Source organism: Cytobacillus sp. Hm23, from assembly GCF_051842895.1.
GTDB lineage: Bacteria > Bacillota > Bacilli > Bacillales > SM2101 > Nanhaiella.
Genome location: NZ_JBPXRQ010000007.1, coordinates 1 through 57,671 on the forward strand (window position 1 = coordinate 1; position 57,671 = coordinate 57,671).

At 33.4% G+C, this 57,671-nt stretch carries 49 protein-coding genes and 1 pseudogene (1 of these 50 running past the window's edge); 9 read left to right on the top strand and 41 right to left on the bottom strand.

Going from position 1 to position 57,671, the window contains the following annotated elements:
- Both ACSVDA_RS05450 and ACSVDA_RS05455 read right to left on the bottom strand, forming a co-directional pair.
- A partial coding sequence (locus ACSVDA_RS05450; RefSeq protein ID WP_485881500.1) for an alpha/beta hydrolase occupies nucleotides 1-653 on the bottom strand: 653 nt, incomplete at its 3' end.
- 122 nt (nucleotides 654-775) lie between these two features.
- The gene (locus tag ACSVDA_RS05455; RefSeq protein ID WP_485881501.1) at nucleotides 776-2,023 is read right to left on the bottom strand and encodes a MerR family transcriptional regulator; all 1,248 of its coding nucleotides are present in this window, start codon (nucleotides 2,021-2,023) and stop codon (nucleotides 776-778) included.
- Nucleotides 2,024-2,901: 878 nt separating this feature from the next.
- Between ACSVDA_RS05455 and ACSVDA_RS05460 the strand changes: the two genes are divergently transcribed.
- Nucleotides 2,902-5,322, top strand: a complete 2,421-nt coding sequence (locus tag ACSVDA_RS05460) for a M4 family metallopeptidase (protein ID WP_485881503.1) — start codon at nucleotides 2,902-2,904, stop codon at nucleotides 5,320-5,322.
- Between the two features lie 536 nt (nucleotides 5,323-5,858).
- Here the strand turns inward: ACSVDA_RS05460 and ACSVDA_RS05465 are convergent.
- Together ACSVDA_RS05465 and ACSVDA_RS05470 are read right to left on the bottom strand one after the other, a co-directional pair.
- A complete protein-coding gene (locus ACSVDA_RS05465) occupies nucleotides 5,859-6,917 on the bottom strand; it encodes a DUF4238 domain-containing protein (RefSeq protein ID WP_485881505.1) in 1,059 nt (352 codons plus the stop codon).
- A gap of 141 nt (nucleotides 6,918-7,058) precedes the next feature.
- Nucleotides 7,059-8,027, bottom strand: a complete 969-nt coding sequence (locus ACSVDA_RS05470; protein WP_485881506.1) for a helix-turn-helix domain-containing protein — start codon at nucleotides 8,025-8,027, stop codon at nucleotides 7,059-7,061.
- A gap of 30 nt (nucleotides 8,028-8,057) precedes the next feature.
- On the opposite strand from ACSVDA_RS05470, the gene ACSVDA_RS05475 reads away from it, so the two are divergent.
- From ACSVDA_RS05475 to ACSVDA_RS05485, 3 genes are all read left to right on the top strand, one after another.
- A complete protein-coding gene (locus ACSVDA_RS05475) occupies nucleotides 8,058-8,285 on the top strand; it encodes an IS3 family transposase (RefSeq protein WP_485881508.1) in 228 nt (75 codons plus the stop codon).
- 135 nt (nucleotides 8,286-8,420) lie between these two features.
- Nucleotides 8,421-8,747 (top strand): YncE family protein, encoded by a 327-nt coding sequence (locus ACSVDA_RS05480; protein ID WP_485881509.1) that lies wholly within the window; start codon nucleotides 8,421-8,423, stop codon nucleotides 8,745-8,747.
- Between the two features lie 45 nt (nucleotides 8,748-8,792).
- The gene (locus tag ACSVDA_RS05485; RefSeq protein ID WP_485881511.1) at nucleotides 8,793-9,128 is read left to right on the top strand and encodes a phage holin, LLH family; all 336 of its coding nucleotides are present in this window, start codon (nucleotides 8,793-8,795) and stop codon (nucleotides 9,126-9,128) included.
- Between the two features lie 141 nt (nucleotides 9,129-9,269).
- On the opposite strand, the gene ACSVDA_RS05490 is transcribed toward ACSVDA_RS05485, so the two are convergent.
- Both ACSVDA_RS05490 and ACSVDA_RS05495 read right to left on the bottom strand, forming a co-directional pair.
- The gene (locus tag ACSVDA_RS05490) at nucleotides 9,270-9,734 is read right to left on the bottom strand and encodes a hypothetical protein (protein WP_485881513.1); all 465 of its coding nucleotides are present in this window, start codon (nucleotides 9,732-9,734) and stop codon (nucleotides 9,270-9,272) included.
- Nucleotides 9,735-10,106: 372 nt separating this feature from the next.
- A complete protein-coding gene (locus ACSVDA_RS05495; protein WP_485881515.1) occupies nucleotides 10,107-10,769 on the bottom strand; it encodes a hypothetical protein in 663 nt (220 codons plus the stop codon).
- Between the two features lie 718 nt (nucleotides 10,770-11,487).
- Between ACSVDA_RS05495 and ACSVDA_RS05500 the strand changes: the two genes are divergently transcribed.
- Entirely contained in the window at nucleotides 11,488-11,949 is a 462-nt protein-coding gene (locus tag ACSVDA_RS05500; RefSeq protein ID WP_485881517.1) for a hypothetical protein, read from the top strand.
- A 294-nt stretch (nucleotides 11,950-12,243) separates the two neighbouring features.
- On the opposite strand, the gene ACSVDA_RS05505 is transcribed toward ACSVDA_RS05500, so the two are convergent.
- The 3 genes from ACSVDA_RS05505 to ACSVDA_RS05515 all read right to left on the bottom strand — a co-directional run bounded on the left by ACSVDA_RS05505 (nucleotide 12,244) and on the right by ACSVDA_RS05515 (nucleotide 13,772).
- Nucleotides 12,244-12,576 (bottom strand): DnaJ family domain-containing protein, encoded by a 333-nt coding sequence (locus tag ACSVDA_RS05505; protein WP_485881518.1) that lies wholly within the window; start codon nucleotides 12,574-12,576, stop codon nucleotides 12,244-12,246.
- Between the two features lie 266 nt (nucleotides 12,577-12,842).
- On the bottom strand, nucleotides 12,843-13,049 hold the full coding sequence (locus tag ACSVDA_RS05510; RefSeq protein ID WP_485881520.1) for a hypothetical protein: 207 nt from the start codon (nucleotides 13,047-13,049) through the stop codon (nucleotides 12,843-12,845).
- Between the two features lie 360 nt (nucleotides 13,050-13,409).
- Complete coding sequence (locus ACSVDA_RS05515) at nucleotides 13,410-13,772, bottom strand: hypothetical protein (protein WP_485881522.1); 363 nt, start codon at nucleotides 13,770-13,772, stop codon at nucleotides 13,410-13,412.
- 446 nt (nucleotides 13,773-14,218) lie between these two features.
- On the opposite strand from ACSVDA_RS05515, the gene ACSVDA_RS05520 reads away from it, so the two are divergent.
- Nucleotides 14,219-14,689, top strand: coding sequence for a hypothetical protein (locus ACSVDA_RS05520; RefSeq protein WP_485881523.1), 471 nt, complete (start codon nucleotides 14,219-14,221; stop codon nucleotides 14,687-14,689).
- Nucleotides 14,690-14,932: 243 nt separating this feature from the next.
- Here the strand turns inward: ACSVDA_RS05520 and ACSVDA_RS05525 are convergent, their stop codons facing one another.
- The 4 genes from ACSVDA_RS05525 to ACSVDA_RS05540 form a co-directional block, all read right to left on the bottom strand.
- Nucleotides 14,933-15,235, bottom strand: coding sequence for a hypothetical protein (locus tag ACSVDA_RS05525; RefSeq protein ID WP_485881524.1), 303 nt, complete (start codon nucleotides 15,233-15,235; stop codon nucleotides 14,933-14,935).
- 325 nt (nucleotides 15,236-15,560) lie between these two features.
- Nucleotides 15,561-17,081, bottom strand: coding sequence for a phage head spike fiber domain-containing protein (locus ACSVDA_RS05530; protein ID WP_485881526.1), 1,521 nt, complete (start codon nucleotides 17,079-17,081; stop codon nucleotides 15,561-15,563).
- 1,663 nt (nucleotides 17,082-18,744) lie between these two features.
- Complete coding sequence (locus tag ACSVDA_RS05535) at nucleotides 18,745-19,323, bottom strand: hypothetical protein (protein WP_485881527.1); 579 nt, start codon at nucleotides 19,321-19,323, stop codon at nucleotides 18,745-18,747.
- Complete coding sequence (locus tag ACSVDA_RS05540; protein ID WP_485881529.1) at nucleotides 19,307-19,834, bottom strand: RNA polymerase sigma factor; 528 nt, start codon at nucleotides 19,832-19,834, stop codon at nucleotides 19,307-19,309. Before ACSVDA_RS05540 ends, ACSVDA_RS05535 begins: the two co-directional genes overlap by 17 nt.
- Before the next feature lie 212 nt (nucleotides 19,835-20,046).
- Here ACSVDA_RS05540 and ACSVDA_RS05545 point away from each other — a divergent pair, with 212 nt between their 5' ends.
- The gene (locus ACSVDA_RS05545) at nucleotides 20,047-20,244 is read left to right on the top strand and encodes a hypothetical protein (protein ID WP_485881530.1); all 198 of its coding nucleotides are present in this window, start codon (nucleotides 20,047-20,049) and stop codon (nucleotides 20,242-20,244) included.
- A gap of 277 nt (nucleotides 20,245-20,521) precedes the next feature.
- Complete coding sequence (locus ACSVDA_RS05550; protein WP_485881532.1) at nucleotides 20,522-20,950, top strand: hypothetical protein; 429 nt, start codon at nucleotides 20,522-20,524, stop codon at nucleotides 20,948-20,950.
- Between the two features lie 978 nt (nucleotides 20,951-21,928).
- Here the strand turns inward: ACSVDA_RS05550 and ACSVDA_RS05555 are convergent.
- Both ACSVDA_RS05555 and ACSVDA_RS05560 read right to left on the bottom strand, forming a co-directional pair.
- On the bottom strand, nucleotides 21,929-22,084 hold the full coding sequence (locus ACSVDA_RS05555) for a hypothetical protein (RefSeq protein ID WP_485881534.1): 156 nt from the start codon (nucleotides 22,082-22,084) through the stop codon (nucleotides 21,929-21,931).
- Entirely contained in the window at nucleotides 22,081-23,241 is a 1,161-nt protein-coding gene (locus tag ACSVDA_RS05560) for an AimR family lysis-lysogeny pheromone receptor (RefSeq protein ID WP_485881536.1), read from the bottom strand. The genes ACSVDA_RS05555 and ACSVDA_RS05560 overlap by 4 nt, the downstream gene beginning before the upstream one ends.
- A gap of 774 nt (nucleotides 23,242-24,015) precedes the next feature.
- On the opposite strand from ACSVDA_RS05560, the pseudogene ACSVDA_RS05565 reads away from it, so the two are divergent.
- Nucleotides 24,016-25,162: pseudogene (locus tag ACSVDA_RS05565) on the top strand (tyrosine-type recombinase/integrase).
- Nucleotides 25,163-25,280: 118 nt separating this feature from the next.
- Here the strand turns inward: ACSVDA_RS05565 and glnA are convergent.
- The 26 genes from glnA to ymfI all read right to left on the bottom strand — a co-directional run.
- Nucleotides 25,281-26,615 carry a type I glutamate--ammonia ligase gene (gene glnA / locus ACSVDA_RS05570; protein ID WP_485881537.1) on the bottom strand — a complete coding sequence of 445 codons (1,335 nt, stop codon included), beginning with the start codon at nucleotides 26,613-26,615 and terminating at the stop codon, nucleotides 25,281-25,283.
- Between the two features lie 122 nt (nucleotides 26,616-26,737).
- Nucleotides 26,738-27,139 carry a MerR family transcriptional regulator gene (locus ACSVDA_RS05575; RefSeq protein ID WP_485881539.1) on the bottom strand — a complete coding sequence of 134 codons (402 nt, stop codon included), beginning with the start codon at nucleotides 27,137-27,139 and terminating at the stop codon, nucleotides 26,738-26,740.
- 127 nt (nucleotides 27,140-27,266) lie between these two features.
- Complete coding sequence (locus ACSVDA_RS05580; RefSeq protein WP_485881541.1) at nucleotides 27,267-28,535, bottom strand: methionine gamma-lyase family protein; 1,269 nt, start codon at nucleotides 28,533-28,535, stop codon at nucleotides 27,267-27,269.
- A 13-nt stretch (nucleotides 28,536-28,548) separates the two neighbouring features.
- On the bottom strand, nucleotides 28,549-29,808 hold the full coding sequence (gene hflX / locus ACSVDA_RS05585) for a GTPase HflX (RefSeq protein WP_485881742.1): 1,260 nt from the start codon (nucleotides 29,806-29,808) through the stop codon (nucleotides 28,549-28,551).
- A gap of 497 nt (nucleotides 29,809-30,305) precedes the next feature.
- Nucleotides 30,306-31,253 (bottom strand): stage V sporulation protein K, encoded by a 948-nt coding sequence (gene spoVK / locus ACSVDA_RS05590; protein ID WP_485881542.1) that lies wholly within the window; start codon nucleotides 31,251-31,253, stop codon nucleotides 30,306-30,308.
- Between the two features lie 845 nt (nucleotides 31,254-32,098).
- Nucleotides 32,099-32,329, bottom strand: a complete 231-nt coding sequence (locus ACSVDA_RS05595) for a hypothetical protein (protein ID WP_485881544.1) — start codon at nucleotides 32,327-32,329, stop codon at nucleotides 32,099-32,101.
- Nucleotides 32,330-32,490: 161 nt separating this feature from the next.
- Nucleotides 32,491-32,715, bottom strand: a complete 225-nt coding sequence (gene hfq, locus ACSVDA_RS05600; RefSeq protein WP_214482767.1) for an RNA chaperone Hfq — start codon at nucleotides 32,713-32,715, stop codon at nucleotides 32,491-32,493.
- Between the two features lie 41 nt (nucleotides 32,716-32,756).
- Entirely contained in the window at nucleotides 32,757-33,701 is a 945-nt protein-coding gene (gene miaA / locus ACSVDA_RS05605) for a tRNA (adenosine(37)-N6)-dimethylallyltransferase MiaA (RefSeq protein WP_485881546.1), read from the bottom strand.
- Between the two features lie 565 nt (nucleotides 33,702-34,266).
- Nucleotides 34,267-36,159: a DNA mismatch repair endonuclease MutL gene (mutL, locus tag ACSVDA_RS05610; RefSeq protein WP_485881548.1), complete on the bottom strand. Its 1,893-nt coding sequence runs from the start codon at nucleotides 36,157-36,159 to the stop codon at nucleotides 34,267-34,269.
- 243 nt (nucleotides 36,160-36,402) lie between these two features.
- Nucleotides 36,403-38,991: a DNA mismatch repair protein MutS gene (mutS, locus tag ACSVDA_RS05615; RefSeq protein WP_485881549.1), complete on the bottom strand. Its 2,589-nt coding sequence runs from the start codon at nucleotides 38,989-38,991 to the stop codon at nucleotides 36,403-36,405.
- Nucleotides 38,992-39,741: 750 nt separating this feature from the next.
- Nucleotides 39,742-40,305, bottom strand: a complete 564-nt coding sequence (locus ACSVDA_RS05620) for an outer spore coat protein CotE (RefSeq protein WP_485881551.1) — start codon at nucleotides 40,303-40,305, stop codon at nucleotides 39,742-39,744.
- Nucleotides 40,306-40,969: 664 nt separating this feature from the next.
- Nucleotides 40,970-41,401 (bottom strand): YlbF/YmcA family competence regulator, encoded by a 432-nt coding sequence (locus tag ACSVDA_RS05625; RefSeq protein ID WP_320208766.1) that lies wholly within the window; start codon nucleotides 41,399-41,401, stop codon nucleotides 40,970-40,972.
- A 1-nt stretch (nucleotide 41,402) separates the two neighbouring features.
- Entirely contained in the window at nucleotides 41,403-42,941 is a 1,539-nt protein-coding gene (gene miaB / locus ACSVDA_RS05630) for a tRNA (N6-isopentenyl adenosine(37)-C2)-methylthiotransferase MiaB (RefSeq protein WP_485881553.1), read from the bottom strand.
- 184 nt (nucleotides 42,942-43,125) lie between these two features.
- Nucleotides 43,126-43,992, bottom strand: coding sequence for a 2-oxoacid:ferredoxin oxidoreductase subunit beta (locus ACSVDA_RS05635; protein WP_320208764.1), 867 nt, complete (start codon nucleotides 43,990-43,992; stop codon nucleotides 43,126-43,128).
- Complete coding sequence (locus ACSVDA_RS05640; protein ID WP_485881555.1) at nucleotides 43,993-45,732, bottom strand: 2-oxoacid:acceptor oxidoreductase subunit alpha; 1,740 nt, start codon at nucleotides 45,730-45,732, stop codon at nucleotides 43,993-43,995. It abuts the gene before it with no gap.
- Nucleotides 45,733-46,117: 385 nt separating this feature from the next.
- The gene (locus tag ACSVDA_RS05645) at nucleotides 46,118-47,041 is read right to left on the bottom strand and encodes a dipeptidase (RefSeq protein ID WP_485881557.1); all 924 of its coding nucleotides are present in this window, start codon (nucleotides 47,039-47,041) and stop codon (nucleotides 46,118-46,120) included.
- A gap of 286 nt (nucleotides 47,042-47,327) precedes the next feature.
- Nucleotides 47,328-47,588, bottom strand: coding sequence for a stage V sporulation protein SpoVS (gene spoVS / locus ACSVDA_RS05650; protein ID WP_119116493.1), 261 nt, complete (start codon nucleotides 47,586-47,588; stop codon nucleotides 47,328-47,330).
- Nucleotides 47,589-48,088: 500 nt separating this feature from the next.
- Complete coding sequence (locus tag ACSVDA_RS05655) at nucleotides 48,089-48,883, bottom strand: TIGR00282 family metallophosphoesterase (RefSeq protein WP_485881559.1); 795 nt, start codon at nucleotides 48,881-48,883, stop codon at nucleotides 48,089-48,091.
- A 79-nt stretch (nucleotides 48,884-48,962) separates the two neighbouring features.
- Nucleotides 48,963-50,534 (bottom strand): ribonuclease Y, encoded by a 1,572-nt coding sequence (gene rny / locus ACSVDA_RS05660; protein WP_413785498.1) that lies wholly within the window; start codon nucleotides 50,532-50,534, stop codon nucleotides 48,963-48,965.
- Nucleotides 50,535-51,295: 761 nt separating this feature from the next.
- Complete coding sequence (gene recA, locus ACSVDA_RS05665; RefSeq protein WP_485881561.1) at nucleotides 51,296-52,336, bottom strand: recombinase RecA; 1,041 nt, start codon at nucleotides 52,334-52,336, stop codon at nucleotides 51,296-51,298.
- A 310-nt stretch (nucleotides 52,337-52,646) separates the two neighbouring features.
- Nucleotides 52,647-53,885, bottom strand: coding sequence for a competence/damage-inducible protein A (locus tag ACSVDA_RS05670; protein WP_485881562.1), 1,239 nt, complete (start codon nucleotides 53,883-53,885; stop codon nucleotides 52,647-52,649).
- A 147-nt stretch (nucleotides 53,886-54,032) separates the two neighbouring features.
- Nucleotides 54,033-54,611 (bottom strand): CDP-diacylglycerol--glycerol-3-phosphate 3-phosphatidyltransferase, encoded by a 579-nt coding sequence (gene pgsA / locus ACSVDA_RS05675; protein WP_485881564.1) that lies wholly within the window; start codon nucleotides 54,609-54,611, stop codon nucleotides 54,033-54,035.
- A 79-nt stretch (nucleotides 54,612-54,690) separates the two neighbouring features.
- Nucleotides 54,691-55,584: a helix-turn-helix domain-containing protein gene (locus ACSVDA_RS05680; RefSeq protein WP_485881566.1), complete on the bottom strand. Its 894-nt coding sequence runs from the start codon at nucleotides 55,582-55,584 to the stop codon at nucleotides 54,691-54,693.
- 20 nt (nucleotides 55,585-55,604) lie between these two features.
- Nucleotides 55,605-56,396: a DUF3388 domain-containing protein gene (locus ACSVDA_RS05685; RefSeq protein ID WP_485881568.1), complete on the bottom strand. Its 792-nt coding sequence runs from the start codon at nucleotides 56,394-56,396 to the stop codon at nucleotides 55,605-55,607.
- A 496-nt stretch (nucleotides 56,397-56,892) separates the two neighbouring features.
- Nucleotides 56,893-57,153, bottom strand: coding sequence for a DUF3243 family protein (locus ACSVDA_RS05690; RefSeq protein WP_485881570.1), 261 nt, complete (start codon nucleotides 57,151-57,153; stop codon nucleotides 56,893-56,895).
- Between the two features lie 203 nt (nucleotides 57,154-57,356).
- Nucleotides 57,357-57,671 carry the 3' end of an elongation factor P 5-aminopentanone reductase gene (gene ymfI / locus ACSVDA_RS05695; protein WP_485881572.1) on the bottom strand. 408 nt of this gene lie beyond the right edge of the window, so only the last 315 of its 723 coding nucleotides appear in the window; its start codon lies beyond the right edge, outside the window; its stop codon occupies nucleotides 57,357-57,359.

Consider the following 57,671-nt stretch of genomic DNA (forward strand, 5'->3'; position numbering starts at 1 on the left):
CCAGAACCAATATATGAATGTTCAATACCTACAACTATATAACCATGGCTTACAAGCTCTTCTATTTGAAATGAATTTAATGATGTTGAAGAACCGTGAGCATGTGAAAATAGAAGTACTGGATATTTATATTTTTTATTTGAAACTCTAGCTCCCTTTATAGAGTTTGTTTCAATTTTGTTGACCCCATTAAATATAAATTGTGGGACATTTAAGTATTTTGATATCTCTTCAATAAAGTAAGCACTGTTTGGATGGTATGGTGTCCGATTGTTTTTTGTAATTTTCATATCCGTTGGATACCACAATTGAATAATTAATTCTCTATAGTCACTAGGTTTTTTTGTAAAAACTTCTTCCCTAGATTGATCAACGTAGTGTTCAATAATTTTACCTACATTGTACTCACCTGTGGGTTTTGGTAATTTAATTATTGGAAATAAGTAACTTAGCATGGTAACAATAATAAATAACAATATAAATGTTAGAATGATTTGCCATCTAAAATCTCCAAATATAAAATTTAAAACAGCCAAAATAACTGACGTAGCAAATAATACATTTTTAATAAATCTATTTTTAAAGTGGTAAACCCCCACAGCAATAATACTAATATACGATAAGGTAATAATTAATAACTCAAAGATATCCATTTCTAATCCTCCATTTTCTTAATTGTTGATCATGATCATTAACTATTATAAAAGATAGTGAGAACCCCACATCAATATGAGAATTTCATCTGTTTGTATTAAAAATTTTAAAAAAGATCGGGTTAACCCGATCTTTTACCTATGTATATATAGTTATATGTTTTTTCTCCTTTTAAAAGGTTTAACTCATACCTTCCAGGGTGGCTTTCAATGTAATTAAAAATAGTTTCTTCTTTCAATTCAAAATTTAAATTTTCTATTTTTTCTTTGATAAACTCCAGCTGAAAGTTCTTTCGCAACCCTCTATTAATTTCATTGTTTGCATGAAAATTTTCGTAACATACATAGCTTCCCATCAAATGACTGTGATCTTTTAAATAACCCTGTACCTTTTGAAGCAAAAAATCCTCGTGGTTAAGACTATATGAAGATGTACCAGTATCAATTAAAAAATCGATCGTATGTTGTTTAATGGGAATATTTAATAAGTCAGAGCAAATAAATAGTATATTCTTTTGAGTTTCATACGATTCTAGGATACTCTTTAAAACCTGCATCCTTTTATAATCTGGCTCTAATGCTATATATAAACAATTCTGTGGTAGTGATTCGTATATAAATCTCAACGAAGTCCCTATACCAGTTCCAAGATGTAAAATGTTATTAAATTGAAGTTGTTCAAAATCGATCCTACTATAAGACCAATCTAGAGATTTATAAACGTTATCAATAAATTGTTCATCTGTTTCCTTTATGTAATCATACATAAAATCACTAAATTCATTAATTACTTTTTTTTGATCTCGAAGTTTGTAAGAATCTTTGATTGTATTGGAAGTAAATAATATACCATCCTTTATTAAATATTGTTCATTACATTTACATTGTAATACTCCGTTTAAGATTTGGTTGTTCTGTATATCTCCGTCAATTATATTTAATTCTTGTTGGCATTTTTTACATTCTAATATTGATGCTGAGGACAACTTCATACCCATTTTCTTTATTACTTGGTTCTTTGTAGCATTAAAACGGTCAATTTCAACCTGTAAATTATTTTTTATATTTTGATATTCTATTATTTTATTATCAATTTCAACATATTTTTCATCAAATAACCTTTTATAATACTGATTATTTTGAAGAGAAGAAAGTTTCCCTATCCTTCTATATTTATTAATAGTTTTGATTTCATTTAATGAGAATCCTAAATTTTTCAAGTGAATAATTCCCTTCAAATCCTCATGACATTTATCACCAAATTGATATTGACCTGTAGTTTTTTCAGGTGTAATCAATCCCATATCCATATAATGTCGTACTGTATCAATACTTATTTTATTTTCATTCGCAAATTGCCCTATTTTCACATCATCACTCCTTACCTACAACTTCAGATATTACAATATTCAATATATGTATGTCCAAATAGAAAGTTGCTGATCAATAAGTAATACCCCTATACAATTGTAAAATTATATATATATTCCTATTCAACATGGGACAAATTAAATTTTATTAGTCGATTAAGAATGAGGACAATCAAAATATCACTTTTTGTTGCATATTAAGTGAATTAAATTAATCATTCCATTTACCCATATATATTATAACAAATTCAGAAAAGATGTGGATTTATTTGACAATGACTGTGATTGATGTAAAAACCTTAGCGTGATTATTTAGTTACCAATCGGAGAGACTTTTATATTTGAAAGGTCTATCTTCACGCCAGATGGCAAACTTGCTTAGTTGAAGAAAGGGGTCAGTAGTTAGATAGAAACCACAATGTCCATTAAATTTATTAGGAAAATGAACCTTAACTTTAAATGTTGAAATACACTATAAAATGGATATTTTATTAAAATTATTCCTTTTGCAAAAGAAAATAAATCGTATTCAAAACTTTCATTTTTACGAAGTTATTATGAGGATCTCATAAGAATTAAGGAACAAATGGGAAAAACCTTAAAAGTAAAGACTAAGAGTTTAATACTTATATTTATTGGTCTTATTATATTATTCTAATCTCTTTTATAAATGACAGAACATTTTTTCTAAGTAAATATTCCTAATATTTTGTCGAAATATTGTATATTTTATCGAAATATTATAAAATCATTACATCATGAAAGGAGGAGTGTCGCCTTTTAATTTAATAGTTTAAAGCAAAAAACCGATTAGTAATATACAATTAATCAGTTTATCTTGCTATATCGCTAAAATCTAATATACAAGGAGAGTCAGAATGAAAAAGAGAAAAATAGCTTCAGCACTACTAGCAACTTCATTAGCATTTGGGACACTATTTACACCGACAACTGGAGTTGTTTCAGCAAAATCACTTACTGAAAAAGCTTCTAATGAGGTAAAAGACAAGCTCAAACAACAAGAGAAACTAAATAAAATAAAAGAGAAAACGCTAAAAGCAAATGGTAAATTTAAAATTTCGTGGGATGAACAGAAAGGTGTTCCTCGCTATATTTCTGGTAAACTATCGGATAAAAATGTGGATATTGCCGTTTTTCTTGAAGAAAATAAAGATATTTTTAATATTGAAGATGGAAATTTTGAAATTATTAATACCGACACAGATGACCTTGGCATGACACACTATCGCACTCAGTTTGAAATTGATGGGATACCCGTTTATGGTGCTGAATTAATAGTACATACCGATAAAAGCGGTATTGTTACTTCTTTAAATGGACAAGTAGAACCTAAATTAGTTAACAAAAAATGGAGTCAGTCTATAAAACTATCACCTAAAAAAGCAATAGAAGTTGCTGAGCAAGAACTTAGTTTCTCCCCAGAAGGTGATACTTATACGGCTGAACCAAAAAGTGACCTTTACCTATATAACCACGAAAATAAATGGACACCAGTCTTTATAGTTGAGCTTCAATTTTTAGAACCGTATATTGGTAGAGAATTTTTTTACATTGATGCGAAAAACGGTGATGTACTAAAATCTTATAATCTTATTGAACATGCAGCAGAAACAGGAAGCGGTACAGGAGTTTTTGGTGATGTAAAAACTATTAATACCTATTCTGATAATGGATCTTTCTATTTGATCGATGCTACAAAATCCATGTTAAAAAATGATATAGCTGAACCAATTTTATTAGACGGTGTTATTAGGACACATGATGCAAGTGATGGGTGGAAGACTGGTTCAATAGTTTCAGATTTAGACAATAACTTTGATTCTTCTAATCAAAATGCAGCTGTTGATGCACATTATTATGCTGGTGTAGTTTATGATTATTATTTAGATAAACATAATCGAAATAGTTATGACGATAAAGGAAGCGATATCGTCTCAAGCGTCCATGTTAGAGACCCTGATAACTTAAATACTGGGTGGAACAACGCAGCTTGGGTTGGTACACAAATGGTTTATGGTGATGGGGATGGGACAACGTTTGATCCATTATCAGGCTCATTAGATGTTGTAGCACATGAATTAGCACACGCAGTTACAAACTTTTCTGCTGATTTAGAGTATCAGGCACAATCTGGAGCATTAAATGAATCTTTTTCAGATGTTTTTGGGATATTAGTAGAAGCAGATTATGAAGGAACATCCGATTGGTTGTTAGGAGAGGATGTCTATACGCCAGGTGTAGATGGCGATGCGTTGAGAAGTATGTCTGATCCAACTTTATATAATCAACCTGCTCACATGAATAACTATCAGAACTTACCTGTTACTAGAGATGGTGATTGGGGAGGCGTTCACATTAATAGTGGAATTCCAAATAAGGCCTTCTATAATATTGCAACAAAGATTGGACTAGATAAGTCTGGAAAAATATATTACCGTGCTCTAACAAAATATTTAACTTCTCAATCACAGTTCATTGATGCACGTAATGCCCTATTACAAGCTTCAGAAGACTTATATGGTGCTGACAGCTTGGAATATAATGAGGTTGCAAAAGGTTATGCATCTGTAGGTATTGGTAGTGTTGATGATACGAACGATACTTTTGGAGCATCATATCAATTAGATCCAGGTGAAACTTATTCTACTACGATTTCTTCGGGCACAGATATAGATTACTATCGTTTAAATGTAGAACAAGCTGGTCAAATTACTGTTAACCTGACAAATGTCCCTGTTGATTATGATCTTTATCTATATGATAGTAACGGACAAATTCTAAAAAAATCTGTGGAAGCTGAGACTTCTGATGAGTCTATTGTTTATTCTTCTTCAACACCAGGAACATTCTATGTTGAAGTTGTAGGGTGGAACGGTGCAAACAGTATAAATCCATACTCAATTACTGCAACTTACCCTGTAATTTCTGAAGAACAGGTACCAGAGGGCAGTAAGTGGTTCTATGAAATAGTAGATTATCAAACCCCTCATCCTTACACTAATTTGTACAATGACGGATTTACGTTTAATAAATCAGGAGTCAAAAAAGTCGCTGTTCATTTTGCTTATATTGAAACTGAAAAAGATTATGATTTTGTTCATGTAAAAGATAAGGATGGAAATATCATTGCTAGTTATGACGGTACTCATGAAGATTTTTGGGTGGAGACAGACGGTGATGAGATTAGTGTAGTGTTAGAGTCTGATGAAAGTGTTACAGCTTATGGATTTATCGTAGATCAAGTTAAATATCTTAATGACTCATTAATAGTTGATTAATAGCTTGTAAGATTTAAATTTAGCTAAATTCAGTCGCTATCTAATAAGTATTATTTTCCATTAAGAATGACAAGCACTTCTATTTGGAGTGCTTGTTGGACATATAAAGAGTCATATAATCACACCAAATTCATTATCTACACCAACATATTCCTCACCAATTTTTTTGTTTATTTTATAGTAATCATCACCAGCTATTTCAATTATCTAATTATTCGCACATTTATCCACAAGATGTTAACATTATCCACAGAATAAAAACAGCCCAAATAGGATGCTTACATTTGTATTCTGACTTTTATACCTTACATTAAAATACTTCTTTTATTATAAATTATCTAAGTTAATTCTTAAAAACATCGTAATTTCCTAACAAGTTATTCCAGTTGACAATTTTATTAAAATACTTATTCTGCTGACAACTCATATAGTGTGTAATAAGTTGATATATAATATAGATCTGATTCAATCTGCTGCCTTATGTATTGCATGATTTGTTCTATAAAAAAACCCAGCAATCTATATTCCATGATCTCTTAACCAAAATACAATTCTCGCTTTTGTTCACGAATAATATAACCTTTATTGCAGTTCTTCTTTAATTGATTGTTATAATTGATTAATTCTCCTTTTGAAAGTCTATTAATAAAATAATAATCCTTCTCAGAACCTTTTAACACAGAACAAGCCAGTTTAGGGCTTAAGGGAAAAATATATTCTTTTTTTCCTTGTGGATTATCAAATCTACAAACAGGATTATCGCTTGTTATAAACTCTCCATTTGGCGGTGCTATGTAGAAAACAATACTAGATTCATTAATAAACTTCTTTGCTTCCTCCATTATAATTCCCTTTCCATCTAAAAATTTACGATATTGTTTTAAAATGTAACTATGAGCATATTCATCATATAGTGTCTCTAAAAATGGATACAATCGTTCATTTTCTGGAATTTGTATGGATTTTAAGTCAATTCCAAAAAAGTTCTTATTCATGACATCATTAAATCCTTTTTCTAGTTCAGGGTGATAAGGTTTTGTTCTCCATTCAATTGAAACCATAAACTTTATAAGTTCTTCTCTTTTAATTGCTTTTACTTTATTTGTTTGTAGTTTAGGATCATGATAAGGAAATATTTCACTGAAGATTTGTGTATTTATTTGATTCCAATTATTTTCATATTGTCTATCCCAACCAACTTCAATATCATTTTTAGTTATTGAAAGAATAGATTTTTTTAGTGTATCTTTATCCTCCTCAGATACAACTTGTCCATTTAAATGTTTTATAATCCATTTATCATAATCGATAAACCTTCTATTCATTTCAAAGACATTATTCGTCACTTTACCATCAATTTCTACAGTATAGTTTTCCAATGGCTTAAAAAACATTTTACAGTCTTCTTCAGTAGAAATTATAGACCCAGCTCTGATTGAATGATAATTGTTCGTTCCAGCAAATTTTTTCGTACTTTTTTCTTGTCCTAGATCGTCGCTACTTTTTTCTACTACGTAGATAGATGATTTCCCATGTTTCCAAGACCTCATATAGATTTGAGGAGTTAGGTGGTGATAGATTGCTATCGTATTCATCTTTTCTCTCCTTATTTTTAAAATCTTCTTTACTAGCTAATGGTGGAATCCACTAAAATAGTTTAACTATCCCTTTCATTAGATTAACTAATCTTGCACAATCATACTTCCCTTTAATGTTGATAGTAGAGACCTACATACTTAAACTCTCATTTTTTTATTAATTCTAAATTCCTCTAACATCTCTTTTAAAATTTTTCCCGTGGCAATTCGTTTTTGTGCCTCTTTTCTCTCTTTTATATTGCCATACTCAATGTAATTATTATCTTGTTTTTCATTAAGTTTTCTTAAAAAAAACTCTTCATTCAATAGTAAATAATTATTAAATTGTTCTTTCTCTACTTCACTGTCAAATAATAGAACAACAGATAAGAATCTTTTATGTGCTAAAAGAGCTTCTTCACTTGTCTTCTTTAACAAAAATTCATGGAGCTTATACTTTATGTCTCCCTTTATGTAATATTTGTATGGATAATTCTCATGATGAAAATCATCAAAGCACAAGCTTTCCCATTCAGGCACAGAAGTTACATATCTACCACTATCAAGTACAACTTCTTGGTCAGTATATAGAGTAACTCCTCGATACTTAACTTCTATATCCCTATATTTAGTAGAACTATTCATCATTACATAAGAATAGAATTGTGGATGATTGCAATCATTATCAAGAGTGATAGATATAGTGAACTCAGGATAAACAGAGTGAAAGTATTCTTGTCCATTGTGCTCCCATTCATTTTTTCTTGATAATAGTTTTACTACTCTTTCTTTTGGAGTAATATCAATACCAAAACGCTTTTTCCATAAATATTCAATTACCGAAGGTTCAGAATTCTTATCTAATGGTGTATTACTGTCCCCTCTACGAGAATAAATTAGTCCTTCCTTTATTACCTTATACTTTTTTCCTCTTGGTTCAAGGTAATAGGGAACTTTCTCGGAATTAAGAATTAACAATACGTCAAGGCTCTTCCCTTCCATCTCTATTGTTTCAATTTGTATTAACGTTATATTACCACCTGCAAATGGGTAAGACCTCAACAAATCAAGAATATCTGCTTGTTTCCTACTTACATCTATACCTTTTATTTCTCCTGAATCTGACACACCAAAAATAATATAACAAATCCTGATCATGTGTTGTATTTGCAAAACAGAGTATATCATGTACTAGCTTTTCATTATTGCTATGCCATTTTTCTTTATAGTCCGTTTGTCAAAGGTAGGCAGTATGAAAGTTTAGAAGAATTAACACGAGAACTCCATGACTACGTGCATTGGTTTAATCATATTTGTATTCACAGCACACTGGGATATGCAAGTCCTGTTGAGTACAAAAACAGCCACCTTAAAAATGTTGTCTAGTTAGATGTTGACAGTCCACATATTGACCTCTTTGGGATGCTACTATACAAGTTTAAAACCTTAGATTAATTCACCTTCTCATGACTGATATCAGCGCATACACTGAAACATATGATTAACAAGGAGGTCGGCACGATGGTACTGGCTTATGTTGTTAGTATGTCACAGATGGATAATGTAACGGTTATTGACACTAAAACTCACTCTGCAATCGCCACCATTTCTTCTAGAAATATTCCAGACAATGCTAATATCGCTATTACTCCAGACGGAAAGATCGCTTATGTAGCTACTTCGAATGGAAACACTGTCATAGTTATTGACATAAAAACTCACTCGGTTATTGCTACAATTCAAGTAGAAAATAATAAGCCACCTCAACGTTTTGTCTCCTTCACACCAGATGGAAAATTAGCTTACGTAGGAAATAACATTGAAGGAACTGTATCGGTTTTGACGTAAAAACCCATACTCTAATCGCAACTGTAGACATTGGTGTAAATCCAATTGCCATCGCCTTTACACCGAATTAACCTCGATCATTCTGAACGGGGATTTGTTGGGTTACTAGTTCCATTTGTATTGACATACATAAAAAATAAAAACCACACAGAGAAGTTTAATAGTGTGTTGGAATATGCTGAGATTGCAGTTAAATTTGCTGAACAGTATTATGACAAATACTCAGGTGAGACTAAATATAAACATGCTGCTAATTGGTTATCTGAAAGAGCAAAACAAATTGGAATTGTATTAAGTGAAGATGAGGTTAGAGGTATTATTGAGGCTACACTTAAGATATTAAAATGGAATATGAGGATGCTTGGAAAGAAAAGAACTTAACTGAGTAGAAGAATTAATTATGGGGATGGGTTTATATATCTCTCCCCTTCTTTTAAATTGCCCATTCGTGATGTAGCCCATAATATATGAGAAAATCTATAATAATCTTCCAATTATAATTGAAAAAGCTCATGAAATATTTTAACTGAATCTAACAATACTTAAAACAGCATCGTTATATGTTGAGTTTCCTGACCCCATGCTTGCATTAACAGTTACTGAGATTACTTCATTCTCTACTTTACTTGTATACAGTATAGTTTTCGATACTGGTAACACTATAAAAGTTGTAGGTCTTACAACAGTGACAGATTGAATAATTGACCCAAATTTATTGCTATTCAAAGAAAACACAAACTCTTCATCTGGTTGCATTCCTGTAATCATTCCATATGTTATTTGATAATCTCCTATATTAGGAAGTCTAATAGAGTTTTTTTCTGTAGGAACACTAAAGCCTACACATGTCCCTCGATTTCCAAATATAACATTACTTGTCCCAAAAGGTGGATTCAGGGAACTTATTGTTCCAAATATCTCACAATACCCTAGTAAGCTACTTGGTGGGACGACCCTACATTTACAATCCTTGTTCTTATCATACATAATTTGCACCTCCAGTATACTATTCCATTTATATGATATATTTTTTTGATTGCTTGGACTAACGTTTTAGTTAGTCACAATTATACTCATTGTACATACAATAAAACATGTCCCGTAAATACATTTTCACATCTCTTCTCTGTTCCAGATTCTTTGAACAGAGTTTGCTAATTTTCAGTCTACTAAAAGGGGTATAGGGAGCTAAGTTACGATATACCGCGAAGTAGATTACTTATTTTGTAAAACAACAAAAGTTCCAATTTTTCATTACTGAAGAACTGGAACTATTCGACTCAATAATCATTGTGTAGAATAACAATGATTTATTTGACCTATCAAATTAATACAAACAAACTAGTTATTCCCCTTACTTTAAAATGTTTTACAATTTTCTGATAAAGTTGCAGAAATTGAATATTCACAATCGACATTCCCAGTACATTCTACCTCTATAAATGTTACATTATTAAAACTATAAAGAGTTATAGGATCTATGGGATTACTTAACTTAATAGTCTGAACTATACCGTTTTCTGTAAATCTAAATTCGATTTCCGCCCCGTTGCCACCTGTTAATTCTACAGTACCAGTAAAACCACGTGATACATTGTTATAAATTTGCTTTGTAGTACCTGGCGATAACATATTCGCCTCTTGCACCTGTGGATTTGAAATAACAACCCGACAATCACAGGAATTACAAAAAGGTGTTTTGCACCTTCCCGTTAAGGTTGCAAAAAAACTTAACGTTTGGTCATCAGTACCATCACCTACAACCCTCACTTGAGTTACATTCTCAAAATAGAATAAACCACGGTCAAAGCCTGGTTCATTTAAGGTAATGGTTCTGTCTATACCGTTTGACGTAAAAATAACATCTGCCATTCCTTCAGATATACTTGCATTTCCTGCAAAACCAAGAGATTCACCTATATAAATTAATTTGCCATCCCCCGGCAATGTATCCACACTTTCAAAACCTAGTGAATCAATAATAATTGGACAATTACAAACTATACAATTTTCATCCTTCAATGTAACATTTCCACAACAAGGACTAACTTTTTTATAATATTTACTCGTGTTCCCACCTCAATTCACACTTTGATATTTAAAATATCCTATGCCTGATTTTTTTTTTTTGATTGGGTGGATAACGAGATGTTAGAATAATTTATTTGCCTTTAGACACAATTTCTATTATGTTTATAAAATATTTTTATCATTCTATTCTTTTCTAAAGTGTCTTAATAAGGTACGCACAACAAGTGGAATAAAGGTCAATATCAGAGCCATAATAAATAATTCAAGCCATGCAAGAAATGAGTACAATTTAGACTTTTCTTGAAAAAACAATAAAGAAATAAAGTATTCCAAATGATGTTCATTTTGATTAAGTTTTGTATCCGACAGGTAACTGTCGAATTTAAAGAAACAATAAATTAAACCCAACATAAATAAACCTAAATCCCATTTATCAGTCAAAAAAAGCAATCCCGAGATAAAAATAACAAGTAGTATAAACACAAAAAATATAATATCTATAGTTATCACCTTCTTCAACATAAAAAAAACTTTCAATAAACACAATATCACATTTGTTCACTACTTCCATTTACAATTGACAATTGACAGTATTTCTTTCATGTTTCATAGACTACTGTCAGTTACAAAAGTACATAAACGAGCATTTACTAATTAGATAGAAGTGGTTTTATCGCTTCATAATAGCACTGAAAGGAATGAAAAAATTATGTCCGATTGTAGATGTAAGGGGAAAGGAAACAACGAAATATCTTGTAATTGTCTATTTGGTACTGTCACATTGTCAGATGGTAACAATGCAACGCCATTTGTACCTTTAACATTAACAACGGATACAATAAATGTTACAGAAAGGGATTGGGTAGTTAAGGTTGATACGATGGCAGACATACAAAAAACTGGTGGTACCACCATAACCGCTGTTAATTATGTAGTTGAACGAATAACAGGTGGAACTACTACAACATTATGTAGCTACAATGTGGTGGATGAAAGGATTACTGATTTCACATTAACCCCAAACAATACAGTGTGTGATCACCCACCACTGGGCTGCCATATGTATAGGCTGTCCATACTCGATAATGGTACAAATCTTTCCCTAACACTCGAAAATACTTGTCGGTGCATTAATGTCACTACCTTTCAAAAGAGCGAGCAGAGTAAATAAAGAATATGTAGCAACTAATTAATAACACACAAAATCCCTACTATTTAACAAGGGATTTTGCTATGTCATGATTGTCAATGTAAAGTACTTTATATACTACGTTGTCCTCACTCATTTGGTGAGGGTAATTTATAATATTTTAGTAACCACAATGTCCATTGTGTTTCATAACTACTTTCCAAGTAACTAACTTCTAAATAACACTTTGACACTCCCACCCCTAAAGGGGCAAACTGATAACTTACGGAAAAACAGTGGGTTTCTCGAGTGATTGTTAAACAAGGATACAGAAAATCACCAAATTATTTTGGCTTTTTCTAATTCATCCAGGTTTATTTGATTTTTTTGCATGGGGCTAGGACATATTGTGTTATGTTTACTAATTTTCTCGTTAATGACTATGACATCCTGTTCTGTTTTACAAGAATGTACTAATTGAGAGATTTCTTTTTGTAATTTTACCCAAGTAGGTAGATATCCCGCATCCTTTGCTATTTTTTGAAAGCGTTGATATGTGTCCATTTCTAAATACTCTTTAGATATTGGTTTACCTTTCCCCTTATAGTTATCTTTTTCCCCAGCTTCTTTTAAAATATCTCCTATTAAATCATTATATTTTCTTTCCATATGATTCCTCCATTTTTTACTTAATCAATAACTACCTTCTCATTCCCACTAAAATATTTTGGTTTAGATGACATTAATATTGTCATAAAGAGAACTAATGCAAGCGATGTCCCAACCAGAGAAAATGTAATACATACGAAGAGAAATTAAATGGTTATGGCATTAGTTGGACCTCAATGGTGGACATAATATCACTTTTTTTACTAAATAAGTAATTGAACTAAACTAACTCTAAATACAACCTAATAATTTCGGTTGTATTTAGCTTAAAGTGAATTGTTATCTCCATCTCCCATGTTTTTTCTTAATTGATCAAGATATTGTTCCGTATAAATTTGCTGAGATTTCGAAGCATTTTTAATTCCTTCTTCAGGTTCAATACTTCTATTCTTTTTCTTGACTCTGTAATCAATAAAAACACCTAAACCTAGTATTCCACCAAAAACACCTAAAACAAATAACCATAGAGGCATATTATCAACTCCTATCCTTTATATTTCATTCATTACTATAATTCTTTATTTGATAAATAGTTAGTAACATCATTTTATATGTAATACGAATAAGTTCATGTAAAAGTTGCAAAAATGGACGTAAAATTATAGTGGTAGTAAATATTATGATTAATTTCTACTCAGCACAGTGTCCATTGTGTTGCACATAAAAATGATTTATTTGACCTACCCTTTCATACAAGCTTTACTAAAATACATGCATAAAATTAAGTACACCCTTCTTTATTATCACTCACTCTCCTTGTCTCCACCTTTCATAAAAAAAGAAACAGGGAGAGTTTACATATATTAAATACTACTACAAATAATACCTTCTAGTTAGTAACAATCACATAGTACTTCGATAAAATCATTGTTATACACAGGAGTTCCTACCGTACAATTATCCCTGTCACGAAAATACAGATTTGCAATAAGACCCATACATTTACATTTATTCTCGGTTTCAATCAAAAGCTCAGCGTGTCGAGTCATATCAAAATCAAATGTTCTACGAGTTCCTGGAGGAATAACTATTATGTCTTCTTTAATCAACATTGGATCATTTTCATCATCCCAGTCAAATGCTGTAGCTTTTATTGTACATTCCTCTTCGCCACGATTTAGGATTTCTGTGTGTCCTTCAACGGTACCTACTTCTCGGTACAAAACACCGGTAGTTCGTATTTTTCCTTTGGCCATAAATACACCTCCTTTAACCTTTATAGTTCATTATATTCATTAATTAGAGAATAGCTTGGATATGTATATGTGATTTTAAAAAACTATGCTTTTATATAGAAGCATAGTTTTTTTAAATATATGAAAATTTAAAGACACATTTCCTAGTGTGGTTAGTAGTTACGGTAGTTAAATATACATTTTGTCTTTTTCTGGACAAAGGCTCAAAATAAATAAAGTTATAATGCATACAATATAATCTACCAGTAGAATCCTTGTATAAGGTCATTTATCACCTCTCGAAAATTTCGGGAGGTTACATAATATCACTTGTGTTTCCTAACTACATATACAATTGACAGTATTTCTTTTATGTTTCATAGACTTTTGTATGTTACCAAAGTTTATAAACCAGCATTTACTAATTAGATAGAAGTGGTTTTATCGCTTCACAATATACTGAAAGAATGAAAAAAATTATGTCTGATTGTAGATGTAAGGGGAAAGGAAACAACGAAATATTTTGCAACTGTCAATTTGGTACTGTCACATTGTCAGATGGTAACACTACAACACCATTTGTACCTTTAACATTAACAACGGATACAATAAACGTGACTGAGAAGGATTGGGTTGCAAAGGTTGATACTATGGTAGATTTAGAAGTAACTACTAGCGCTCCTAATGCTTTTGGTGTACTTTATTTAATTGAACGTATAACATGTGGGAATTCTATTATACTATGTAGTTTCCCTGTGTCAGATGAAAGACAGGGGAATTTCACATTAACTCCAAGCTATACAGTATGTGACACACCGCCTATAGGATGTCATACATATCGATTCTCTATTTTAGATAATAAATGCGCAATAGCATTTTTAATACTTAAAAATACTTGTCGATGTATTAACGTTACTACATTTCAAAAAAATAAGTAAACATAAAAATAGCCCTACTCTCCTTAAATTCAAAGAGTGGGGGGCTGTTTTCATGTCTTCATGCCATTGTAATACATTATATGTTCTCATGTGTTTTGGTGCAATCAAAGAGAGAAAAAAAAGTTGTTCAACACAATTTCTAATATGTTTACTTAATAAAAGCCACAATATAATAGCGATTAATGTAGGGGGTGCTGCACCCACTATATCTCTAACCTCAAACAATTCAACTATCATAAAATCCTACGCTTTACGAATTTCATAAGTGCCAACGCATTCTTTCTCACTTTTTGTTTTACAGCATTTTACTCTTACGAGATTTAAACCTCTACGCTCCACGGTAACACCTTGACCATTATTTGGGAGAGGAATTGATTCAGGGTTATCATTAACTTCTGAATAAACTTCTACAATCATTTTACATTTACTTTGATTTGTTACAGTTACTGCTCTAGTTATCCCTTTGAATGGTTTGTTAGAATAGTACATTGTAAATTTATCATTACAAGGTTGTTTTATCTTTCCTTTACCAATTAAATTAGACATGTGAAAACCTCCATAATAGTATAATATTTCAATTTATACTATGCATATAAGGATGCTATGGCTTTAACAGATGTCTAATTACAAATACTAATATCGAACGTTGTAGTATACTTTTTATCACTTATGTTTACTAGTATTTTATCTGTTTTACATTTTTTTATAACAATAACCCCCGTCATCAAAGAATGAAGTCGGGGGTTATTGTATTTGATTCTTTTGAGAGGAAACTATTTCATCGCTTCATAATGTATTATTCAATAATAGAAAGGGAATATTTTGTGAATTACCAACCCATGCACGTTATTCATTGTAAATAGTCTTTTGGCTATTCTTCAATTAGCTTTGGCTCCCAAACATATACAGAATCTGTTGGCCCATTATAGACACTTGGCCAAATGACAACAGTTACACCATCATTAGTAGAAAACGGTTGATCAGTTGTTACTGAGAAATACTCCCAATCAGTTGTAACGTCAACTTTTACAGCAGCTGATTCTGTATTATTACGATTTTGAACCTTAATTTGTGCTTGATGGGGTTCATCTGCTTTCAGCCATACTCCAAATGTATATTGATTTCCGTCTGAAGCAACATCTACATATTGTTGTACCGCACCGTTAACCTCTTTTTGGGTTAATTTTTGTGCAGGGTCACCTTCAGGAGTAGTTTCTGATTCATATCCTATTGAAACATTAATATTTCTCCAATTTGAATCTGTAAAATCACTAATAGAATATTGGTCTAGTAGATTCTGTTCTGGAATTCTGAATCCATTCTCATAAACTTCGACTGCACGATAATCATCTGTTGGATATGAAAAAGATCTATCTCCAACTGTTGTATTTAAATCACGTTTACCAATGCCGCCATCAACCAAATAGATTTGTTGAAGAGAATCAACAATCTCTTTTAATTGTTTTGATGGAACTAGTTTATAGTCTCCTACTAGGTGATAAATAGCATACATATATGGATCATCAAATCTTTCTCCAAAATTATAAGAATATGAAACTTCATGGGAGTTCTCAACATCAATAGAAGAACCAAAGCTTTCTGTCAACTCAGTGCTTATTTCAGCAGTTACAGTTGCAATGTCTCCAAATCCGAGTTCAAAGCCATAGCTTGCCCCAATTGTATTACTAATCTCTCTAGATTCTGATTTTGTTATACCAGTAGTGTATGTTTCACTAAAAGATGCAGGCTCACCACTATAATTTGTAACAGCATTTCCTATTCTTTCATAATATGCATCCAATATTAAGGATGAGTCATCGTCAGCTGGAAGTACATCAGGATTTAACATTAACGTTCCTAGTTTTCCTTTTTTGTCAGGTACTTGTTTCCATAAAAAGTGTATATATTCGTTATACTCACCGTTGTTATCGACAAATCCAAAGAAAATGGGATTGTCATCAGAGTCGTGGTTAAAATTTGGGTTTAATAAGTCCACGTCTGGCAAAATACCTGCAGTACTCTTTGTCCAATTTACATTATCTTCATAAATATCTACCGGAATATAATCTAACAATGAACCAGATATAGTCGTAAGTCCCCTTTGCAACTGTTTAGTATCAGATGGCAATGTTTTTGACATATCCCACCCCTTAAGAGCTTCCAATAAGTCTGGTACGGGGGCTGCAGGATACGAAGGAGATAATGATTTCAATCCTCCAAAACTAAGATTATTATTATCATTAGTATCAACAAGTTTAGACACAAATACATTATTCTCTTGATTATCAGCTATTTCTTGTTCTTCACCAAAGGAAGTAATTGGTTGTAACCCACTTGACACTAACGTTACTGCCAAAGCTGATGTCGATAAAATTCTAAAAAACTTGTTCATGTTATATCCCTCCATAATATAGTTAGATATTTTTTATTAATCACAATATGCCTATCTGAATACTATGATTTAAATTAGAGTTAATCCTTGCTAGCCGGTTAGCTACTGTTATTCTATTAAATATAGAACCATTTATTCAATCCGTTAAATCAACGCTGAGGAGTCATTTTTCAACAAAATCCACCTATGTTTCTATCATTTTCACTATATTTTACATAGTTGTGTCAAGATATTAATATTTATAATAGTTACAAAAAGTATTGGAATTAAAGTAGTACAATGGTTCACCTGCTAATCAGCACATCGTTAACAAATAAGTAGATTCATTACCCTGTTTACATCTTGAAATAATCAAATAACAGAGTATTAAGATAGTCTTACTAAGAATTTTAATTAAACCTTCCTACATCAATAGTACATTCAATAGGTCTAGAACAAAAATATTTTCAAATTATTAAGTATATCCTGTGAAAATAAGTTGCCCTCCATTAATCTCCAATATTTTCGATTAAATATGGTCATCATTTGGTACAATTCCTTACTATCATTTTGCTGTTCTAGTAATTTGAAATAGTTCCTTACAGTTCTCAGTTATTACCACTATCCACTTGGCTACCAACCAATATAAATATTTTTAATAATAATACCCTTTACTATTTCATAGAATCACATCTCCTATGCTCTATTTAATTCCACATAATTTTTTTTTGTTTAATCTCTTTGAGAACACAGGTAATCCAGTGTGAAAGATTTAGTTTACATATGCCCTCATTATCTAATATATAAATTTTTTTGTATGAGAGGTTCTTAGTTGATTAAATATTAAGATAATTATTTTTCAACATTTCCCCTCCTTCTACAAAAAATTATAAATAGCATATAACGATGGGTAAATAGGTCAATTTTTTTTGACCTACACAGTGGATAAGCCATTTTTTGACTATAATATTATGCATTCTTATTATTTCTCCATTTTTTGCATAATTGTATCAAGATATTTATATTAGTTATTCAATTAAATTATATTAGAAATAAAGATTGTTAGAATGATACTTCTGCAGCTCACCTCAATGTCCATTAAGTTTATTAGGAAAATGATTTATTTTCCCCAGCACATTTATACAAGCATAACTAACATAACTTATATAAAATAAAGTACACCCGTTATTATCACTCTCCCCTCCCTGATGTCTCCTCCATTCATGAACGATCAGGGAGGGTTTACATACTTTACCCTTCCGTTATTAAAACCTCCATGTCAAGCGTTTGATTGGTTGTTTTTAATAGCAGCCAATAGATGAGTGCTTTTCGACTTTTTCACACTTACTCAAATGTCCTCAAATCTAATACCTTTTACTTTTTATTTCTGTATTTTGTACTTTGTAAAGCACAAAATTAAAAAGCCCTATACCTGGGAATAGGGCTTTAGAAATCAATTGGGAAGACTAAATATACCCAGAGAATATGATATGTACTTCCTATACATATTGTGTAGGTAATGGAGCACATTCATGGCAGTCAATCATGCTGTTTTATTAATATATAAAATTATAGTTGTTAATGTATTTATTCACGATAAAATTGTTCTTTTATTATAAACTTCATCATCTTATCTATGTAAAAATCTTTTCTGTTATAAACACAAGTAACTAACTATTTTTATCTAAAAATTTCTAACTCTCAAATGATATTTACCTCCAATATTACCTGCAAGTGAATATACCTTAATTTTATATTTACCTGAACCATATAAGCTTAAATCTACTGAATATAACCTTTCCTGCGAACCAGCAGTAGTAGATTCTCCAATCAAACTTCCATCAGGAGCATATACTTTGTATTTATAGTTGTAACTATCATGTAAGTTATTTAACCAGAAATTACACTCTTCACCCGTAGTTATATCTAAATTGATGTAATGAATAGTAGAGCTTTCATTGAGCACTTCAATCACACTAAGTGCAGCCTCTGTTTTATTTTCCACAGGTGTAGAAGCATTCCCTAATTTGTTAAATTCTTCTTCAGACATGTATGGTGCTAACAAAATACCAATAATACAAAATACTATTGCTAAGCCAGCCAATGGGAGGACTCTGAAAACATAATTGTGCCTTTTGTTTGTTTTATTTAAACCCTTCTCTATTCTATGTCTTAACTCAATTTGCTTTTGAGTATCCCAGTGTATGCTCTCATCCAGGCTTTTTACCTGATCAAATGGATATTCTTTAGGGCGTTTGCTCATAAACATATCCTCCTTCAGTTAATTCTTTATGTAATGCTTTCATAGCTCTAGATAATGTTGATTTCACCTTACTTTCAGACCATCCCAAAATTACAGCAGTTTCTTTTATTGATAATTCTTCTATCTTCCTAAGAATAATAACTTCACGATATGTCGGTTTAATTTGTCTTAAAGCTTTAAATAAATCACTAACACTTTCATTAGTGATGAAAACACTTTCCGTTGAAGGGATGGTTTCTTTTTCTTTTAATAAAGGTTTAAGATGTTCAATAATATTAAATTTGTTTCTCCTTAGATAATCCATAGTAACGTTATGGGCAATCTGAAATATCCACGTTTCCATTTTACCCCTGTTTTTTATTTGGTGTAATGAGTTTTTTATTTTAATGAACGTATCGTGAGTTAAATCCTCTGATTTATGATAATCATTAGTAAGGGTGTAGATAAACTTAAAAATCCGTTTACTATAAACGTCATATAAATGAAGTACCTCTTTATTTTTATTGTCCACTGTACTCACCTCTTTCTCAATAAATGCATTTGTATTTATTGATGAAAATCTATCTTTCCTCCAATTATATTAAATATATTATCTTTTTTTTAAAAAAAGTGTGACAAATTTCGATGCTATTCGTCTTACATATGAATTAATTAATTTAGGAGGGATTTTATGTAAAAGAAATTAGCAGTTGGTGTTTTAGCGACAAGCATTGCTTTACAGGAGTGGGAAATGCATATGCCGCAGATAATACTCAACAATTATTTACTGAAAGGAAGGTTATATCTGAGTTAAAGGACATTTCTTTACAAACTTCAGTTAACCTTGGTGATATGTATGTAAGTTTTGGTAAAAGTTATCTCCTAGAAAAACTATTTACATTTGCAAAAGGAGATTCTACAACTCTAACAGGGTGCAAATAGTAATTCGGAAGAATTTGAATTTACAGTTGGATTTAAAGACACAGATTTTAATGATTTAGAATCAAAAAAAATTACCTCAAGGGGATCATTTAGTTTTAATTTTCAAACATGGGAAGATATTGACGGGTACTTTTTTATTAAGACAGCTAGAAGCATCGATAATATACATTACGATTTTCTTGGTCTCTCTGTGTCTTATTAAGATTTTTGTTATTTGCTTCATATGGGTTCTGTCGTTCTATGTTTTTTTATGAAATCAAAAATGGGGGAAGAAAGTATGAAAAAAATTGCAGTATTACTAGTAGCTATTGTAAGTATAGTAAATTTATTTCCACAAAGTTCAGTTCAAGCAGCAGAGTATAGTAAATGGTGGAGTATTGACGGTATACCTGGTTGTGAAGTCAGAGTTGTAACAGATAAAAGCGATTATTATTCAGGGTCAATAAATGTATATGCACAGACTAATGGAGAGTGTGGGAAACTTTATTATCAAATGGAGCTTTATGATGTATCTTATGACTGGGATCATAGTTATAGCCCTAAAGGATATTTTACTAGTCAAACGCCTACGAAGAGTTTTAGCGTTAGCGAAATTCCGGTTGGCCTAGAACCTCTAGATGTATTTGTTGAAATAGACCTTTATGAAAATTCTGATTATACAGGATTTTTAGATAACGCTCGCTCAAATCTCGTGACAGTTCACTAACTTGCCGAGTAAATAAAATAAAAATAGGTAAGACCCTGTTTGCATTTTGTAACCTAGGGTTTTACCTATTTTAATGATCCGGTAATCACAACTACAAGAGTTAAAGCTATGATCCAAAAAAGCCAACCTTTAAACTCAGGCTTTTTAATAGTGTTACTCAACATTATCACCTCATTTGGCAATCCTACCTCGTTTAGATACCATTTTTCTTCTGTTAAGTGTTAATTGCATTATTGTTAAATCTTGTTGGATTCTATCTAAAAGATATTCTGCTTTTCTTATTTCGTCTATAGATTTCTTAGCTCTATTATTTAGAGTTTCATCTACATAGCCTAAAGTTTTTAATAGTTCACCAGAAATTTTTTCGTACTGTTTTATATCCTTTATTTTAATCCCTCTCCCTTCTCATACCTCGTCCACTTTAGCCTCAAAATAGCAGTAAAACGCTAAAAGGCAGTAGCGTTTCACTTGGAAAAATATGCTATATATAAGTACTTAAAGGGGAAATTTGGTTACTAACTTAATTTTACCAAAGTAATAAAAAGTGTGATTTTGGCTTGAGAGGCGATTTAGAAAGGTTGTGTATTAGTTTTCTTTAATATGCTAGGGATCCCTTGAATTTATATAAATATATTTATAATCGAATAAACTTTACTCGATTGTTTTAGAATTTGGTGAGAATAAAGAATTTATATCTTGAATTATTTTTTCAGCCTCAATATCAGTAGCTGTATCTTTTTTTCCAACATGTCCACTTCAATAAGTTTTCATTCATAACATTGTATGTATATTCAATAATACTGCTTAGTTCTTTTCCAATTCCTTTGTTTTCTTAGACAAACCAAATCTCTCTAGATCCATATGTAAAAAACGTCCAGTTATGAATCATTATTACTCAAATTCATTTTTTCCGAAGTCGTAAAACGGAAGATGGACAGTGTTCAATATAAACACTGTCCATCTTATTTATTATTAAGTTTAAACTAAATCTGGGTCAATTGGAGATAAAGTTTTAAAACTAACTGGTATTTTCTGATCATGGTTATTGCTTAATGCCTCTTCATTCGATGAGACTGTGCCTATGTTAAACAGCACAATAGCTAAAACCAAAAGAGCTGCTATTGCTTTTTTCAATTCATTACACCCTCTTTTTCTAATTTTTGCATCTCCATAATTGGTAACTGAGCGTAGTGCATGTTACCTTGTGATTTAAACAAAATCATGGATATTCTAAAGTAGTCTCGCTTTATTGATTGTTTATGAGCTAGTAAGCCTTTCATAAAACTAATAAATGGAGCTTCATAGTCTTCATATGTAGCATTATCCATCACTTGTTTAGATTCTTCTACTAAACCTTTTTGGTATAAATAATAAGCTCGATCAAAATCTGTTAGACTACTATTTGCACTATCTGCACTTTCTAAGTCTATAATATGATAACATTTAGCAAAAAACAAGTGAGTTTCAACGGCTTTACTATCACGAGTCATACCATTTTTCTCATACAAGTATATGGCCTTTTTGAAGTCAGTTTCACAAGCTTTATAATCATAATAAAATTGAGTTAAAGCTGAAGAAAAGCATGCCGAAGCCTTAACTCTATCACCAGCAAACTCACTTTTTACAATCTGTCTTAACAGTGTTCTCACTTCGTCATATTTAAATAATTTCATTTTTGCTCTAGCTTGGACATCCAAGGCTCTTGTTGAATAAGTACTACATAAATAGTCCCCAGGCGCATCTTTAGCAAGAGCCAATAGTTCTTCGCCCCTAATCTCCAGTTCAACAAAATTACCATTTTCTGATACAACTAAAGACTCTATGAACGTAAGTAAATACTTTACAACAGGATCACTGGATTTTACTAACTTAGCCTTTAATATGATATCAGACCATTTCTTATTTTCAATCTTTTTGGTCAATAAAAGCTCATATAGCTTAGATATTTTCTCCAAAGTAATATTTTTACCATGGCATCGATTAATTATTTCTTTTAGAAGATCATAGAGACTATTTTCTAATGCATAATCCATTACTTTTATTAAGTTATTCGAGCCAATATTAGACTTACTGAAATCTTTTACAATTTCATGTACATATGCTGAGTTATCCGTATATACTCTTGCCAGTCTAATGATGTATTCCAATTTAGGTTCATTTTTAGAACCATTTATTAAATAGTCTTTGATATTTGCTATCGTTTTGTCCGTAACATTTATAGCCTCACCAAGAGCTACGTTACTTCGCTCATCCAGAATTATTTTATTGTGGAGATTTTCAAGAGTTATCATTTGAAATTTTCCTCCTTAGAAAAAACCATACAATATTATGTGTGATAATATTTATTTCAATAGTTTGTGATTTCGGAATGTTCATTTATATCAAAATATACTTATCTATTAAAAATTCTTTCTTAATTATACCAAATTACTAGAAGAGATTTACAAGTAAAATATTACTATTATTATAATCTAACTTAGAATAATAATAATTCTACATAGTGCATTAATCCTATGTTTTAAACATTTTGTTAAATATTTTTCACAGTGAGTAATACTTACTTCATATCTCATCTGAAATTTTGTCGGCCTCCATTTCTTTTGATTTAACAGTATGTCCGTCTATGTACTTCTTCATATGGGCTACAGAGTAACATTACCATATCAGTAATAACAGATTCATCTTCCTCTAACCCAATAGAATAAAATGAGCATTTTATTGTGAATTACTTTGTAATTATTTTATTCTATAATAGAATATCCATTATTTCCCTATAAATAATTTTGATATTGAACAATTGATATAAATCATTGACAGCAATTATTTTGAAAAGTAATAAAGAACAAAAGCTAAATTAATTGGAGTGTTAGATTGATTTGAGGAGAAAAAATAGATAATAATCTCATTTATTCACTTATTTATGTTTATATCAATAAAAATTTATGTAACTGCAATGAGAAGACCGTATTTTGAAAAAAATGTTCCCATCTATCATTCATTGAATACAGAATTCACAAGTGCTATAATGGGATATGTTTACAAATATATTGAAATGGAGATTTTTGATGGCTAGATTCCGAAAACGAGGAAATACATGGCAATTCCGAATTAGATATACTGATCCAATCACCAAGAAAAAAATGAATTATCTAAAAGTGGTTTAAAACAAAAAAAGAGGCTCAAATAGCTGCAAACGAAGTTGAAAAAAAGGTTCTCAATGGAATTGAGGTGGATAATACTCCAATTGCTTTGAAAAACTATCTCCATGAATGGTTAGTCGAATATAAGAAAGATAATGTAAGAAAGAACACTTATATTCTACATGAAAGAAATGTAAAAACAAAGATTATACCATACTTTAAAGAAGTAAATTTAAAAGATATCACACCTTTAAAATACCAAAAATTTCTTAATTATTTAGATGACCAGGGTTATAGTAAGAGGACAATTGAAATTATACACACTACAATGTTTAATGCTATGAAAACGGCTGTACATCCATTAAGAAAAATTGACAATAATCCATGTGAAGGTGCGACCATCCCAAAAAGTAAAACTAAAAAGAAGTCAGATTTACAATACATCGAATCAGAAAACATCTCACATTTTCTAACAGTAGGTAGAAAAGATAGCTATATTTACTATATGTTTTTCAAAACACTAATAGAAACAGGTATGAGGAAAGGTGAAGCTGCTGCTCTCCAAATAAAGGATATTGACCTAAAAGAAAGCTATATCAATGTAAACAAATCTCTAGATTTTCAGGCCAATAAAGATGAGAGTTTATTCGGAGAAACTAAAACATATGAATCGGAAAGAAGAATAAAAATAAGTGGGCCTCTAGTTAAGGAATTATCAAATCATCTGAAGGTTCTCAATGAGAACAAAATTGTCTTTAATGAAGAGTACAAACATGAATTAGATTTAGTATTCTGTCGTGAAGATGGAAATTTTCTACCTAAGTCTACCCTCTTTAATGCATTTTCAAGAATTCTAAAAAAAGCTGGATTAGAAAAAATGCCAATCCATGGACTAAGACATACTCATACAGTTTTATTACTGGAATCAGGCGCAACCATGAAATTCGTTCAAGAAAGATTAGGTCACAAAAGTATTACAATTACCTCGGATGTTTACTCTCATATTTCATCTAAGCTTGAAAATACTTCGGTGGACAAGTATGAAAAATATATGAATGATTTATTGGGATAAATTTTTTTTTGGAGTTTTTGCGGGTCAAAAGTGGGTCAAGTTGTAGTAGAGAATTAAATCTCACAACTTGACCCACCGTTTTAACCCTTATAAATGTTGTTAAATCAACATTTTAATTTTAGTATAAAGTCATATATTGGTCACGTTCCCAAGGATGAACTTGCGTGCGGAACATATCCCATTCAATTTCTTTTGCTTCTACAAAGTGTTCGAATAAATGCCTACCTAATGCACCTGTCATCACTTCATCAGACTTTAGGTTTTCTAATGCATGCTCTAGTGTTGCAGGTAAGTCTACGATACCAGCTTCTAAACGCTCAGCTTTGTTCATTACATAAATGTTTCTGTCAATTGGTGCTGGAGCTGTAAGTTTGTTTTTAATACCATCTAATCCTGCAGCAAGTAATACTGACATTGCCAAGTATGGGTTTGCACTTGGATCAACGCTTCGTACTTCTACACGTGTGCTCATACCTCTTGAAGCCGGGATACGAATTAATGGACTACGGTTGCGAGCTGACCATGCAACATATACAGGTGCTTCATAACCAGGAACTAAACGCTTATAAGAATTGATTGTTGGATTTGTAACAGCTGTAAAGTTTGGTGCATGTTTTATAACACCAGCAATAAATTGGCGAGCTGTTTCACTAAGTTCTAAGTCGCCAGTGGGGTCAAAAAATGAGTTTTCTCCATTAGCAAATAATGAAAGGTTTGCATGCATTCCAGATCCATTTACACCGTAAAGTGGTTTTGGCATGAATGTTGCGTGTAAACCGTGCTTTCTTGCGATCGTTTTTACAACAAGCTTGAACGTTTGAATATCATCAGCTGCTTTTAAAGCACCAGCGTATTTGAAGTCGATTTCATGTTGCCCTGGGGCTACTTCATGGTGAGATGCTTCAATATCAAAGCCCATTTCTTCTAATTCTAAAACGATATCACGACGGCAATTTTCACCTAAATCAGTTGGTGCTAAGTCAAAGTAGCCACCTTTATCATTTAATTCAAGAGTTGGTTCGCCATTTTCATCAACTTTAAACAAGAAAAATTCTGGCTCCGCTCCTAAATTAAAGTCAGTAAATCCTAGCTCTTCCATTTCTTTAAGTACACGCTTTAAGTTATTACGTGGATCTCCTTCAAATGGAGTACCATCAGGATTGTAAACATCACAAATTAGACGTGCAACTTTACCTTTTTCAGATGTCCAAGGGAATACAACCCAAGTATCTAAGTCAGGATATAAATACATATCTGATTCTTCTATACGTACGAAACCTTCGATTGAAGATCCATCAAACATCATTTTGTTATCAAGTGCTTTTTCTAACTGACTAGTAGGGATTTCAACATTTTTGATCGTTCCTAATAAATCAGTAAATTGTAGTCTTATATATCTAACGTTTTCCTCCTCAGTCATCTTAACAATGTCTTCTCGTGTGTACTTTGCCATAAAAAAAGCTCCTCCCTTGATTTTAAAAAATTTATTTAAATAAAAATTGGTGAAGTGTATCAATTCAAGAATTTATTTCACCTATATTTTACTTATTTCTAACGGTTGCATGCACATTTTAATTAATGGAAAAATCGGGACATATCTCCTTGTCTCAGAGTTGTACGATTATACTTTCCAGCATTCATCAATTCAGCTTTTAGTAGCTTGCGCAGCTCATCTTCAGATAGTTCTTGTTTGTTCGCTTTAACTACTTCATTTTCTTGTACAAGTTTTGCATCTTGATTGCCTGCAAATAGCTTCTTAATCCCTGCCATATTGACACCTTGATCTATTAGATTTTTAATTTCTAATAGCTTGTCAACATCATTAAAAGAAAATAATCGTCGATTTCCTTCGGTTCTTGCCGGAGATACTAATCCATGCTCTTCGTAATATCGAATTTGCCTAGCTGTTAATTCGGTTAGCTGCATCACGATTCCTATAGGAAAAAGTGGCATGGATCTTCTGATTTCATCAGCCATAATGATACCTCCATCATTTATTACTATATTCAGTATATTCCATGTTATGTTTTTTGTCAATATTATGTCATAAAATCTAACACATAAATTACAACAATTTTCTTTTAGTTCATTCCGTTCTTTTTTATCATATTTTGAGGAGGTTTTTTTCGATCAAATGATTAATTGCCGAACAAACCGCTATCTTCACGTGAGCATATGTGAGTCCCCCTTGTACATATGCTACGTATGGTGGCCTCAAAGGCCCATCTGCTGATAGTTCAATACTAGATCCTTGTATAAATGTACCGGCAGCCATTATCACATCATCTTCATAACCAGGCATATAGCTAGGGTACGGAGTAACATAGGAGTTGACAGGGGAACAATATTGGATTGCCTGACAAAATGCAATCATCATTTCTTTATTATCAAATTGGACTGATTGAATAAGGTCTGTTCGATGACTATTCCAGCTAGGATGTGTGTTCATGCCAATTTCGGATAAGAAAGCTGATGTGAAAACAGCACCTTTCAAAGCTTGACCAACAGTATGTGGAGCGAGAAAAAAACCCTGATACATTTCTTGTAAGCTATGTAATGATGCTCCTGCTTCACTACCTATTCCAGGAGAAGTCATTCGAAAAGAGCATGCATCAACAAGAGTTTTCTTCCCAACGATATAGCCACCTGTTTTAGCAAGACCACCACCAGGATTTTTTATTAAAGAACCGGCAATTAAGTCTGCACCTATATGACAAGGCTCTAATTGTTCTACAAATTCACCATAACAATTATCAACAAAGACGACGATTTCTTCATTAATCGTTTTTACAAATTGGACCATTTCTTGAATCTCACTTATCGAAAACGAGGGTCTATTTGCATATCCTTTAGATCTTTGAATACCAATCATTTTAGTTTTTTCATTTATCGCTACTTTTACTTTGTTATAATCAATTTTTCCATCTTCAGCTAACGGTATACTGTTATACCCAATATGGTACTCTTTAAAAGAGCCTACGCCTGAACCTCTAATTCCTACTATCTCCTCTAACGTATCATACGGCTTCCCAGTTATATACAAAAGCTCCTCAAATGGTCTAAGCACACCAAATAATGCAATTGAAATGGCATGCGTCCCTGATATGATTTGAGGGCGAACTAATCCAGCTTCGCCTCCAAAAACTTGTGCATAAACTTTCTCTAGTGTATCTCTGCCAACATCATCATAACCATAACCTGTTGATGGCATGAAATGCGAGTCACTTATTTTATGTCCACGAAAACTCTCAAGTACTCGATATTGATTCACTTCTATATTCCTATCAATTTGACCATGGATATTACGTATTTTAGCTTCTACTTTATTTACTATGTCGGAGATTTGCTCTCCATTACTTAAATTATGAAACATGTTTCTTCCCTTTCTAAACTTGATATTTCTTTAGTCTACCGAATGCGACATGTGAAGATAATACATATCCAGTACATTCATAAACATCTTCTCTTTCATCATATTTTGTCTCTGTTACAATCGTATCCGTTTTGATGGATGACAGTAATTTCCCGTCTTGGCTCGGAATCTTCACATGATATTTCACCATATTGTCTTTTATACGATTTTCGAGCCAAGCTTTCAGTTTAATTACATCATTGTCGTTATGTGCACTTATTGTGACAACTTCTGTATTTGATGAGGGTACAAAATCTGGATGAATATTGTCGCGCTTATTATAAACGGTTATGACAGGAATATTTTCAAAGCCTAACTCTCCTATTAACTGATATACAGTTTGTTCATGATTAAAATAATCTGGATTAGAACAATCAACAACATGTATGAGTACGTCCGCATCTTTGACCTCTTCTAATGTAGATCTAAATGCAGCTACTAACGTAGTAGGAAGGTCTTGTATAAATCCTACGGTATCAGTCAGCAGTACATTCATCCCAGATGGTATAGACATCTTTCTCGTCATTGGATCTAATGTAGCAAACAACTCATTTTCTTCATAAGCACCAGCTGCTGTTAAGCGGTTAAAAAGCGTTGATTTTCCAGCATTCGTATATCCTACTAAAGATAATTGAAATGCATTGTTTTTCTTTCTCCGTTCACGGTACCTCACCCGATGCTGAACGATCGACGATAGCTGTTGCTTAATTTCAACGACTCGACGATGAATGTGTCTTCTATCTGTTTCGAGCTTCGTTTCACCAGGTCCTCTAGTACCAATCCCTCCCCCGAGCCTAGATAAAGAAATACCTTGTCCCGCGAGTCTAGGTAGTAAATATTGTAATTGCGCAAGTTCAACCTGGAGCTTCCCTTCACGTGATCTAGCCCTCATTGCAAAAATATCTAAAATTAGTTGAGTTCTATCAATCACCCTAGCCTGAAATAACTTTGTTAAATTTCTAATTTGGCTAGGTGTCAGTTCATCATTAAAAATGATAATCTGTGGTTCTACTTCGGTTTCCAACTTTACAATTTCTTCTACCTTGCCTTTACCTATGTATGTAGCAGGATGAATTTTCTCTCTTTTTTGTGTAACGACAACTTCCACAGTCCCATTCGCCGTTTTTGTTAAAGATGCAAGTTCCTCCATCGAAAACATAAATCTTTCATCATTTAAATTGGGCAATTGACATCCAACTAGTATTGCTGTTTCAGCAGTTTTATTTGTATTTATATTCAAACTCCATGTACCTTCCCTTTTATAATAATTAACACTCTTTTTTATCATATCAAAACTAAAGACTTTTCACGAACAAATTTGAAATGAATTAATATATGTTTGTTCTTGCATGTAATATAGAATATCAAAAGAAAAAATAAGACTTTAGCATTAGTAATATGCGACTAATTTCTTGTAGATTTTAGTATTAAAAATTTGTTATTATCAAATTCAGAATATAAAGTATGTATATTTTAACCTTGATCAATTTATAAAGCTTATAGTTATTTCCAGTCCCTATTCATTACCTTCGTTCTTTTCTAAACTATCTTTACAGAAGAAAAGATTCCATCATTGCTAGATGGATACGTGTATATAACTTGGCACGAGAGAAACTATCTATAAGAAGTAGCTTTAATTAAGTTAAAATTTTAATACAAAATGAGGATGATACGGAGTACTTAAAATGACGTATCATCCTCTATTTTTTTATTAGCCTAAAACAATAACAGTTATATATCACTAATTAATAAGTCCTCACTATTAATGGTCATTAGCTGTTTTTTGTCGAGATCTTCTTGAAATAACAATCTCATTGCTTGAACACGAACAGACTTTTCTATAACATTTCTAACATAACGTCCATTACTAAAAGAAGCAGGGTGTAAAGAGTTCCTAATAGACAGTAAATGGTTGCGTAATTTCCACTCAGCTTCTTGGTGAAAAGTATAATCTCTTTCTGAGATCATTCTTGAAGCAATTTCCATCAATTGGTCCACAGTATAGTCTGGAAAATCTATAACTAAGGGGAACCTAGAATATAGCCCTGGATTGAGCGATAAAAAATGCTCCATTTCCTTTGAATACCCAGCTAAAATTAAAATAAATTCATTTTGTTTGTCTTCCATATGCTTGACTAATGTATCAATCGCTTCTTTTCCAAAGTCTTTTTCCCCACCACGAGCAAGTGAGTATGCCTCATCTATAAATAAGATTCCTCCCATAGCACGTTTAATAAGCTCGCGAGTTTTTTGTGCAGTATGCCCAATGTATTCCCCTACTAAATCTGCCCTTTCAGCCTCAATCAGATGTCCTTTCGATAACACATTCATACGAACAAATAGTTTCCCAAGTAATCTGGCAACAGTTGTTTTTCCTGTTCCAGGATTACCTTTGAACATCATATGCAGCACTTGTTTACCTGGTTTTAACCCCTCTTCCTCACGTTTCTTGTTAATAAAAATCCATGCATATATTTCTTTAACAATCCGTTTGATTTCTTCCATTCCAACAAGAGAAAGTAGCTCATCTTCAATTTCTTTAAGTATATTATGTTGAGAAGGGAACGGCTTATTATATACATCAGTTTGTTGATGTCGTTTAACCTCAATTTTCTTTTGTTGATTATTAAGTATAATATTGATTTGACCATTATTTTTCATCGTCATAGGTTGATTCAAGCGATTTCACCTCACATTCATTACTAGTATACGTACGAAAAATAAAATTGTGACAAATGCCTATAACAAAACTCCATATGTAATCATATTAACTGTAATAGCAAAGGAAAGGTGGTGTAATTTGTTTATAGCTTGTTAACAAATTTCTGCAATTTTTTCCTCATTATTTTCAATTATAAACCCGTCTAATTTGTCAAATATAAAGCTATATAATAAAGCGATGTTAAGATTTATTAAGTTTTTTGTACAGTCATTATAAGCAAGTAATGGTTAATTTCCATTTAGCACTTTGGATTTCAATAAGATAGACTATTTTACATATGTAAGAAGATTGGTGAAAAATATAAGAGGATAGTTAAGAATATCGCTTTATTTCTACTACTTTAATTGAATCCACATTAAAAGCTATAACAACTAATTTTTCAACGCTAATATTATTAAACAAAGTGTTAGATTTATTTTTGCCCCTCCCCTTCTTCACTACCTTATTTTTTCTAATGCTCTTTTCTATATGGAGATTTATGTGGTTGATGAAAGAAAGGATACAACGTATGGTTGTATCCACATCTCATACAAAAATAAGCTTTGTAACAAATCTTAGATTTCATTTTTTTTAAAACTATATAAAACTCCTTTAGTTAAGGTAGTTTTCATATTAATAAATAAATGGTTATACAACTAGGTTTCAGTAATCTATTCTTGACTGTTGAGCTCTTCTATTTTAGGTATTAGTGCAACAAATATTATGAAAAGAGTCTTTATAAAATAAAAAAGAGACCATTTTAATGGTCTTAGCAGCTAAGTTATTGTAACGAATTTCTAACATTGCATATAAATGTATAACTTCAACAACCCCTAATATGTAACATTCTGGTATTACTTCTGCCATGACTTCCCTCTTTTTTTATTTGATTAAGAGTGATCATCAAACCAGTAAGTCCTGCAGTCAGGGAAGGTGTAATACTCCACACTAAAAAGCCCCATTGCCCTGAAAATATTGAAATAAAGAGAAAAAGAATTGGAAATCCTACTAATGCTATTAAAGAAACATACAGTGCAATTTTATTATTGTTCATAGCACACCTCCATTAATGAATGTGAAAAGCAATAATAATTAGTTTGATAAAGATACCATGAACTCTATATATGCTTGGTTATTCCTTAGTACAACAATCATACCAAAAACAGCTCGTTCAAAAAAAATAACCTACGTTAATTTGTAGGTTATTCTTACGATTTATTCAAAATCTATTTGAATATTTTTTTGAGGTGCAAAGGTTGAAATCGCATGTTTATAAATTAATTGCTGTTTGCCCTCAGTTTCAAGCAAAACAGTAAAATTATCAAATCCTTTTATTTGTCCTCTCAATTGAAATCCATTTAATAAGAAAACTGTTACAAATGCTCCATCTTTTCTAACTTGATTTAAAAATTGATCTTGAATATTAATTGATTGCTTCATAATTTCGTCCTCCTCTTTTCTATATATACATAATTATTCGCTTAAAGTTTGAGCTTTCCTGCTATGTAATCGAAAATATCCGTTAACTTTTCATTAAGATGACTAGTATTAGTCATATCAAACCATTCAATATCCATCTTGTTTCTAAACCATGTTAATTGACGTTTGGCATACCGTCGCGAATTTTGCTTTAGACTATCTTTCGCATCTGCTATCGTTATATTGCCTTCAAAATGCTCATACAGTTCTTTATAACCAATCGCTTGAATTGATTGGCAATTCCTTATGCCTCTTTCATATAGATAATGAGCTTCATTCACTAGGCCTTGATCAAACATAAGGTCCACACGCGCATTGATTCTTTCATACAATTTTGCTCGGTCCATCGTTAATCCGATAAGTGCATTATCATATAATATATCTTGTTTCTGGTCTTGTTGCAACTCAGACATCGGTTTACCCGTCACATGGTAAATTTCAAGTGCGCGTATAACGCGTCTAACATTATGTGGGTGAATCCGTTCAATACTGAGTGGATCAACTTTTTTTAGTTCATTATATAACGAATGTGCTTCACCATTATCAGCTTTTGCTTGTAAGCGATTACGATATGAAAGATCAGTCGGTTGACTGGAGAATTGATAATCATACAAAACAGCTTGAATGTATAAACCTGTACCTCCTACAATCATTGGAAGCTTCCCACGAGACTGGATATCGCTAATTAAACTTCGAACGATCATTTGAAATTCTGCTACAGAAAAAGATTCATGAGGATCTTTAATATCAATTAAATGATGCTCGATCCCTTCCATCTCTTCTTGTTTTATTTTTGCGGTACCAATGTCCATTCCCCGATATATTTGCATAGAGTCACCACTAATAATCTCCCCATTTAACTTTTTCGCTAGCTCTATGCTTAATTTTGTTTTCCCAACAGCTGTCGGACCTACGATCACAACAACTTTTTGTTCTGTTTCATTCAACTAATGATCACTACTTTCTATATCTATTGCAGTCAAATCATAACATATCCAGTTTTGTAAATTAAACATTCATATAGTATAACCAAAAAAGAATCATTTTTAACAAGTCTTTACAATAATTTTATAAGATTAAGACATGATAATGCTTTCAATATAAATCACTAATCAAATTATCAAAAATCATTTAAGTAAACGTGAATGTAAAAGTAGCATAAGATCATTTTACATAATAGTTGCAAAAGGGCAGTGTGAATGTCTCAGTTATGTTTATATTGTTTTTCAGTCAAAAATAGATTTGCTCCCATTAAGCTAAACATGAGTTTAAATAAGCTGTTTTTCCAACGGCTGTTGTTTATCGAATAAAAACGATACACACAATTCTAATGCTCACAGGTTATTAAAATAAACAGCTCATTGAATATTTAATTTAGTATGGGAGCAACACAGTTTACGACAAAAGTCGTAAGATAACTACCTGGGTCTAGAAGGTAAAGAAAAGTCTATGTTGAGTCAACATAGCTCTATTATATTAGCATTGTTAATTCTTATTACTCATTGTTTAAACTTACATAACTCGTTTAAACATTTTTTCCATTTCATAGGTTGTATGATGAATGATGATCGGTCTACCATGCGGACATGTAAATGGGTCACTCGATTGTCTAAGCTGTTCAAGTAAAGAAAAAATTTCTTCCTCCTTAAGATGTTGATTAGCTTTAATCGAAGCTTTACAGCTCATCATAATCGCAGCTTCTTCACGAAGTTTTTTCACATCAACTTTTTGCATGTGTAGCACTTGTTCAATCATATCCTCAATGATCGTAGTCTCATCTCCTACTGGGAACCAAGTTGGATGAGATCGAACGATGAAACAATGGTGTCCAAAAGGCTCTAAAAACACCCCACATTGGGCTAACTCTTCTTTATGCTCATTTATTAGTACATATTCATCTTGTGAATATTCTAAAGTTAGTGGCAACAACAGCTCTTGAACCTCCGAAGTAACTTGACCGACTTTTTCACGGAAGTATTCATATTTAATTCTTTCTTGAGCAGCATGTTGGTCGATAATATAAAGACCTTGTTCATTTTGAGCCAAAATGTAAGTTCCATGCATTTGGCCAATAGGGTATAGTGGTGGAACACGTTGCGTATGATCTGCAACAAAATCATCAAAATCCTTTACTTCTTCTTCCTCAACCTCAGTAACATCGTGGTTATTATCTATTTGTACTCTTTTCGGTTCAAGTGATGCATTATAAGCATTATTTTCATCATGTATAAACTCATCTTCGTTTTCCTTAATGACATCAACCACGTTTTCAATTTGTGAATGAATACCTATTTTCTTTTCTACAGGTAAAGCAAATTCAACGTGTGTATCGTTCTTTAATGCATGATGTTCCAACGTAAAATCTTGTTGAACTGTTCGTTCTTTTCTCTGTGTAAATTGGTTTGCTTCGGGAATGAGCTGCTTAGTTTTAAATTCTTTTTCAATCTGTGATCCTATTAAGTCGTTCAGCTCAGATTCCTTACTAAGTCGCACCTCAAGTTTCGAAGGATGGACATTTACATCTATTAATAAAGGGTCCATGTTAATTTCCAATACGATGATTGGATATCTACCGATTGGTAGTAATGTATGATAACCTTTTTGAATTGCCTTCACAATAGAATAGTTTTTTATATATCTCCCATTTACCATCGTTGAGATGTAATTCCTTGATGCTCTCGTAAGTTCTGGTAATGAAATGAATCCCTTCATCTCAAAATCTAAAGATTTAATTGATATTGGAATCATTTTCTTTGCAATAGATACTCCATATATCGCTGCTATTACTTGTTTCAAATTACCATTGCCATTTGTTAAAAGTAGTTTTTTTCCATTATGAATTAATTTAAATGAAATCGATGGGTACGCTAAAGCTAGACGATTAACGATATCAGTAATATTACCTAACTCGGTATTAATCGTTTTCATATATTTTAATCTAGCTGGTGTATTATAAAATAAATTGGACACTGTTATATCGGTGCCTTTACGACTATCAGTACGATGATGACTAGCGAGCTCGCCACCTTTAATAGAAATATACGTACCCGCTTCTTCACCCGTACTCGTCTTCATCTCTAGTTCGGATACCGACGCAATACTAGGCAATGCTTCACCTCTAAATCCTAGCGTCCGTATTCTAAACAGGTCATTTTCATCTATAATTTTACTCGTAGCATGACGTGAAAAAGCCACAAGGCAATCATCTGGTTCGATGCCATCCCCATTATCAATCACTCGAATTTTTGCTAATCCTGCCTCTTCTAGTTCAATTTCAATAACAGTGCTATGCGCATCTATTGCATTTTCAACCAATTCTTTTACAACTGAGGCTGGTCTCTCAACTACTTCCCCTGCTGCAATTTTATTAGCAAGCTGATCATCTAATTCAATAATTTTCCCCACTATATCACCTCCAACCTTATCATTTATAAAGGCTCTTTTTGTAAATTTAGTAGCTTTCACAAAAAAAGACAGCATGCTGAGTTTATGAAAGCAATAATTGTAACAAGAGCGAAAAGCAACAATCAATGCGAAAACTGCTATTCAAAAAAATATGAAAAAATGCTAATTAAACTACTTGATTATTTTATATGAACGTGATTAACGAGGTTAGCTTCCTTTTTTCGTTTTGTCCACTCATAAAAATCACTTCAATTTCTTTTGAATTTCATACAGTTTATTCATTGCATCCATAGGTGTCATGTCTAATAAATCAAGTGATTTTATACCTTTTAACATCCGCTTCTCTTTTGTAGAGAGTTTTTCTTCAATTTTATTTGTCATTTCTTCTTGAACAAATAATGATAATTGTTCTTTAGGAACAGCATGCTCCACTTTAGTATTAGGTTCTGATTCACTTGCTTTTTCAAGTATAGCTAGTACCGATTTTGCACGATCGATTAAAGCGTCTGGAAGGTCAGCTAATTGTGCAACATGTATACCATAGCTTCTATCAGCTGCACCTTCTTTTATTTTATGGAGGAACACTACTTTCCCATGTTCCTCTATTGCACTCACATGAATATTTTGTAATTTTGGTAAATCATTCTCTAGTACTGTCAATTCATGATAATGAGTTGAGAATAGCATCTTCGCACCGATGTTGTTATGAATATATTCAATTATAGCTTGTGCAAGTGCCATACCGTCATAAGTTGATGTACCTCTACCAATTTCATCAAATAAGATTAAACTATGTTTAGAGGCATTCATTATGGCATTATTTGCTTCTAGCATTTCTACCATAAACGTACTTTGACCAGAAATAAGATCATCAGCTGCACCAATACGAGTGAAAACCTGATCAAAGATCGGCAGTACAGCTTCTTGGGCTGGAACGTAACAACCAATCTGAGCAAGAATAGACGTTAAAGCAATTTGTCTCATATACGTGCTTTTCCCTGACATATTTGGACCAGTAATTAATAGTATCTCTCTATCATCATTCATCACACAATCATTCGGTACGTACTGCTGAAGTTGTAGTACTTTCTCTACGACGGGGTGACGTCCATCTTTGAGAAAGACCTCTCCATTATGAGAGAAAGCTGGCTTACAATAATGTCTTTCCTCACTAACTGTCGCAAAGCATTGCAATACATCAAGTTCACTAATAATTTGAGCCAATTGCTGAATACGAGAAATATTATTTTTTACTTGTTCACGAATGTGAAGGAATAGCTCGTACTCTACTTCAACAATTTTTTCTTCTGCTTCAAGTATTAAAGCTTCTTTTTCTTTTAACTCAGGCGTAATAAACCTCTCTGCGTTTGTTAATGTTTGTTTACGCTCATATCTTCCTTCTGCTAATAAATGAAGATTTGCCTTAGTTACTTCAATATAGTAGCCAAATACCCGGTTGTAACCAACTTTCAACGATTTTATGCCTGTTAGCTCACGTTCTTGTTTTTCTAAAGCCGCTAACCATGACTTGCCATTCTTACTAGCATCTCTTAGTTTATCAAGGGTAGGATCATATCCATCTGCAATGATGTCACCTTCCTTAATCGTAAGTGGAGGGTTTTCACGCAAAGAAGTTTCTAATAACGCTGTCACTTGTTCACACGGATCAATTTTTTCAGCAAGTTCACCACAATATCCATGATCAAGTGTTGTTAATAATTGCTTTATTGCAGGTATTTGTTGTAATGACTTTTTTAGTTGGACTAGATCTCTTGCATTTACATTACCAAAGGCTACTCGACCTGCTAAACGCTCTAAATCATAAATTTCCTTCAACATATCCCGAAGCTCAATTCGCTCAAAATATGAATTTATAAAAGTCTCCACCATATTTAAGCGGTTATCTATTGCATCTTTATTGATGAGGGGTTTGTCTAACCATTGTTTAAGGCGTCGTCCTCCCATCGCTGTCATCGTGTCATCAAGCAACCACAGTAAAGAACCCTTTTTCCCTTTACCTCGAATTGTTTCTGTTAGCTCTAAATTCCTTTTTGAAAAGTAATCTATTTTCATAAATTGATTTGTTTCATAGACTTGAACTTCTTGCAAGTGTTCTAAACTACGTTTTTGTGTTTTCTTTAAATAATTTATTAAGCGGCTAACTGTACGTGTTAGCTTGTCATCATGTAATTTGTTAACTATGTTTAAAAAATCATTATCAAGGACGATATTATCTTCGAATGAAAATGTTAATTGGCATCGTTCTAATAATTTTATTTTTAGCTCTTCTGGAAATTGTGAGTCAACAACAACCTCTTTTGCATTAATTGAATAAATTTCGTTAATTACATCATTGAATTGCTGCGATATAATAGTAACTTTGCTCTCACCAGTTGTTAAATCGATGTGAGAAAGACCGAAACTATTATCATCAAACATCGATATTGATGAAAGGAAATTATTATCTTTTTCCATAACTCCCTTGCCTTCCATCACTGTACCTGGTGTAATGAGCTGAACTACTTCACGCTTAACAACACCTTTTGCTTGTTTAGGATCTTCAACTTGCTCACAAATTGCTACTTTATACCCTTTGGTTATTAATTGTTCAATATATCCGCTAGCAGCATGGTGTGGAACTCCACACATCGGAATGCGCTGTTGGTCTCCACCATCTCTACTCGTTAATGCGATCTCTAACACCTTAGATGCATTGACTGCATCATCGAAAAACATTTCATAAAAATCCCCAAGACGAAAAAATAAAAAGGCATCCTGATAATCTGCCTTTATCTTTAAATATTGTTGTATCATCGGCGTATAGCTTGCCATTGTTATCCCCCAAATATTCCTATTATTAAGCACTATTTATTATAACATATATAGGGACATTTCTTTATTACATTGGATGTTTCAACATAAATTGTTATTAGCTAAGGCTCTTTTTTTACTTTGTTCTTTTTCTCTAATCGTATAAATTCTGATGTGTTTATGTAATTAGAACAGCCTTTAGAGAAAAAAAGATGCCCCGATCGCTAGATCTATACGTGTTTATAACTTGGTACGTAAAGATACTAGCATTGCGAATACCCCCTTTAGCTAAGGCTCTTTTTTACTTTGTTCTTTTTCTCTAATAATATAAACTCTAATGTGTATATGTGTTTAGAACAGCCTTTAGAGAAAAAAAGATGCCCCGATCGCTAGATCTATACGTGTTTATAACTTGGTACGTAAAGATACTAGCATTGCGAATACCCCCTTTAGCTTAGGCTCTTTTTTTACTTTGTTCTTTTTCTCTAATAGTATAAACTCTAATATGTATATGTGTTTAGAACAGCCTTTAGAGAAAAAAAGATGCTAAGATATCATGTATATGTTTAGTACGAAAAGCATCCATAAAAATAACAAACTAACCACCTTAAACAACCTTCTGAAGCTTTTCTAGGTGATCAAAAAAATATTAATGACAAAGTTTAAAAATGGTACCACTACAACAAGAGTATCATTCCAAATAAATTCATAATGCTGAATTCCCTTTTGACAAAAACAAAAAACTAGGAAGTCTGGCTCCCTAGTTCTTTATTATTCTTCTACGTCTTCTATAAGAAAATCAGGATTTAAATCTTCAAACTCTTCATCATCTAATTCCTCATCGTCTAACTCTTCATCATCCCATTCTTCTTCTTCTAACTCCCCATCAGGATCAATGACAACCCAGACTTTCGTTTCTCCAATTACTTCTGCTAGAAATTCCCGCTCCACTTGCACGATTACTTTATTACCATTTGGAGAAATAGTTGCTTCCAACGTATTAGGCTGCTGCAAAACTTTTGCTACAACTTCTTGACCACCGTCTAAATAATTTTCATCTTTGTATTTTAATTTGATCACATCTGTATATGCAACTTTTTCTGTTACGACTTCTGTTTTCGTATTATCACTGAATGAATACCATACATTAATGTCATAAGTACCATCTAATTCAACAGTAGATTCTCGTTTTTTTGCCTCATATTGGTGGTTTATAATCCAACAACCTAAAATACTAGTAGGTTTATGGGACGGAGAAAATGTGTGTGTTGCTTGGGTGAACTTACGCCCTCTTCCTATTACAGCTTTAGTAATAATTTCTCTATGTTGTGACATACAAGTATACCCTCCTCAATCAATCTTCTTTCCATCCTATGCAGGGCAAATGACTATTGTGCCTATTACAAAAACAATTATGTGAAGTATTAAATATAGCCGTATAGTTCATTGTATGTCGCAAAATCTAGATATGTACCTATTTTCAAAATTTATTTAGAAAAATAGCGTAGACTGATTTGTTCACTATACCCGAAGGTACCTTTTGACATAGGTTGAATAGGTGTGATTGACTCGTGAACGTAGAGAATATGGAAGCTTCTTAATCTTTGGAGTTATATAATATGTAGGATTTGAACTTTAAGTGTGAGAGTTATAGTGTTCGTGAAGAGACTTGGGTTTGATCTACAATAATTAGCTTCGTAGACTTTGTTGTATTTTTTCTAATTTTGATCAGTTAGTAACTTTTAATTAATAGCTCTTTTCGTAAACTTTGTTGCAATGATTATCTTTTAGTTCCAAAAAAGTGGTTTACATTGTTAGTCATCGTTGTACAGAAAAAAGATGCCATGTATGATATTAATTTTCGTATTTAACTTTTGTGACAATCAACAATCCATACAAAGAAAGTGACCTGCTAGCTAATCTATACAATTATCAACGAAAAAGAGCATTGAAATATATCCAACGCTCTCTTATCTTAAATAATAGATTACTTAAAAGCTTAGTGACAACTGCTTCCACTACTTGCTTTAACTTTTGAGCCTGTCTCTCCACGGAGTACATCTCCACCGGTAGAGATAATTATTTCATCAGTAACTGTATTCGTAATTGTTGATGCAACAAGTTGAAGTAAATCATTCACATGAATTTGCGATGATTTAAATTCCTGAACGATCGGCAATTCATCTATTTCAGCATGAAGTTTATCAATTTTTTCTTCCACTTGTTTTAATGCCTCATGCTTACCATAATGTTGAAAATTAACTGCTTGTTTTTGCAAGCTCTTAATCAATGCAATCGTTTCTCTTACTTTTTGATTTTCGTTAATTTTCTCTTCCGTTTGTTTAAACAGTTCTACTTCTTCCGTATCCGCAATCATCTTTGCTAAATCACGAGCACGTGCAACAAGATCATCTTTAGTATACTTAGTCATCTTAATTCACCTCTGCTACTTCTTCTATCATTTCTCCATCTAATGTCCATGTTTTTGCTTGTGTGATCTTCACTTTTACGATCTGACCAATAACTGATTTAGGAGCTCTGAAATTAACAAGCTTATTCTTTTCTGTGTAACCCGCAAGTACTTCTGGATTGTTTTTACTTTCACCCTCTACAAGTACTTCAACGATTTTACCTTCATGTTCTTTCATTTTTATAGCAGAAAATTCATTTACGAGTGCATTTAGTCTCTGCAAACGTTCTTTCTTCACTTCCATCGGAATATTATCTTGCATCTTAGCTGCCGGAGTACCTTCTCTAGGTGAATAAATAAATGTATACGCAGAATCAAATCCAACTTCTCGATACAATGATAGGGTTTCCTCAAATTGTTCGTCTGTTTCATTCGGGAATCCTACTATGATATCAGTCGTTAATGATACTGATGGAATAGCTTCTTTTATTTTTCTTACTAATTCTAAATAATGTTCACGAGAATATTTACGTGCCATAATTTTCAACACATCAGTGCTCCCAGATTGAACAGGTAAATGAATGTGGTCGACTAAGTTTCCGCCTTTAGCTAATACTTCTATAAGGCGATCATCAAAGTCACGAGGATGGCTAGTTGTAAAACGGATACGAGCAACATCAATTTTTCTTAGTTCGTCCATTAAATCTCCTAACCCATAGTCAATATCTTCTAAATCTTTACCGTATGCATTCACATTTTGGCCTAAGAGTGTAATTTCCTTGTAACCATTCCTAGCTAAGTGACGAACTTCTTCAATGATGTCGTCAGGTCGTCTACTACGCTCTTTTCCACGAGTATATGGCACGATACAGTAAGTACAGAACTTGTCACAGCCATACATAATATTGACCCAAGCTTTAATATCCCCTTTACGCACTTTAGGGAGATTTTCGATAACATCCCCTTCTTTTGACCATACTTCAACAACTATCTCTTTGCTAAGCATAGCCTCTTTTACAATCTGTGGTAATCGGTGAATATTATGAGTGCCAAATATCATATCAACATGATGGTGTTTTTGTAATATTTTATTGACAACGGATTCTTCTTGGGACATACATCCGCAAACACCTAATAATACGTTAGGATTGTTCTTTTTTAAATGCTTAAGATGACCAAGTTCACCAAATACTTTATTCTCAGCATTTTCTCGTATCGCACATGTATTTAATAGAATAATATCAGCATCATCAACTGTATCTGTTGATTCATAGCCTAATCCTAGTAAAATACCTGCCATGACTTCTGTATCATGTTCATTCATTTGACAGCCATAAGTTCGGATATAAAACTTACGCCCAGTACCTATTCCGATCATGTCCTCTGGCAGTTCAAAATCACGCTGGATAAGAACATCTTCCTTACCACGTTTTTTAGCATCTGATAAAGACGGGGCCTGATAAACACTATCAAAATACTGACTATAATCCTTGGCGGATTTTTTGTCCGAAGGATTAGGTTGCTTTACTTGTTGTGATTCTAAGCGTTGCTTTTCGTTCATTATATATCTCCTTTCGTACAAATCACTGCAAATCTAAAAATACTTACACACATTATCATAGTATAATGGTAATACAAATAATAAACAATAAAAACAAAGCTTTGTTACAAATTAACCACATATTTATAGGTAGAGAAAAAGCAACAAAACCGCTAGTGTTTTGTTGCTTTTCTTTATGGTCAAATTACATAAATTCTGCTACGAGTTCATCGAATTTATCTTTGCTAATACTTAAATCAGCATTTGTTAACGGATCTTCACTATAGCCATAAACCAACTCTTGGTAAGATGGTTGCTCGTTGTTTTGATAGATTAATCCAGTTACTAAACCGTTATGCTCCATCAATGTTTGCATCGCTGTCATACGATTGTTAGGATCATATTCTTCAATCGTTTTTAGACTTGTTAGATTTTCTTTAAACCAATCATACGTATTCGTTTTATTGTACGTAACACATGGGCTAAATACATTAATTAACGAGAATCCTTTATGATTAATTCCAGCTTCAATTAATGAAGTTAACTCTTTCAAATCGGTAGAAAAACTTTGTGCAACAAATGTAGCTCCTGCTGTTAATGCCATCTCCATTACCGATAAGGAAGATTCAATAGAACCTTTTGGTGTACTTTTTGTTTTAAACCCTACTTCACTACGTGGTGAAGTTTGACCTTTTGTTAAACCATAAATTTGATTATCCATGACAATGTATGTTACATCGATATTTCTACGAATCGCATGTACTGTATGCCCCATACCAATGGCAAAGCCATCTCCATCTCCACCTGAAGCGATGACAGTTAAATCACGGTTAGCCATCTTCACACCTTGAGCTATAGGTAAAGAACGACCGTGGATACCGTGGAACCCGTATGAATTAATATATCCTGATATGCGCCCTGAACATCCAATACCTGATACTACTGCTAATTCCTCAGGTTGTAAGCCAACATTCGCAGCTGCTCTTTGAATGGCAGCTTGAACTGAGAAATCTCCGCACCCAGGACACCAATTTGGTTTGACATTATTTCGAAAATCTTTAAACGTCGCCATTTAGAACATCTCCTTGCATTTTGTGTGTATTTCATGTGGCAGGAATGGATTTCCATCATATTTTAAGACAGATGTTATTTTTTCTCCGAATCCTACGTTCATTTTCATAATACTTGCAAGTTGACCAGTAGCGTTATTTTCAACGACAACGACCTTTTTCGCCTTTTGAATAAGCGGTTGAATCTCATCAGTTGGGAATGGATGCACTAAACGAACGTGCGCATGATTCACCTTGATACCGTCTTCTTCTAAACGTGTCATGGCTTCTTCAATCGCTCCACGTGTGGAATTAAAACCAACGATTAGTAAGTCCGCATCTTCATGTTGACAGTTTTTGTAGACAGGTGTATCAAATTTCATCTGATCAAGTTTACGGAATCTTTTATCCATTTGTAATTGACGATTTTCTGCATCTTCAGATGGTTTTCCAGTTTCAGCATGTTCAACACCCGTTACATGATGTATACCATGTTTTGTTCCTGGTACTACACGTGGTGAAATACCATCTTCAGTTACTTCATAACGCTTAAAGTAAGCTTTATTTTCTAATTCAGGTAATTCTTCATTAAGTTGAAGTTTACCACGACGAATTTCAATTTTATCATAATCAAGTGGCTCAACTGTTTGTTTTCCAAGAGACAGTTGCAGATCCGTTAAAAGAATGACTGGACATTGATACTCTTCTGCTAAGTTAAATGCTTCTATAGAATCGTAGAATGCTTCCTGTACTGTACTTGGGGCCATAACGATTTTTGGAATTTCACCATGTGTTCCATAAATCATAGCCATTAAATCTGACTGTTCTTGTTTAGTTGGTAATCCAGTACTTGGTCCTCCACGCTGTGTATCAACAATCACAAGTGGCGTTTCTGTAATACCAGATAGTCCAATTGCCTCCATCATTAACGATAGACCAGGTCCAGCTGACGCAGTTAGAGTTCTTACTCCCGCATAATTAGCACCAATTGCCATTGTACAAGCAGCAATTTCGTCTTCAGTTTGTATAACTGTTCCACCAAATTTAGGTAGCGTTTTAATTAAATACTCCATTATTTCAGAAGCTGGTGTAATAGGATATGCAGGCATAAATCTAGCCCCTCCAGCTAATGCACCTAATGCAATCGCATCGTTACCTATCATAAACAGACGTTTTTTACCATCTGCTTTTTCAATTTTCATCTCTTTATTACTGTTACTGAGCTGTTGCTTCATAAAATCAGCACCAGCTTGAATTGCTTCCATGTTTTTATCAACAATTTGTTGACCTTTTCGGCCAAATTTTTCGTCAATTACTTCAAAGAACACCTTCGTGTCAATGTCAAGTAGCTCACTAGAAGCACCTACAGCAACCATATTTTTCATTAACGAAGTGCCTAAATCAGTTGCAATCTCCGTGAATGGAACCGCATACAATGCTACTTTCGAATCATCTGGAATGGTCGGGTTAAACTTTGCATCTGCAATGACAATCCCACCATCACGTAACTCACTAAAGTTAACATCAATTGTTTCTTGGTCAAATGCTACTAGTATATCTAAATCATCAGAAATAGCACGAACCTGAGTTGTACTAACGCGAATTTTGTTATTCGTATGACCACCTTTAATACGTGAGGAAAAATGGCGATACCCATATAAATAATACCCTAATCGGTTTAACGCTACTGAGAAAATTTCTCCTGTACTTTCTATACCTTCCCCTTGTTGTCCGCCAACTTTCCATGAAAGTTGATTGATCATGTCTTACACCCCTTTGGAATACGTTCAATATTATATATTTAACAGCATTTGTTTGAGAATGTTCAAAAAGTTTCAGTCATACAATGGTTTGATATTCTCCTCATACCCGCTCATTTTGTATTTACACATTTAAAGCGCATACAAGTAAATTATTGGTACCTTCATCATTTTCTTTCCCTTTTGAACATGTACAATTTGTTATAGCACGTTCCAACCAAGACACTTACATGGTGATCTAAAATGTTTTTGATGAATAACAATTATGAAATGTTTGGATGTACTAAACGCTTACAATTCTAGACCTATAATCAAAAAATTGCAAGTGTTTCAACATAAAATTTGTCGATTATATGAATAATTTTTTTGTTTTCGAAAAAATCATTTATTATTCAGGTAAATGTTCTACAAAATTCTGATATAAAAAACTTCTTACTAACTCATCGCTATAATATTTATGTAATTCTTCAATTAAATGCATATAGCACTTAAAGTTCCCCATACCTCTTACTGTTGTAGAAATCCCATCGAAATCAGAACCAAACCCTATGTTTTTAGCCCCTCCTAAGGAACATAAATGTTCTATATGTAACAATATATCTGTTATGCCTGCATGACCGTGTACGGATAAAAACTGTGGAACGAAGGTAACACCTATCATGCCACCTTTCTCGATCATTGCTGTAATTTGATTGTTATGTAAATTGCGCGGATGGTCACAAAGCTTATAACAATTCGAATGTGATGCAATTGGATAGTCCGCTAATGCCATTACGTCCCAAAATCCTTGCTCTGATAAATGAGAGACATCTGTCCATACCTTTTGGTCATTTAATGTTCGAACAGCCTCTTTTCCAAATGATGAGAGCCCAGCTCCTCGCTCTTCTAAAATACCGTCAGCTACAGTATTGCCATAATTCCATGTCAAACCAACAGAAGATACACCTAGCTGGAGTAGAGTTTTTAACCTAGTAATACTCCACCCTATACAATCGCATCCTTCAAGCGTTAACATAGCACCAATTTCATTACTATTTAAGGTGTTAATATCTTTTTTTGTTTTAACTAGTTTAATATGATCATATTTACCGATGATTCGATTATAAAATATATCTATCATTTCTAATGCGACGTCAAATTTATCTATATTACTGACAGATTCAGGAATGTAAATCGCAAAGCATTGTATTTTACTTCTTGTCGCAACCATTTGCTCGTAAGTTATATGTAATGACTTATCATTTTCGAATGAAATAGATGGATTGAGCCACATCTTTAATAAAACATCGCAATGTGCATCAAAAATGTTCATTCTTAATACTCCTCTCTTATCAAAAGAGTTTTCTCGACATTATCGGCGGTATTCGTACGATCATCTTACATGTATATAAACTAATCCCACGTGGCATCTTTTCTTATTTGCGTATATCGCATCAACTGACGATGGGGACTCATATGTCCACCTTTACGATCGTATCACCTGTACAATAAAAAGCAGCGTGGCTAACTGTATTTTCTTCATAGTATAAAAACAACCTGTTTGCAGTATTCGCAAACAGGTTTATGCTAACTTCTAGAGTAAAATTCTAACAATGAACCTAGCGAGGTTCAATAATCAATTTGATTGCCGTCCGTTCTTCTCCATCAATTTGGATGTCCGTAAACGCTGGGATACAAATGAGATCAACACCACTTGGAGCTACAAAACCTCTTGCTATCGCTACCGCTTTCACTGCTTGGTTTAATGCACCTGCCCCAATCGCTTGAATTTCTGCTGCCCCTCTTTCTCGTAGTACTCCTGCAAGTGCACCAGCTACAGAATTAGGGTTAGACTTTGCTGAAACCTTTAATATTTCCATTCCTAGTTCCTCCTTGTTTTTTACTGTGAATGATAAGTGTTCAGTAGAACATTTTGTATATATATAAGCCCATTGATACTATATTCAGTAGTCACATATAGTATTCCTGCAAGTTTTGAATCTTTTATCAAAAAATTCACAAAAATCTTAATTTCTGGAGAAACAAGGTTTGGAAAATAGTTTTTTATTACCTCTCAATGACTAGCAAAAAACTCTGGATATATCCCTTTATTAATATACGGTTTAAGAAATAAACACAGTTCAATTTCAGTTTTTTATGTAAGAACGCAACAATCACATATTACCTATTTGAAAAATCAACAAAATTGACGAAAGGCTGATTTCGCTTTGATTGTTGATTTTCGTTCTAAGATATAAGTACGAATACATCTTGCCTTCATTTTCTTCTCCAACAACTGTTCAAATCACATATACACATCAGAGTTTATACAATTAATGAAAACAGACAAAGTTAACGAAAAGAGCCTTACGAAAAAAATTTAATCAAAGTAGGGATGATCATCGTTAATAATAATGCGGTTAATCCCTTTAGCTCTACCAGTTTTGTTGTCAATATCAATGACTACAGCATTAAGTTGAGCTCTTCCATCGGTTACTTCAAACCGAACAGGGAGATTAGTCAAAAAACGCTTCAAAACTGCTTCTCTGTCAACACCTAATATTCCATCATATGGACCTGTCATACCTACGTCAGTTATATATGCAGAACCTTGAGGTAGAATGCGATGATCAGCCGTTTGCACATGTGTATGCGTTCCTACAACAGCAGATACCCTTCCATCTAAATACCAACCCATTGCTTGTTTTTCACTCGTGGCTTCCGCGTGAAAATCTACAAAAATGATTTTGGTTCGCTTTCTTGCTTCTTCAATTAATTCATCTGCTTTTGTAAATGGGCAGTCATTTGGATTTAAAAATGTCCTTCCTTGTAAATTAATAATGGCAACCTCACGACCTTCACAAGGGATATAAACGATGCCTTTACCTGGTACACCTTCTGGAAAGTTTGCAGGGCGTATCATGTATTTCGCAGAGTCAATAAACTCAAATATATCTCTATTATCCCACGTATGATTACCAAGTGTAACCGCTTGTGCTCCAGCCTTAATAAAACCATGGTATATTTTTTCAGTTATCCCTTTACCCCCTGCTGCATTTTCACCATTAATAATAGTAACTGAAGGAAGGTATTTCTTTTTTAATTTAGGAACATATTCATTAACCATATCTCTTCCTGGTGAGCCAACTACATCTCCAATAAATAATATTTTCATTTTTTCGACCCCTTTATATATTTGTACAATTTATTATCAGTTTTGCCAAAACAAAAAAAATAAAGTGGTAAAAACCACTTTATTTTGCATATTCGACAGCTCGTGTTTCCCGAATCACTGTCACTTTTATGTGACCTGGGTAATCGAGCTCATCTTCGATTTTCTTTCTAATCTCACGAGCTAATCGATGAGCTTCCAGATCATCAATCGAATCTGGTTTAACCATAATTCGAACTTCACGCCCCGCCTGAATTGCAAATGATTTCTCAACACCATCAAATGATTCAGAAATCTCTTCAAGCTTTTCGAGACGTCTTATATAGTTTTCAAGTGTTTCACTTCTTGCTCCAGGTCTTGCTGCAGATAATGCATCGGCAGCAGCTACTAATACTGCAATAATAGAAGTAGGCTCTGTATCACCATGGTGTGAAGCTATACTATTAATAACAATTGGATGCTCTTTGTATTTCATAGCTAGTTCTACACCAATTTCAACATGACTACCTTCCACCTCATGATCTATAGCCTTACCAATATCATGAAGTAAGCCTGCTCGACGAGCTAGTAACTCATCCTCACCTAACTCAGCTGCCAACAATCCTGACAAGTATGCGACTTCCATTGAATGCTTCAACACGTTTTGCCCATAACTCGTTCGGTACTTAAGTCGACCTAATATTTTGATTAAATCTGGATGGAGCCCATGTACACCTACTTCAAATGTCGTTTGTTCACCAATTTCGCGAATATATTCATCCACTTCTCTTCTCGATTTTTCAACCATTTCTTCAATACGAGCAGGATGAATACGTCCATCTTGAACAAGCTTATCTAAAGCAATGCGAGCCGTTTCACGTCGAATCGGATCGAAGCCAGATAAAATCACTGCTTCAGGTGTATCATCGATGATCAAATCAATACCTGTTAACGTTTCTAGAGTTCGAATATTTCTACCTTCCCGACCAATGATACGTCCTTTCATTTCATCATTAGGCAGATTTACGACAGAAACTGTAGATTCCGCTACATGATCAGCCGCACAACGTTGAATGGCTAATGATAAAATGTTTTTTGCCTTTTTATCAGCTTCTTCTTTAGCGCGACTTTCTGCTTCTTTGATCGTAATCGCAACATCGTGTGCAAGCTCTTTTTCAACATTGCTAAGAATGATTTGTTTCGCTTCCTCACGTGTCAAACTAGAAATACGTTCAAGCTCTGTACGTTGTTTGTTAAACATCATTTCCACTTTGCTTTCCATCTCTTCAATATGCTGTTGTCTTTGACCTAGAGAATCCTCCTTTTTTTCTAACACACTCTCTCGCTTAGATAAAGATTCATCCTTACGATCAAGATTCTCTTCCTTATGCATTAACCGATTTTCTTGTTTTTTTAGTTCGCTTCTTCGATCACGAATTTCTTTTTCTGCTTCTGTTCGAAGTTTGTGGATTTCATCCTTTGCCTCAAGAAGCGCTTCTTTTTTAAGCGCGTCAGCCTCTCGATTTGCATCGTTAATAATTTGTTCAGCAGCGCTTTTTGCGCTTGTGATTTTCGCCTCATTAGATTTACGAACAAGTGAGATATAAAGAACAACAACTGCACCGACTATGGCAAGCAAAATGGCGATGATTATAATGGGATTGAGATTGTCCATCATTTCACCTCCTCTTGCTATATACTTGTTTCTTGCTAGATTCAAACTGTCGGCATGTAATTTTTCCCTTAATAAATTCCAACATGCACAATGGCTTTTCAAGTTCCAATACTAGAGGCTGTTATAAGCCTGGAAAAAGACTGTGAATTTACTCAATATCGTTGGTAATTTATTGTTAAATACCTACACAAGTAATTTCATCGTGTGCTTCATAAGTACGAGGCAACTATTTCATTGCACTTGCACCTGACACCAACCGATTGCTCCTTCTTCCTATCTGTCCTCCAATTTTGTTTGAAAAAATTCTTAATAGTAACAATTGTAATATTAACAAACATGTATAATATACATACTAATTGTAAAGGTGGGTAATTTTATTGTCAAGGCCTGCCACTGCCATCTTTCCTTAATATTGGAAGAGAGTGCACAAACCTTGACTTGAACAGCGACAGACTTTCTTCAAACCTTGGTCCTACCACCTTATAAACTGGTAGATGGTTTACCATACTATGTCCTGTTGTTGTAAGCTATTGAATAGAACTAATGATAAATGAAGGCTCTTTTCGTAAACTTTGTTGCATTTTTTCACTTACATTTAAATAACTGATGTGTTTTATATGACGTCCATAACCTTTGAGAAGAAAAGATGCCCCGAGCGATAGCTATATTTGTGTTTAGCTCTTTTTTTATTAATACGAAAACAGCTTAAATGAAAAAGAAGGATACTACATGAAGTATCCTTCTTTTACAGCTTATGTTGTTTACTCTTTGAATTCGAGTTCACTTTGAGAATCGTCGCCCACCGGCTCTGTTGTATTGTTAAGGCCGTAGTGTTCTCGAATTTGTTCGTGTATTTGTTTTGATATGTCCGCATTCTCCATTAAGAATTGTTTAGCGTTTTCTCGCCCTTGCCCTAGACGTTCACCTTCAAACGAGTACCAAGACCCGCTCTTCTGGACAATATCGAGCTCAGAGCCCATATCAAGAATTTCTCCCTCTTTGGAGATTCCTTCACCGTACATAATATCAACCTCGGCTATTTTAAACGGAGGTGCCACTTTATTCTTTACTACTTTTAATTTCGTTTTATTACCTACAATATCATTTCCTTGCTTCAATTGTTCAGCTCGACGAACCTCTAAACGTACTGAAGAATAAAACTTTAACGCACGACCACCAGGTGTAGTTTCCGGATTCCCAAACATAACACCAACCTTCTCACGAATTTGGTTAATGAAAATAGCAATCGTTTTAGATTTATTTATTGCTCCTGAAAGCTTACGTAAGGCTTGAGACATAAGACGTGCTTGTAAGCCAACATGAGCGTCTCCCATCTCCCCTTCAATTTCAGCCTTTGGAACGAGCGCTGCAACTGAATCGATGACTAAAATATCAACAGCACCACTTCTTACAAGTGCTTCAGCAATCTCTAACGCCTGTTCACCTGTATCAGGTTGAGATAGCAATAGTTCATCTATGTTAACACCTAGCTTTTGTGCATAAATAGGGTCTAACGCATGCTCAGCATCGATAAATGCAGCTTGACCGCCTTGTTCTTGCACTTCAGCAATCGCATGAAGAGCAACTGTTGTTTTACCAGAGCTTTCAGGTCCGTATATTTCAATGATACGGCCACGTGGATAACCACCTGCTCCAAGCGCAACATCCAATGCTAATGAACCACTAGGAACGGTAGAGATTTGACGTTCCGACTGTTCACCTAACTTCATTATTGATCCTTTACCAAATTGTTTTTCTATTTGCTTTAACGCCATATCTAATGCAGCTTGACGATCACTCACATTTATTCCTCCTCATCTCCATTACTACTTATACTATACCTTGTTTTTGGACATTTGCCAAGCAAAAAACGAACATCTATTCGTTTTTATTCAAAAATGAATTCAATCAGGCAAACTAGAACATTGTTGGGTAAAGTAGATTAGGGGTCTAAAACTTAGGCTCTTTTCGTATGCTTTGCTGCTATGGTTCCTTAACTAGCATACATAGATATCGTTTTACTAAACAGTCATCTCTTAGAAAGGATGCCCATCGTACTAATTATATTCGTGTAATTCAAAGAAACTACAAAAGTTGGCAGCCCATGGCTTATTATATTTTCAATTGTTTGAGTAAATAATAGTATCCATATTTAATAGCTCTTTCTCTAATCATTTGTCTAGAACCAGCCAATTTCAATGAATAGACTTCTGTAGGTTGATCATTAATCGAAAGCCCAATAAAGACCGTTCCTACATCTTTACCTTCCATGCTTTGTGGCCCAGCAACTCCAGTAAAGCTAATTCCACAGTCAGAGTTACATGATTTCCTCACATGCTCAGCCATTTGTTGTGCACACTTTTTACTGACGGCGCCTTCCTGTACAAGTGTCGCTCGGTTAACATTGAGTAATGTTTCCTTCATATCATTCGTATAAGCTACAATTCCACCTTTAGCTACAGATGAAGAACCAGGAACAGCTATTAACTCACTCATAAACATGCCTCCAGTTAAACTTTCAGCGCTCGCTATCGTCATTTTTTTTTCTTGTAAAACAGCTACCGCATGTTCTAATAGTGAGGTGTTTTCATAACCATAAAAATATTGACCAACACGACTTAGTATTTCTTGCTCTGTATCATTAAGAAGCTCATTAGCTATGTCTACTGAGGAATGTTTAGCTGTCAATCGAAGTTTTACTTCAAAGTCAGATGCTAACGGAGCAATCGTTGGATTCTCTTGCTTATCAATCAAATCTTCAATCTCAGTTTCCAACTTTGACTCACCAATTCCAAAGAATCTTAATACGCGAGATATGATTCTCTCACGAACACCTAAGAGGTTATTGAGATATTCTGTCCCGTATTTCAAAAACATTGGTTGCATTTCCTTTGGAGGGCCTGGCAATAGCATATATGTAACTTGATCCTTCGTTATAGCCATTCCTGGTGCCATCCCATGGTCATTAAGCAATACCGTTGCATCTTCTAGAATAACAGCCTGTTTTTTGTTATTGTCTGTCATTTTACGATTTACTTTTTCATAGTACGATTCAATTCTTTTAAGTGATTGTTCATGTGTGACTAGCTGTTGCTTTAGCATAGATGCCATCGTTTCCTTAGTTAGATCGTCTTTTGTTGGGCCTAACCCTCCAGTGAAGATAATCAATTTTGATCGCTGTTTTGCTGTTTCAACGACCCTTTTTAACCGATCTTGATTATCACCAACTACAGTATGAAAATAAACATTAATTCCTAGCTCTGCTAATTGTTTCGATAGGAATTGTGCATTTGTATTCGCAATTTGTCCTAATAATAACTCTGATCCAACTGCTATAATCTCAGCGTTCATGTCATCCCCCCCCCCGTAAAAATAGTATGTGTTATAGCAGGTTGAAGACTGCTACATTATGTTCCTTTAACTTTATGAGGATGAGAAGAAAACCCGTCTCATCCTCATAAAATTTACTACTTCGGTGCATCATCTCAATATTCTGGTTTACTTTGAGTTAGCAAATACATGTTTATTTTTCGCAAAATAGTCCCACCCAGACCAAATTGTGAAAAATACCGCAATCCATAGTGCTATATCAGCAAATGGAATCGACCATGCTTCAAAAGGAATATTATGTAATAGCAATGCAGAAACGGCTACAATTTGCGTCCATGTTTTAATCTTGCCAAGCATGTTTGCAGCAACAACTTCACCACCACCTGCTAGAACAAGTCGTAAACCTGTTACGGCAAATTCTCTACTTATAATGACTATGACCATCCATGCAGGTGCCAATTCAAACTGAACGAGTGTTATAAGCGCCGCTGACACTAATAGCTTATCAGCTAGAGGGTCTAAAAATTTTCCTAAGTTGGTGACGAGATTATATTTCCTTGCATAATATCCGTCAATCCAATCAGTCGTGGATGCAATAATAAAAATGATAGCACCAATGAAATGAGTAACAGGTATCTCTCCTCCGCCTATTTGTAATTGTCCCCAGGATAGCGGTGCAAGCATAATCACCAAAAACACTGGAATTAACAAAATACGTGAAACGGTAATCTTATTTGGTATATTCACAAATTCTTCCTCCTTCAAAACTTACATGTACAATAATATATCAGAATAAGTCAAAAAAGCCATCAAAATGATGACTTTATTAATTATTGAAGAGGATTTCCATAGTTTGGGTTGTTCCTCCCTCATTTGGAAACTCTACCAGTTCTCCATTTATATATATTTCTGTTACTGGTGTATAGCCTGACTTTAGTGATATCTTATTTTCTTTGCTCATATCGAAGGACAATGGTTGGTCATCCTCATTTAAGAAGTCATAATAAAACTGTTCACCTTGGTCATTTCTAAGAGTAATCCAAGTATTTCCAGTTGATTTTATCTCTAAATTAAATTCTTCTGTATTAGATAACTTCATGGAAGAATTAGCGCCTTGCACACTTACTAATTCTAGCACCTGTTCTACAGCTTGCTCAGGCTCGTCCACTTCTTCATCCTGTACATCAGTTTCTTGATCAGCGTCTTCTGCTGCAGGCTCGCTGCCCACCTCTTCAACTGGATCATTTTCTTCTGAATTATCTTCAAGGACAATTTCACGATCTTCTCCACTTTCCTGCGCTGGAGTACCATCTGTATTACCTAAAAAATTCAGCGCGATGAAGTAGATCCCTATAAGAAGGCCGAAAACAAATACTCCTGTTAATACTTTTGGTAGCATATCTGCCACTTTTGAAGTTGTTGTTGGTGAAATCTGTTTACGACTCTGTACTCTCGACAGCTGACCAGGTAAATCTGAATTAGATGAGCTAGGGAGTTCATTTTCATATTGTTCAAAAATAAGATCAGCATCTAACTCAACTGCTTCACAATACGATTTGATAAAGGCACGCACGTAAAATTGTCCAGGCATTCGATCATAATTACCGTCTTCAATTCCGATTAGATAACGTTTTTGTATCTTCGTTAACTTTTGTAAATCGTCTATGCTAATATTTTTTTCTTCTCTTGCTTCTTTTAATCTTTTACCTAGTTCTGTCAATGAAAACACCTTCCAATTTGCTAAAAATCAAATGTAGATAAGCTAGATTCTTGTAACATTTGTGGTTGTTCAACGATATCGTACGTTATTTCCTCTTCAGGATTATTCCGTAGTTCAATAATATAATCGAAATCGTCCATCGTATATTCAGTATTTCGAACAAATATATCCGGATGCTCAACTACCTTGACAGCTGGAAGCCTCATAATCTCCCGAACTAGCTGCCAATGGCGTTCTGAAGCTCTTTTCGTTGACACAATACCGTCAATAATAAATAGATTATTTTCGTTATATTCGTCCTCAATTAGCTGACTTCTGACCGTTTGCTTAAGCAATGTTGAAGATACAAATAACCATCGCTTATTTGCACATACGCTCGCAGCTACGACTGATTCAGTTTTACCAACTCTTGGCATACCACGTATACCGATTAATTTATGACCTTCTTGTTTATATAATTCTGCCATAAAATCAACTAATACGCCGAGCTCATCTCTGACAAATCGAAATGTTTTTTTATCGTCCTCATCCCTTTGAATATAACGTCCATGTCTAACAGCTAAACGATCTCGTAGCTTCGGTTCACGTATTTTTGTCACTGTTATATTATCCATAGTTTGTAAAATTGATGCAAGACGTTCTATTTGTTCATTCCGATCACATCTCAATAATAAGCCACGTCGATGGTCCTTAACACCATTGATTGTAACGATGTTAATAGATAACATCCCTAATAAAGAGGACACATCCCCGAGTAAGCCAGGTCTATTTTTATGAATTTCGTATTCTAAATACCATTCTTTTTTTTGCATGCAAATCCCCCTATGCAGCACTATAAAAAAATATTAAGTTACGTATCACACATAAGTCTATAAGACTATAATAAATGATTTATATGTAATATAAAAGGGGCATTCTTTACCCAATGATAATAAATTACTTTTTATACTAATTATTGTATCTTTCAGGCTCTTTTAGAAACTTTGTTACGGTTGATATCATATAAGAAGCGCAAGAAGTTGTTTTATACGTTTTCCATCATTTTACAGAACGGATAATGCCACGCATGTTAATTGGGGAATGTTTATTTCTACAACAAACAACATTCTCTGATAAAACAGCCATTTATTAAAGATATGATCCTGTTTACAATTTTGTTGAGGATAATATGTAGCAGGTTACTCATTAGTGAAATGTATATCATTGTCAACCTCTTCTACAAAATCAAGAGCTATCATCTAGAATAAGAAGCGGTTTTACCCCTTCCAATGATACAATCAAATCAAAAAAGAGAGGAGTTCCCCCTCTTTAATGATTACTCCCATCATTTTCAACTAGCTTGACCATCATATTCGCAATCGCATGCTGTTCCTCATTCGATGCTACATGCCATAAATCAGCTAGTACTTTTTCTTGAGCATTTTTCGGTTCTACTTGGTTGGATAAATAATCGCCAATTTGATAAGCAATATCCGATACCGTGTTTTGATTCATGCCACTTTCTTGTGCTTGATGAAGTCGATCTGCTAAAAAGTCCTTCCATTGTTCAAAATTATCTAGCACAGACATACAAAAGCCTCCTTCATGTGTAGTCATGTATAGTTTGTTTCAATGGCAAAAATTTATACAAACTCGCTATGACATTTAAGTGAACTTTATTCAAGGACTCTTCTCCATAGCTTTGTAGCAACTTATTAGCCAATAAAGCAGCTCTGAAAAAAGCTGTACAAAAAAAACTACACATATAGATTACTATATGTGTAGCAATGACATTAACAATGCCACCCACCATTAACAGACAAAATTTGACCAGTGATATACGAAGCTTTCTTTGAAATTAGAAATAATGCGGTATCCGCAATTTCCTGTGGAGTTCCAACCCGTCCTAAAGGTATCTCTTCCTCTATACCTTCAATTTCTTCATTCGAAAAAAAATCTAGCATGGCAGTATTAATTGCGCCAGGTGCAATCCCATTCACTCTAATTCCACTTGGAGCAACTTCTTTTGCCAATGCTTTCACAAATGTGTTTTGTCCACCTTTAACCATAGAATAGAGTACTTCACACGAAGCCCCTGTTATTCCCCA

Excerpts from the sequence above, each read along its gene's own strand:
- ACSVDA_RS05460 (WP_485881503.1), top strand. The coding sequence starts at position 2,902 with ATGAAAAAGAGAAAAATAGCTTCAGCACTACTAGCAACTTCATTAGCA.
- ACSVDA_RS05465 (WP_485881505.1), bottom strand. The coding sequence starts at position 6,917 with ATGAATACGATAGCAATCTATCACCACCTAACTCCTCAAATCTATATG.
- ACSVDA_RS05480 (WP_485881509.1), top strand. The coding sequence starts at position 8,421 with ATGGTACTGGCTTATGTTGTTAGTATGTCACAGATGGATAATGTAACG.
- ACSVDA_RS05490 (WP_485881513.1), bottom strand. The coding sequence starts at position 9,734 with ATGTATGATAAGAACAAGGATTGTAAATGTAGGGTCGTCCCACCAAGT.
- ACSVDA_RS05500 (WP_485881517.1), top strand. The coding sequence starts at position 11,488 with ATGTCCGATTGTAGATGTAAGGGGAAAGGAAACAACGAAATATCTTGT.
- ACSVDA_RS05505 (WP_485881518.1), bottom strand. The coding sequence starts at position 12,576 with ATGGAAAGAAAATATAATGATTTAATAGGAGATATTTTAAAAGAAGCT.
- ACSVDA_RS05510 (WP_485881520.1), bottom strand. The coding sequence starts at position 13,049 with ATGCCTCTATGGTTATTTGTTTTAGGTGTTTTTGGTGGAATACTAGGT.
- ACSVDA_RS05515 (WP_485881522.1), bottom strand. The coding sequence starts at position 13,772 with ATGGCCAAAGGAAAAATACGAACTACCGGTGTTTTGTACCGAGAAGTA.
- ACSVDA_RS05520 (WP_485881523.1), top strand. The coding sequence starts at position 14,219 with ATGAAAAAAATTATGTCTGATTGTAGATGTAAGGGGAAAGGAAACAAC.
- ACSVDA_RS05525 (WP_485881524.1), bottom strand. The coding sequence starts at position 15,235 with ATGTCTAATTTAATTGGTAAAGGAAAGATAAAACAACCTTGTAATGAT.
- ACSVDA_RS05530 (WP_485881526.1), bottom strand. The coding sequence starts at position 17,081 with ATGAACAAGTTTTTTAGAATTTTATCGACATCAGCTTTGGCAGTAACG.
- ACSVDA_RS05535 (WP_485881527.1), bottom strand. The coding sequence starts at position 19,323 with ATGAGCAAACGCCCTAAAGAATATCCATTTGATCAGGTAAAAAGCCTG.
- ACSVDA_RS05550 (WP_485881532.1), top strand. The coding sequence starts at position 20,522 with ATGAAAAAAATTGCAGTATTACTAGTAGCTATTGTAAGTATAGTAAAT.
- ACSVDA_RS05560 (WP_485881536.1), bottom strand. The coding sequence starts at position 23,241 with ATGATAACTCTTGAAAATCTCCACAATAAAATAATTCTGGATGAGCGA.
- glnA (WP_485881537.1), bottom strand. The coding sequence starts at position 26,615 with ATGGCAAAGTACACACGAGAAGACATTGTTAAGATGACTGAGGAGGAA.
- ACSVDA_RS05575 (WP_485881539.1), bottom strand. The coding sequence starts at position 27,139 with ATGGCTGATGAAATCAGAAGATCCATGCCACTTTTTCCTATAGGAATC.
- ACSVDA_RS05580 (WP_485881541.1), bottom strand. The coding sequence starts at position 28,535 with ATGTTTCATAATTTAAGTAATGGAGAGCAAATCTCCGACATAGTAAAT.
- ACSVDA_RS05595 (WP_485881544.1), bottom strand. The coding sequence starts at position 32,329 with ATGAACAATAATAAAATTGCACTGTATGTTTCTTTAATAGCATTAGTA.
- hfq (WP_214482767.1), bottom strand. The coding sequence starts at position 32,715 with ATGAAGCAATCAATTAATATTCAAGATCAATTTTTAAATCAAGTTAGA.
- mutS (WP_485881549.1), bottom strand. The coding sequence starts at position 38,991 with ATGGCAAGCTATACGCCGATGATACAACAATATTTAAAGATAAAGGCA.
- ACSVDA_RS05620 (WP_485881551.1), bottom strand. The coding sequence starts at position 40,305 with ATGTCACAACATAGAGAAATTATTACTAAAGCTGTAATAGGAAGAGGG.
- ACSVDA_RS05625 (WP_320208766.1), bottom strand. The coding sequence starts at position 41,401 with ATGACTAAGTATACTAAAGATGATCTTGTTGCACGTGCTCGTGATTTA.
- miaB (WP_485881553.1), bottom strand. The coding sequence starts at position 42,941 with ATGAACGAAAAGCAACGCTTAGAATCACAACAAGTAAAGCAACCTAAT.
- ACSVDA_RS05635 (WP_320208764.1), bottom strand. The coding sequence starts at position 43,992 with ATGGCGACGTTTAAAGATTTTCGAAATAATGTCAAACCAAATTGGTGT.
- ACSVDA_RS05640 (WP_485881555.1), bottom strand. The coding sequence starts at position 45,732 with ATGATCAATCAACTTTCATGGAAAGTTGGCGGACAACAAGGGGAAGGT.
- ACSVDA_RS05645 (WP_485881557.1), bottom strand. The coding sequence starts at position 47,041 with ATGAACATTTTTGATGCACATTGCGATGTTTTATTAAAGATGTGGCTC.
- spoVS (WP_119116493.1), bottom strand. The coding sequence starts at position 47,588 with ATGGAAATATTAAAGGTTTCAGCAAAGTCTAACCCTAATTCTGTAGCT.
- ACSVDA_RS05655 (WP_485881559.1), bottom strand. The coding sequence starts at position 48,883 with ATGAAAATATTATTTATTGGAGATGTAGTTGGCTCACCAGGAAGAGAT.
- rny (WP_413785498.1), bottom strand. The coding sequence starts at position 50,534 with ATGGACAATCTCAATCCCATTATAATCATCGCCATTTTGCTTGCCATA.
- ACSVDA_RS05670 (WP_485881562.1), bottom strand. The coding sequence starts at position 53,885 with ATGAACGCTGAGATTATAGCAGTTGGATCAGAGTTATTATTAGGACAA.
- ACSVDA_RS05685 (WP_485881568.1), bottom strand. The coding sequence starts at position 56,396 with ATGCAAAAAAAAGAATGGTATTTAGAATACGAAATTCATAAAAATAGA.
- ACSVDA_RS05690 (WP_485881570.1), bottom strand. The coding sequence starts at position 57,153 with ATGTCTGTGCTAGATAATTTTGAACAATGGAAGGACTTTTTAGCAGAT.